Genomic DNA, 57671 nt, shown 5'->3' on the forward strand with positions numbered 1-57671 from the left:
GGCGTTGATGAAATTCCAATGAAACTCGATATTCAACGTTTCCTTGGGCAAACACGTGTTTCGGATATTGTTGGCTGTCTGATCGTGTTCTTCACCATGCTGTTTGCAGTCTCAGAAGCGGCAGACCGTCTTGGTCTGGAACAGGTGAGTGTACTGATCGCCATGTTTATCCAGTTTGGTGCAAGTATCTTACTGGGTGCAGTGATTCTGGTAATCGGCTTCTGGTTGGCCAATGTGGTTGCCAATGTGGTTCAACGTGGTGAATATAATAGCTCTCGCTGGTTAGGGAATCTGGTCCGTATCTTAATTATGGGTCTGGTGATTGCGATGGGCTTAAAAGCCATGGGTATTGCAGATTCTATTGTCAATCTGGCATTCGGTTTAACGCTGGGTTCGGTTGCAGTCGCATTTGCATTGGCTTTTGGTTTGGGCGGTCGTCAACCTGCAGAGCGTTTACTCTCTGATTTATTGGATAAGGCAAAAACAGAAGGTAACAAACCAAATCCGTTACATAAGGAAGAGGTTAAGCCAGCAGCACCTGTAAGACCAACGCCAACAGCGCCAACGACTCCAGTAAATCCTGTGAGTCCGACGCCAGCGTCATCAGAAACTCCGGCGAGTCCAACACCTCCAACTCCGCCATATTCGGATGAATAGCAAAAAATAATCTTTGATTTTTCGAATCAATTCGACCACTCTAAGCAGGGTGGTCGAATTGTTTTATCCTTTTTATCGGTCTTTATTTAACAGGGTGTCTGGAGTCGACAGGACACAAGTTTTGGAATCCCGCTCAGCGAATGATGTTGCAAAATCCGAGTAAAATGGAATGATCTGCGCGTACATTCGATTGGGGAGAAGTGAAAATTGGCCTAAAAAGCAATTCATTTATAGATGAAGTACCCATAGTCTCTCAATAAAAAGTTGATAGGAGAACAGAATGAAGAGGCCAAATCGTGTATTTGCACCGGTTATAATTGCAGGTATTACTGTTGGTTTTTTGGCAAGTGCCTACAAATTTGTGGTGGCGAAATCAAGTCCAACCAAAGAAAAATCAATCGAAAATACGCAGAAAATACCATCTTCAGAAGCAGCTAACTCTTCAGATGAACAACATTAAGTATTATTTCATCTGAAAAATTGTCTGTCTGCATTAAAACCATTTTTAAACGAATTGGGCTGCTGCCTGTGCAGATGACCATGCCCACTGGAAGTTATAACCGCCCAAGTGTCCGGTCACGTCCAGTACTTCGCCAATAAAATAGAGGCCTTTCTGCTTTTTACTTTCCATGGTTTTGGATGAGACTTCGCTGGTGTCGACACCACCCAATGTCACTTCTGCGGTGCGATAACCTTCGGTTCCAGAAGGTTTGACCGAGAAAGCATGGAGTTGTGCTGCAATCTGTTCCAGTTGCAGGTCGCTGATATTGCCAATCGCAGTTTCACTTTGCTCTGCCCAGATCAATTGCTGTAATTCCAGCACGATACTTTTGGCGGTAAATTCGCTGAGCAGGGTCCGTAGCAGCACCTTCGGTTGAGATTTTTTCTTGGCCTTGAAAAATTCAGCAAAGTCCTGACTTGGGAAGAAATCAATTTTAAAGCTTTCACCGACATGCCAGTAGTTGGAAAGTTGCAAGGAACTTGGGCCGCTAAGTCCGCGATGGGTAAACAGTAAGGCTTCGGTAAATTGATGACGCTCATTCATTAGCGTTGCATCCAGTGCATTACCACTTAGACGTGTCGTTACTTCTTTAAACTGGTCAGAGAAGGTAAACGGAACCAGACCTGCACGGGTCGGGTAAACATGATGCCCGAACTGCTGTGCCAGCTCATAGCCAAAGCCTGAACCGCCTAAAGTTGGAATAGACAAGCCGCCTGTGGCAACCACCAGCGATTCACACTGATAAGTCCCCTGACTGGTTTCAATGCTAAAACCTGATTCTGCTTGTGACTTGACTTGCAGGACTTCACAATGCGTCTGAATCTGTACACGCTTGGCTTTCGCACATTCTGCCAGTAACAGTTCCAGGATTTCTTTTGATCCTTTCAAGGTAAATAGCTGACCGTGCTTGCGTTCTTCATATTCAATTCCGTATTCGCATACCAGACCAATAAAATCCCAGTTGGTATAACGGGTCAGGGCAGAAATGACGAAATGCGGATTTTCAGAAAGATAGTTCGCAGGTTCGACCTCCAGATTGGTAAAGTTACATTTACCGCCACCAGACATCAAAATCTTCTTACCGACTTTATTGGCTTTTTCCAGTACAGCAACCGAGCGCCCACGTTTGCCTGCTTCTGCAGCCAACATCAAGCCTGATGCACCTGCACCTAAAACAACAACATCAACTTGATGAATCATGGGAGAAATACTCAAGAGCGGAAAAGCGGGCAATTATAAAAGATTTATGCAGCTTTTAGTATGTTTTCAATTTTCCTTGTAAACCCCCTGTGTGAATCGCCAGAATACGGGTATGTTCTGGGAAATGCTCCCTCTGCATCAGGTCAAACAGACCCATCATCATTTTAGCCGTATAGACCTGTTCCAAAGGAATTCTGTATTGCTGTTCAAACTGTTGCATGAATTGTAGGAGGGCTGGACTGGTTTTGGCATAGCCACCGCAACTATAGGCATCAGTTAAAGACCAGTTCTGTCTCTTTGTCCATTGTTGAATGTCTTGTTTCAGAAAATCCCCTTTTAAGGCAGAAAAGCCCAGCACATGCTGTCGATCAGAACTGCTTTCAATCAGTCCGGCCATGGTTCCACCAGTACCGACTGCACAGCAAATCACGTCATAATTTTCTCGGTCATCTTCAGTTAAGATTTCCTGTGTTCCTTGTAGAGCCAGTGCATTAGTGCCTCCTTCAGGAATAATCCATGCTTGTGGATAGCGCTGTTGTAATTGCTGTAAATATGCGGTTTCATGGCGCAGCCGATATTCGGCCCGACTCACAAAATGCAGATGCATACCCAAATCATGCGCGGTTTGTAGAGTAGGGTTTAAGGCTTGCGAAGCCAACTCTTCACCCCGAATCATGCCAATACTTTGTAAACCGAAGTGTTGAGCGGCATAGGCCGTTGCTGCAATGTGGTTGGAGAATGCACCGCCAAAGGTCAGTACTTGTGTCAAAGCTTGTTGCTGTGCGGCAAGCAGGTTGTATTTGAGCTTATAAAACTTATTGCCCGAAATGTGCGGATGAATCTGGTCCAGACGCTTAATGGTCAGTTGAACCGAACCGGGAAGTGCTAATGTTTGATAGGGAGTGGGGAAAGCAATGTGATCAAACATTTTCGAACAAGAGAAATAAATTTGACCACATTGTAAATGGATTTGATTGAGAAAGTCAGTATCGTTTAGGAACTGGTATCTACCGAAGTAATCACCGACATCCCGGGACGTAAATTTTCTATGCCTTGCTGATTCGGATCTACGGTGATCCGCACCGCAATACGTTGTACCACCTTGGTGAAATTACCCGTTGCATTGTCAGGCTTCAACACACTGAATTCTGAGCCAGCCGCAGGTGAGATCTGTTCGACTTGTCCGGTGAATTTCTGATGATTCAGGGCATCTACCGTGAAAGAGGCTTTTTGACCAATTTTCATATTGGCAATTTGGGTTTCCTTAAAGTTGGCAATCACCCAGGTTTGTCGCGGAATTAAATACAGCAATTGTGTACCGGCAGCAACGTACTGGCCCACGCGTGGGTTGACTTCGCCTAGTTGACCATCCAGCGGTGCCACTATGGTACTGTAATCCTTAGTGGTATTGGCCTGATCCAGTTGCGCCTGTGCACTATTGACCTGAGCCTTTAAACCGGCTTGGGCCACTTGCGCTGTTTTTAAGGCTTCTTGCGCGACCTGAATATTGGCTTGGGCCTGTTTCAGCAAGGCAAGGTTATTCTGTGCATCGGCCGCAGCTTTATCCTGTTCTGATTTTGATGCCGCACCACTATCGCCAAGTTGTTGGTAGCGTTTGAGTTGCGCGACGGATAAATCGTATTGTGCCTTGACCTGATCCATTTTGGCCTGCGCCGCAACCACATCGGCCTGACGCTGGGCAATAGCCTGTGTCTGATTGGCAAGGCTATTTTGCGCCTGCTCTACACCAGAGACAGCTTGAGTCACTTTCTGGTCATAGGTGGTTGCATCGATATGCATGAGTACCTGACCCTGTTTGACATGATCAAAGTCCTTGACCAGCACATCCTTGATGTAGCCATTGATCTGTGAAGAAAGAATGGTGGTTTTACCTTTCACATAGCTGTTGTCGGTCTGTTCAATCGCTGTGTGAAAGGGGCCGATTCGCCATGCCCATAAAATAATCGTGATCCCGACAATAAGCACCAGTAGCATCCACCATAAGGTTGAACGCTTGGTTTTGATCAGCTTACTGGTTGGCGGTGGTGGAGGCGGTGGCATTTGAGCCACCGCTTCTGGCGCCTTTTCAGCTGGAACCGTCTGGTTTTGCTCGCTGTTCTGAGCATTGGTGTTTTCTGGTTTATCTTGTTCAGACATAATGTTTTCTCAATCAAATACCATCAGGGTTAACTGGCTGCTTGCAGATTTTTTCGCGTTATGTACTTGTTACGCACATATTTAAATAAGCCCCATAACAGTAAAACCACAGCAAAAATGCCATTTAAGACAATCACATCGTTATAGGCACGAACCTGTGCTTCGCGGGTTACCACTTTGTTCAGGTTCTGCAAGGCCTGATTATTTTGCAGGACCGGATCATTGGTACTCACCATGGCACTGCGCTGATAAGCCTGTAGGCGTTGGGCCACCAATGGATCGGTCGGGTCAAGATTGCTGTTGATCTCGACTTTATAATCATAGGTATGGTGTTGCTGGTAGGTATTAAAGAATGATGAACCGACCAGACCACCAAAGTTTTGCGTCGCTGAGAACAGGACAATAAAGGTCACTACATATTGCGGCCCCCGTTGCAAGGTACGCATAAAGCCCATCAGCAGCAGTGGTCCAATAAAGACGCCACCGGCAAAGCTCACTAAAAACTGACTACGATAGAAATTGGCCGGGCGTACATCACTGGTCAGGTGATAATCCAGTGCACAGGCAATCAGAATCAGGATTTCAGCAAGGAATAAATTTAAAATTAATCGTTCACGGTGGAAGGTCAGGGCACTAAAAACCGAACCGGCAATGGTTCCGCAAAAGATCACCACATATAACGGCACGAACTGGTCTGGACCCATGCCCATGGTCTTCAGGAAATTCACGGCTGCATAACTTTGCTCTGACATCAGCAGGCGTAATGCAAACGCACTGACCACAAAACTGAGTAAGTCACCCGCCGCCAGCCAGCGGGTCATGATCAGCGGATTGGTCCGGTAATGTTCGTAGGTGAGACCCAACACAATCAGACAGAAGCCCACGATCAAGGTATAAGCCAGCCACGGACTATCGAACCACCATAGAATTGGTCCTTGGGTGAGCACGATACACAGACAGGCAAAGCCGGGTGCCAACAGCGCAAAGGTAAAGAAGTCCTGCTTCTCGAACACTTCCAGACGCAAGCTGCGTGGCAATTTGAGCGATACCACCATTGCAAAACAGCAAATGGCCAAACCTAGCTCAAAGGTATAAATCACATCCCACTGGTTTGCACTGAGGAGGAACGGTGAAATAATCCAGGCCAATGGCAATCCCAATTGCTGGAAGCCGAAAGCCAGATAAATGCCTTTGGCCATATCGGCCTTGCCAAAGGCCTGCATGGTGTAATACATGCCGAGCGAGCTGAGGGGGGCTGCGGCCAGACCCGCAATGAAACGGACAAAGAGCGCCATTTCATAGGTTTTGACAAAGATGTGCAGAATCAGTACGCCAATAAAAACCAGTAACCCGATTTCTGAAAACAGACGTAAGCCATATTGCTGACGGGCCTTAAACAGAATCAGGTTTGAACTGACATTGGCCATGACATAGGCCGCAGGGAGCCAAGCCGCTTGTGAAGCGGTTAATCCATATTCCCCCTGAAAAATCGGTAAATTGGCAACAATGAAACCATTACTGAGACTGGCAGCAATACAGATCAGCAGGCCAATAACAAAGTAGGCGAAACGTTTCGGGCGAGCATGTGCAATCGCTGCAGGCGAGCCAGGTAAGGTTGGACGCTCGTCCGCAGACCAATCCGGAGGAGTCTCTAGATAGCGAGGGCTTTTATCCATATTTTTCCTCGAACTATACTTTAATGCCGTTTAATAATAATTCTATTGCGCGTTTCGCCAGCCGTAACTGGTCGCTCGCCTGATGCCCCTGAAAGGAGGACCCCAAAATCGCGGTGATCATACCAAAATCCTGAGGGGTAAGATCAGCACGACATAACTGGTGCTGGATCGCCTGATCAATCAGCGGTTGTAATGCTTTATCGCGTCGTTCATAAATGTTTAGCATGATTGGGTCTTGACGATCAATGATGCGCCAGTAATCAATCAGCACCACCAGCTGTGGAATCTGTTCGATATGACCTTCGATTAAACGGATAAAGCCATCATTAAAGACCCGTAATTCTTTGGCCTTCTGCTCCAGACGCGTGATGGCCCGTTCCAGCAAAGCTGCAATCAAGGCTTTACGATCAGCAAAATTACGATAAAAAGTTGCCCGTCCCACACCGGCATGATCAATGATGGCCTGTAAAGGCACATGAACCCCTTGCTTGCGGAAAATTTCCTCTGCGGCGTTGAGGAGTTCATCACGATTGTGAGCCGCCAATTGCTGACGTTTTGCCATGACCAAGACTCGTGGAAGATATAATGTGAATTAAACGGACATTTTTGTCCGAAGTAAATATGTAGCGAAAATTTATTTTGTTTATTTTCGGTAAAATCCATCGTAGAAGATATTTTTCCAAGTGCATACAGTGTTAAAAAATAAAGTGAAATGAATCATGAATAAAAAATACAATCAGGTGAAGCATGCAAGGATTTTTACAGGATTTTGCGAGAGGGATAAAACATCGTCCTTACCTGTCCGCAACTTTTAGTCTGGGGTTGCTGATCTATGCGGCATTGCACTTTTTTACCGACTGGAAATGGGCCACCTGTTTGCAGTTAGGCTGGAATATTGCCATATGGCTATATTTGTTTCTGACCCTGAAAATGATGTGGCATCTGGATGCAACACACATTTTAAAACGTGCCCGGCAACAGGATGAAGGCAAGTGGGTGATCCTCACGGTGGTATTGATTGCGATTGTGGTCTGTTTTATTTCAATTGTGGTACAGCTCAGTCATGTGCCGAAAGATTTTCCTATTTTAAAAAGCGCACTGATTCTACTGACCATCGGCACCATATTTTCAACCTGGTTATTGCTGCATACTTTATTTGCGATTCACTATGCCCATGACTATTATCTGGCCAAAAGCCGTCATCAAGAAGCAGGATTGGACTTTCCTAAAACAGATCAACCCGACTATCTGGATTTTATTTATTTCAGCTACATCATTGGTACCTCGGCTCAGACAGCAGATGTGTCGATTACCAGTTCTGCACTCAGACACTTAAATATCTTTCATTGTGTACTGGCCTTTATCTTTAATACCGTGATTCTGGCGGTTGCGATCAATGTCGCGGCGAGTTTAATCGGATTAAATTAATAACTTATTTTTATCAATAAAATTAAAATTGATCATTTTTATTTTTGATTGTGGCTGTTTATTGTAAAGGGAATCAGACTCAGCAAGGATAAGAATATGACCACCCAGCATCAAGTCAATCAACAGCAATATCAGGATAAATCTCAGGCCTATTTAACCAGTAGCGTGCATGCGCAGGGGATTGAATTTCAGAAAATGCAGCAGTTGATACAGTCACATCAACTTAAAACAGTACTGGATTTGGGCTGTGGCGGTGGGCATGTCAGTTATCAGGTTGCGCCGTTTGTAGATCAGGTGACTGCCTACGACTTAACACCATCGATGGTCGAACTGGTGGCTCAGCAGGCCCAGCAAAAGGGCTTTGATCATGTCATGGCCGTACAAGGGGCTGCCGAGGCACTGCCTTTTGCCGATCAAAGTTTTGATTGCATCATTAGCCGTTATTCAGCACATCACTGGCACAATGTTGCACAAGCCATGAGTGAAATCTATCGTGTCGTAGCGCAACAGGGCAAAGTGATTATGGTTGATATTTTAGGGAATTCTAATCCCGTCATGGATACCTTTTTCCAGACCATGGAAAGCATTCGCGATCCAAGTCATGTCCGCAATTATAGTTTGCAAGAATGGATGCACTTTGCTGAATGCGCAGGATTTCGAATCGAATGCGTTGAAAAACAGCATTTAGAGTTAGAGTTTCAGAGCTGGACAGAACGGATGCAAACGCCTGATTATGCAGTCCAGACCATACGGTATTTACAGCACAAAGCTTCTGATCAGACACGCCAATATTATCAGATTCAGGCAGATGGCTCATTTCGTAGTGAAGTGCTTTATCTGGTTTTGAGTCGGGATTAAGTTTTATATAAAAGGAATAGGCTCAAAAATATTGAGTTCAAGCGTGAAAAATAAGAGGGCAACTCAAAATTTATCTATCACCTTGATCCTGTTTTTAAGTAAAATCATTGCTTGAAAATTATTCTAATCTAGAGGTTATCTTGGAATCGTTATTGATTTTAGGTTCAATTGCATTGGCCTTAATGTTAGGGGCGATTAGCCCAGGCCCTACATTTATTTATGTGGCGAAGAATTCAATTGCGATTTCACGTAAACATGGCCTATTTACCGCTTTAGGTACAGGCACGGGGGCAGCCTTGTTTGGTTTGCTGGCAGTCATGGGCTTACAGGCAATTTTATTGGCCGTGCCTTCTGCCTATATTGCTTTAAAAGTATTTGGTGGCCTGTATTTACTTTGGCTGGCCTATAAGATCATTAAGCATGCTAAAGAGCCAATGGAAGCAGTCAATGGTACTGTGAATCAGATGAGCTATGCACAAGCCTTTCGTTTAGGGCTGATTACCCAGCTCAGTAACCCGAAAATTGCCATTATCTTGGCCAGTATTTTCACAGCCTTATTACCGAAAGATATCCCAAGCTATTACTATGTGGTGTTACCGATGTTGTGCTTCTTTATTGACGCAGGTTGGTATTCGCTGGTGGCGGTTGCCTTGTCAGCAGAAGGGCCACGCAAAGTCTATTTAAAATCCAAATCCGTGTTTGATCGTATCGCAGGCGGTGTGATGACGCTGTTGGGATTAAAACTGATTTTTGGCATGAAATAATGCCATAGAAAAAGCGACCGAGATGGTCGCTTTTTATTGCCTAGAATCAGCGTATTCAGCTTAGTCTTTAAAATGCACCGGCATCCATTGATAGCTCTTTCCATCAGCAGAATAAATATGTCCAATCCCTGGGAAAGGTAAATGTGGGGCGGCAATGGTTTGTCCATTCTTGGCGAAATCAGCAAACTGTTTTAAGCGTGTAGCGACGGCTTTTTTCGGATCAATATCGTATTCAATCGCAGTTTTAGGTTGATCAAATTGCACAGTATGTGAATGCACAATATCCCCAATAAACACTACGCTTTCGCCTTTGCTTTTGAGTTCATAACTAAAGTGGCCCGGAGTATGTCCCGCCGTGTTAATGACTTTAAAGCCCTGAATGTCATCACCGAGTTTATAAGTTTTAAAGCGTTGCTTGGCTTGATAAGGTGCAATCGCCTGTTTAATTTGCTTCACCGTTGCTTCATAACCCGCTTGTTTGTCTTTTGGAAGCTTGGCTGCCTGTTTGGGATCTAACCAGTAACTGGCTTCATCATTCGAGACATACACGGTTGCATTGGGGAAATTGGCAACGTCATCTTTACTGATGCCACAGACATGGTCAGGGTGTAAATGCGTGAGTAAAATGGTATCGACCTGTTCAGGTTTATAACCCGAAGCAACCAGATTTTTCAGGATTGAGCCTAAATGCGGGCCAAAACAACTGGCTGCACCGCTATCGACGAGTACCAGCGATTTTCCTGTATTGACGAGGAATGCATTAATCGAGGTTTGCACGCCTTTGTCTTGATCTGCGTAGTACTTTTTCAGGATTTGTTGTACTTGTTGCGGTGAAATATCTTTAAACAAGCTGGGCGACATAAAGTTAGTGCCATCGAGCAGGGCAGTGATTTGTACATCACCGACTTGGTGTTGGTAGTAACCAGCGACTTGTTTTTGTTGTTCAATGATTGGCAGGGTTTTGCTTGTTTCTGCATGGCTCAGTAAAGGGATGCTGCTCAAGAATGAGATAGAAAGAAGTAGGGCTGTTTTTTTCATTTATAGATATTCTCAAGTTTAGTTGAATTGTCTACTTTTTAGCATGAATAACTAGAGATTTATATGAACTAACTTGTTTCAAAATATATAAAAAATAATGCATTAGACATAAGTGTTACTATGCTTTTAATATAACTGTGATTTTTAGTTGGAAGAATTTTCAATAAGATTATGGGTAGGGATAGTCAATATCAAATTAATCAATAGAAATATCATGATAAATAAAATTCTTATTTACATAGTTTTGATTTTATAATTTCCTATTATTCAGTGCATCCTTGGTAGGCGATGATGTAGGCAATAAGCGAAATGTATTGAGTTTTAGCTCAAAATGGCAATCTTATTATTGTTGATATTTTAGGAGATGAAAAGCCTGCCATGGATACCTTTTCTAGACTATAGAGTCTATCTGAGCTTCAGGTCATGTGCGAAATTATAGTTTGCATAAATAGATGGCTTTTGCGAAATGCGTTGGGTTTAGAAGTGAAGCTATTGGAAAGCAAATACTAGATTTAGAATTTTAAAGAGTGGATGAAATAGATGTAGATATTTGAACATGCAGTTAAAATCATACGCTCTTTACGACAAAAAGTGTCTAGATAAACTTAGCAGTATTACTAGACTCAGGAAGATAGTTCTATTAGTAGTGAGATGATCTAGCTTGTTGGATTCGAATTTAAATAGATGTTCATTTTGATAATATTTTTGAGTATAGGAAATTATGCAAAATAACGAGTTGGATAAAATATATAATATCCTTCGTAGAAAATTTGAACCTAGTCATAGAGATATGAATATTCTATTTTATACGATGGGAGCAATATTAGTTTCAGTAATTTTTTTTACAGATAAAAGTGATCCATTTTCATATCAATATATTTTGACAATGATTGGTATGGTAATAATTTTTATATTATTAGTTTATAACTCTATTAAGGCTATTCCACCATTAGAGATGTTTTTAAAATTACCAATAACTAAGTTTATTCTCACTATATTTTTCTCGGGCTTTGTTGTTTATTCAGCGGCTGAAGTTTCTATTATTATAAATTCTATCTTTAAGGTTTCAAGTAGTAATTTTAAAATAACTCTATCTTTAGGAACATTTTTTTATTTTTTAAACCACTTAGTAACAGTTTTTTTTCTATATACAAGTGTCATAATTTTAGGTTTATTAATAGCTTATGTTTTGGAATCTCGTGTAGTTGAAAAAGATGAGTTTGATAAAGAAAAGAACGCTTACTGGGAGTTTAGTTGGAATGAGAAGTGTTGGTATTTAGTTGTGATGTTGCTATTTTTATTAGGTTTATTTCATTATAAAAACATTGTAATTCAAGAAGATGCATTGAAGTATAAGGTTTTTAGAATAGCATTGGAATATGATTTTGATAGCAAACATCATTGTACGAATATAGATTCTAATAATACTGTTCTATATTTAGGAAGCCAACAGAATCAGGTTTTAATAAACCACTATTATAAAGCCGGTCTTTCTAATCTAGAAGAATTTATGACCTCAAGAAATTATATTAATTTTAAGTATATTTTAAATAATGATAATTTAATATTTGAAACAGATGAGTGTATCTATAAAAAGTCAAAAAGCTCCTATCAGACATTATACTGAAAAAATAGGAGCTTTCTTACTAAAGGATTAAGACACTTTATCGCCTGGTTTCGCGCCAGATTCAGGTGAAATCACCCAAACACCTTCGCCATTACCCGCGGCAAGTACCATACCGTTAGAAATACCAAAACGCATCTTACGCGGTGCAAGGTTTGCCACCATCACCACCAATTTGTCTTTAAGCTGTTCAGGCTGATAAAACTCACGAATACCGCTAAACACATTACGTGGTTCAGCTTCACCCACATCTAAAGTCAATTGCAGCAATTTATCAGAACCTTCAACCGTTGCAGCTTCCAATACTTTTGCCACACGAAGATCAATTTTCATGAAATCTTCAATACCAATGATGTCAGCTTCACCTACTTTTGACTCAGGCTTCTTCTCGGCTTTCTTTTCTTTTTTCTTCTCTGCTTTTGGCGCTTCTGCCGCCGCAGCCAAAGAATCTTTAGAGGCATCCACCATTGCCGCAACAGCTTTGGCATCAACACGTTGCATCAATGGTTGGAATTGCGCGATTTCATGACCAAGCAAGATGTGCTGGCGTGATGCAAAGTCAAAGCTTTCAAGTTGTAAGAAGGCTTGAACCTGTGCAGCAAGCGTTGGCAAGACTGGCGCCAAGTAAATCGCAAGTTGACGGAACAGGTTAATACCTACCGAGCAAACGTCATGAACTTGCTGTTCCTGACCTTCTTGCTTGGCAAGTGCCCACGGTTTTTTCTCATCAATATACTGATTGGCGCGGTCAGCCAACGCCATGATTTCACGGATCGCAGCTGAGAATTCACGTGCTTCATAGGCTTGCGCGATTGAGTCACCCGCATCAATAAAGCTTTGCACAAGTTCAGACTCTGCACATGCATTCGACAACGTATTATTGAAGTTGGTGTTAATGAATTTTGCACAACGACTGGCAATATTCACCACTTTACCGACAAGGTCAGAATTCACTTTCTGAACGAAGTCATCTAGGTTCAAATCTGAATCTTCGACTTTGTCTGAAAGTTTAGACGCAAAGTAGTAACGTAGATATTCAGGATTCAAGTGCTGTAAATAGGTTTCAGCTTTGATGAATGTACCACGAGACTTCGACATCTTCTGACCATTCACGGTCAAGAAACCATTTACAAATAAACCTGATGGGGTGCGGTAGTTCGCACCTTCAAGCATTGCAGGCCAGAACAACGCATGGAAGTAAACGATGTCTTTGCCGATGAAGTGATAAACTTCTTTATCGCTGTCTTTTTTCCAGAAATCATCAAAACTTAGATCTGGGCGTTTGGTTTTGATGTAGTTTTCAAAACTCGACATATAACCAATTGGTGCATCCACCCAAACATAGAAATATTTGTTTGGCGCATCTGGAATTTCAAAACCGAAATAAGGTGCATCACGTGAAATATCCCAATCCGATAAACCCGCTTCAAACCATTCGTCTAATTTATTGGCAATTGAAACTGGCAGACGACCTTGATCACGAGTCCATTTCTGTAAGTATTCTGAAAAATTCGGAAGTTTAAAGAAGTAGTGATCTGATGATTTTTCAACAGGAGTCGCACCACTTAAAGTTGAGCGCGGGTTTTCCAGTTCAGTGGCATTATAGGTTGTACCGCACACTTCGCAGGCATCACCGTATTGATCTTCGGCTTTACATTTCGGGCATGTACCCTTAATGAAGCGATCAGACAGGAACATGCCTTTTTCAGGATCGAATAACTGGGTAACAGGGCGAATTGCAATATTGCCTGCTTCACGGTTTTTAATATAAATCTCTTCTGAACGTGCTTTGTTTTCATCACTGTTGGTTGAATCATAGTGATCGAAATGTACGCCAAAACCATCAAAGTCACGGATATGTTCTTTCTGAACATTGGCAATTTGCTGTTCCGGGCTAATGCCATTGGCTTCGGCACGCAGCATGATCGCGGTACCGTGAGCATCATCCGCACATACATAAGTCACATCATGGCCCATTGCACGCATCGCACGAACCCAAATATCTGCTTGGATATAACCGAGTAAGTGACCCATATGGATAGGACCATTGGCATAAGGTAGGGCATTGGTGACTAAAATTTTACGCACGGATATTGTTCTCTCATTCGTATTTGCAAGGCAGATGATTTTACATGACTTGCCCCCGACTTGCACAAGGGATTCAGTGAAATCTTTTCAAGCAGCGTTATGGGGCTATGTTGACGACTTCATACAAATTTCATTTGCCCTAGAATTAACGATATAACTTCTGGATGGGCTTTACTTTTTCTCTCTATGGTCTTGTTCTATAGGTCATCTAAATTGAACTAATATTTAGCATTTATGATGTTATTTGAAGATGATTATCTCAATCTATCTTATAATAAATTTTACATACTTGCTTTGTTAAGTGTTTGTGTAAGTAATTAATATTTATATTAAATAACAAGAGAAATAGATGAAGAATTATTATGGTGAGCAGACTTCTTTTGTCTGGTGGTGTATCCGTTCAGTTATTTCGGGCACAGTTGCAACGCTCAGTATCGTGTTTTTTATTTGGGGATTTTTGATTTATGAACAGGATTTTTCACCTCAAGAACTTTCTAATGGGGTTCTTAGAGGTGTTGCTGCAATCATCATGCTCACGCCAGTTTTAATTGGTTGGCATAGCTTTCTTTATTTTATTAGTTATTATTTTCTACGGCAGTCTAAAAAAATTGTAGATATCTCTCAAATACTTAAAGGTTTAGGTCTTCTATTTTTGGGTTATGTTATGAGTAGTGTTGTTTTCTTAAGTTTTCAGAGCTTGGATTTGACTTTATTTACAACTTTAATTCTCTCATTTGTATTTATGTTATTTCCATTAATGTTAGGCTTTATTACTACGAATTGGATCGAAAGACTGCTAAGTAAAAACTAATGAATTACTTTGATTGAACATCTATTTTAGAAAAGTATGCATCCCGAAGGATTACATACTTTGCATTTGCTTGACTGTGATGCTGTGCTTGGAGTTCTTTCTTAACGAAATGACTTTTCCTTTAGACAGGAAATGGATGTAATAGCTCTTTAAGCCGTCCGTTTTCGGATCAAGCGTAATCTCAGCAAACATCGGCGTTTGCCAAAGCTCATCACTGCCCAATGTGCCTAACCATGCCTGTGCTTTTAACACCACAGTAAATTGATCTTTGATTTCAAGGTCAGTAATGCTCAGTTCGCTGCACCAATGTTCCGTTTTAGGAAACTCGGCTTTCGAAAATTTCCAGCAAATGGTCAGCGCCAAACTGCTTTCAACAGGCGCTTTATCATCACTGATGTGATCAATAACTGGAATTAACTGTTCAGCCAAATCCTTTTCAAAAGACAGAATCATATTCTGGATTCTTCTTTTACTTGAAACAATGTACTTCAAGCGTTTTTCTTGGGCCTGAAGTTCCTGTTGAATTTCTAGAAGTTCATTTTCATTCATATAGGCAATTTTGACGACAAGGTCTATGATTGAGATATTTGCAGCAGTATATCCGATCTATCTCCTTATATTGTTAATAGTTTTTAATGCACATTTATTGGTTCTAAAAATGATCGAAACAGCCAGATTACGTCTAAGACAGTGGCGAGCAGAGGATAATGAAGCCTTTGCAGCCATGAGTATCAATCCTCAAGTAATGCAGTACTTTCCGAACTTGCTGACACGGGCTGACAGTGATGCCTTGATTGAACGTATGAAATCAATTATCGACACGCAAGGCTGGGGGTTCTGGGCGGTTGAGTTAAAACATAACCAGCAATTTATTGGTTTTACCGGGTTGCATGATCAACCGACACAATTTTCATTTTCTCCGTGCGTGGAAATTGGATGGCGACTCGATCAGGCGTATTGGGGACAGGGCTATGCGCCTGAAGCTGCCCAAGCTGCACTTGCATTTGCTTTTGAGCAGTTAAAGCTGGATAAAGTGGTGGCCTTTACAACAGTGGACAATGCGAAATCTCAAAGGGTTATGCATAAATTAAACATGAACAAAGTTGGCGAATTTCAGCATCCCGCTTTAGCCAAAGATCATCCACTCAGTTGGCACGTGCTCTACGAGATATTAGCCAAGGATTTTGTTCGCTAGGCAGGATGTTATTCATTTATATGCTTTTTATATCTAGAAATAAAATAATTTATCGTTCAGCAATGTTTTGAATCTTCCTGTATTTCAATTGTTTCAATTTGCAGCGCTCAGCAAAAAATAGCGTTAAACGCGGTATAACTAAGATTGCTCCAAACAATATGTTTTTTACCTATAGTGAGGAAATACCATGACAAATGAAAAACTTGATGAATTAAAAAACCAAGCCGCTGAATTGGGCGATGACTTAAAACACAAAGCAAAAGAAACTCAGCTACAAGGTGAAAAGGCAATTGATGACTTAAAACATTCTGCCGCAGAACTGAAGTTAAAAGGCGAAAAAGCCGTCGATGATCTAAAGAAAGATGTTTCTGAAAAAAATGCTGAAGGTAAAGAAGCGGCTTCGAGCAAAGTGGATGATATCAAAGCAAAACTGGAAGATACTCAGCATGCGGTTCAAGACAAGTTTGACCACTTGAAAGAAGAAGCCAGCCATAAACTGGATGATGCCAAGGCCAAAGCTGCTGAACTGAAAGATGAAGCTGCAGCAAAATTTGACGATCTTAAGGCTCAGGCCAGCCACAAGCTGGATGATCTAAAAAAAGCAGCCACAGACACTATCAATAAGTTCAAAGGTTAATATCTTTAATCTGCGAAAAGAATGAATGACTTCCCCAAACATATCTACGCTATGTTTGGGGATTTTTTTATTTAAAGGGATTTAAAAATGTCTGGGCAACATGAGACTGAATATCCAGTCTCGCGTCAATCAAGATCGCTGTTCCTGCTAAAATGTATGTGTTATTGGGCAGAGAAATCTAAAGCAGAAAAGTTGCTATAAAAAATGAGCAATTATCTGCTTTGAGAGGAGCGTCGATTCTTCAATACTGCTAAACTAAGCAAACTCAATGCTATGTTGATCTGTTTTTGGAGTAAACAAAATGTCGTGGCTTTCTTCCTTAAAATCTGTTTTTTCACCAGCGCAAGAAGTGAAGGAAGACGAGATTCAAACAGTTCTACAAAGTTATGTGTTACCGCATTCAGAAAATGCGCTCAAAGATCGCATTAGTCAGGTCAATGTACAAGGCCGCATTCTACAGCTGACCATCAATACCTTTCCCCAAGAAAAAGATCACTTGCAACAGATTCATGACGAACTTGCAGAAGCGTTGGAAAAGTGTGGCATTCAGGAATTAAACCTACATATTATTCAGCAAAAACATGCAGCGCATGGTGAGGCAGGTCATAGCTGCTCATCCAAACCAAAAGCAGAAAATAGCAATTTACCGCCTGTGATGGATGCTTCACCTCAGGCAGAAGCAGATCCCAATAATCCGCCGATTCAAAAAGCTGCACCGCAACAGCGCGATGTGGCAGCACATCCTCGTATTCAAAATGTGATTCTGGTGTCGTCGGGTAAAGGTGGTGTCGGTAAATCAACCACCACAGTAAACCTTGCATTGGCTTTACAGCAGCTCGGCTTAAAAGTTGGGGTGCTAGATGCCGATATTTATGGCCCAAGTATTCCAACCATGTTGGGCAATGCCGGCAAAACCCCGCTGATTGAAAATGAACACTTTGTACCTTTAGATGCCTATGGCATGGCCGTACTCTCGATTGGTCATTTAATCGGTGAGCACAATACGCCTGTGGCGTGGCGTGGACCAAAAGCTACAGGTGCATTGATGCAGTTGTTTAACCAGACCTTATGGCCTGATCTGGATGTACTGGTCATTGATATGCCACCGGGAACTGGCGATATTCAATTGACCTTGGCGCAACGTATTCCGGTCACGGGTGCGGTTATTGTCACCACCCCACAAAATGTGGCGTTAATGGATGCAACTAAAGGCATTGAGCTATTCAATAAAGTGAATATTCCTGTGTTGGGTGTGATTGAAAATATGTCGACCCATATTTGCTCGAATTGCGGACACGAAGAGCAGATTTTTGGTACAGGCGGTGGCGATCAATTGTCAACGCAATACCAGATTCCATTACTGGGACGCTTACCTTTAGATGCGAAAATCCGTGAGCATGCCGATCAGGGCACACCAAGTGTAATCGCGAAGGATGCCGCTGCCGAAAGCTATCTCAATATTGCCCAGGCCGTGTTGCAACAAATGGATAAGCTGCCAAAGCGCCAGAAAGACGATAAACGAATTTTCTAAGCTCATCGAAAACCCAACACGCCAATGTTGGGTTTTTGCTTTCTAATCGAAATTAAATTTTGATCTAGACCATTCCTCAACTCACTTCCAAAAACAAAGTAGGTACATAACTTGCTTTGTATAGACTTTCTTTTTTAAGACAGGTGAATGATGCAATTCAAATCTTTTATCGGTATTGCCACGCTATGTACGACGCTTTTTTTAGCTGCATGTAATGGTGATAGCAACTCAAATTCGACTCAACCTCAAGAACAAGCGAAACTCCAGCCGATCGTGATTCAGGGGGCATTACCTGTCGAGTCGGAAAAAATGGCTGCTCAGTTAGAGAATGTGACTGTAGAAATGATTGGGGAATGGAAGTTCTGGAAAGGCACCTATAAAGGTTATCCTGTGGTGATTTCTAAAACGCGTATGGGCATGAGTAATTCTGCTGCTGCCACTGCACTTGCAATTCAACATTACAAACCGATTGCGATTATCAATCAGGGCACAGCTGGTGGTCACGATCCAGACCTGCATGTATTTGATATTGTGTTAGGTAAATACACCACCAATATCGGTGCATTTAAAACACCCAATAAACCCCTTGGTGGTGGTTCAAATGCTTTAGAGTGGAATGAAGCCTTTGATGTTTTACCTGATGATGAGTCTAATCCTGAGCCAATTGCAATCCGTAAATTTGAAGGTGACAAAGAACTCTTGCTAGCTGCTTATAAGGCAAAACCAAATTATACCAAAGGGCAAGTGGTAGAAGGTACGATTGGTTCGGCAGATACATGGAATAACGAGCTTGATCGCATCAAGCAGTTCCATACAGTTTATGGTACTTCGGTAGAAGAGATGGAAGCAGCTTCAGTGGCCCAGATTGCCCATCAGTTCAATGTGCCATTCTTGGGGATCCGTGTGTTATCCAATAACATTACCAATAATGGTGCCTATGACCCTGCCACTGGTGAAGCATGTCAGGAATATGCACTCGATGTAGCAGAACAGTATATGAAGGCCAAAGCCGCAGCGAAATAAGTATTCTTATTAAGAAGAAATCATTTAGATGGTTTCTTCTTTTCTCTCTTTCTCACGATTTTTCCAGCTTCGAATCACACTCCAACGCCAGAGTAAGTGTGTCGCCGCATAAAATAAAACCGCAAATAAAATCGCTTCAATCATCAGCCCTGAAACCAGGATTTTGGCAAGGCTAAAATCAATATGTCCATGCCCAAAATTTTTGATCCAGTTTAGAATCTGATGCAAAACACCAAGCAACATGTCTTTATTAATCATATTGACGTGATAAATCTTACTGCCGAACCAGAATCCTAAATAAAGAATCGGTACAACCGTAAAGGGATTGGTTAACCATGCCATGCATAATCCAATCGGCAAGTTCACCTCAAACAGTAATACGGTCAGAATAATGAACAGGCTATGAAACGGAACCGGTAGAATGCCCCAGAAAGTACCAATAAACATGGCCTTGGCAATAGAACGGCGATTTACATACCAAAGCAGTGGATTTAAGGTGCGTTCACCAAAAATCTTCATAAATTTTAGACGAGCGACTTTTTCCGAAGAAGGTAGCCACTTATGAAAAAATTGCTTAGGCATAAATCATGAGGAGATAAAAAGAGACAGGAAAGGAACAGTATATAAAATAACATTAATTGCTTAGCAAAAACTTAAAATCGTGTCCCCGTTTATCTGAGTGAAGCGCTGACAATGATCAGATGATCTTCAAAATTTGAATCTTAAATATCCAGATGTATGCCAGTGACTGTTGAGTTGGTGCTACTTGTATTTTTAAAAATTTAACTAAAATAAAAACTTATGATGATTTTCGTCATAAGTCCTTACAGTTATTTTTTTGCTATAGCTGAGTAATTGGATTAATCTGAAAGTCTCTCATAGTGAGGTCATTCAATGATTTCATGGTTTTTTATCGGTTTAGTGATCACCATTCTGCTGACACCTGGTCCAACCAACACCTTGCTTGCATCATCAGGCATTCAGGTCGGATTACGTAAATCTTTACTGCTTATTCCAGCAGAAGCGGTGGGGTATATAATTGCGATTACGGCATGGGGAATGCTGATCGGCAAAGTGTCAGCCACTTTACCTTTATTACCTACGTTTTTGAAATTACTGAGTGCGGCTTATATTATTTTTCTTGCCATCAAGTTATGGCGTACGGCGAATCAGGAAGTGGTTTTAAACCAGCCGACCATTCGCCCTAAAGAGCTCCTTTGTGCAACTTTGCTCAATCCTAAGGCTTTACTGTTTGCTTCAGCCATTTTCCCTGCTGCCGCATGGAAAAGTCAGGACATTTACCTGGCACATATGGCAACATTCGTTGCATTAATTCTTCCAATTGCCTTATGCTGGATTTGTGTCGGTGCAATGCTGGCAAGCAAGAAGGTAAACTGGCTCTCTCAAGCGAAACTGCAACGTACTGCCTGTGTAGTTCTGGTCAGCTTTGCGATTCCAATTAGCTATTCAGCGCTCAACAATTTATAACATTCCCGCCTCTATTGAAGCGAACGCGATAGAGGTGTTGTTTTCATTAATAGCATTTTAAGTTAAAGTATTCGCCAATTATTAACTTCGTCTTTGGATAAAAAGTCATGGCTATAAAATCTGATCGTTGGATTCGTGAAATGAGCGAAAAACACGGCATGATTGAACCTTATGCGGAAAATCAAGTTCGTTTTGATAAAAACGGTGAAAAGTTGATTTCTTACGGGGTATCGAGCTATGGCTATGATGTCCGTTGTGCGCGTGAGTTCAAGGTATTTACCAATGTGCACTCAGCCATTGTTGACCCTAAGAATTTTGATGATAAAAGCTTTATCGATATCGAGTCTGATGTGTGTATCATTCCGCCAAACTCGTTTGCCTTGGCACGGACCATTGAATATTTCCGTATTCCACGCAACGTATTAACTGTTTGCCTTGGCAAATCAACTTATGCACGTTGCGGAATTATTGTAAACGTGACCCCGTTAGAGCCTGAGTGGGAAGGTCACGTTACCCTGGAATTCTCGAATACAACCAACTTGCCAGCACGTATTTACGCAGGTGAGGGTGTGGCACAAATGTTATTCTTTGAAAGCGATGAAGTATGTGAAACTTCATATAAAGATCGTGGTGGTAAATACCAAGGTCAAACTGGTGTGACATTGCCGAAGACCTGATCATTAAAATTGAAAAAAAGCTCATCATATAAACTATGGTGAGCTTTTTTTATGTGATCTATTAGAACAAATTGTAAATTTATGGCCTAAATTGTTTAATTAATTTAAACTTGTATTTAAATTATTTTAAAATATAATTAAAAAAGGATTTGTTTTTATCGCCGTTCACAGTGTGGATATAAATTAGATAACTGTCTGTGGCTGAGATAAAACATTATAAAAATAAACAAATATGGATGTTTTAAACATGGAGGTCGGTCATGCGACAGTTTAAATCTCTTCCTTTAGCAATGCTTTTATTAGGTAGTTCATGCATAAATTATGCATATGCCACAGCTGGTACATTAAAAAGCATGACGGATACGGAACTGTCCGCAACCACAGGTCAGGCATTGATGAGTTTTTCGTATATTGCTCCCACTGATTTGGCCAATAAAGAAGCGTTGCGAGATGGAGGAGATAAAACTATCGGTTTCTATAAATTGGGACTGGAAGCCGAAATGGAGTTGAACGTCAATATTAAAAAGCTTCAGTTAGGTTGTGGTGGTACTAATGGGGCAGGTGGCTGTGATATCGATATTGATTATCTGAGTTTAAGTGGTTTAGGGAATTCTGAAACGTCCAACACTGACAGCGCAGCGGATCGAGCAGCTCGTGCAGGTTCCTCAGCAGTTTTAACCAATCCATTCATTGAATTTGCAGTCAAGAATCCAGATAAAGCTTCAACCCGTCAGATTGTTGGGTTGAATTTAAGTGCAGAGAAGGCTTTAGGCCTGATTACCTTTGGTCTGGAAAATGGACCTAATAAGACAGGTATTAACTCCCTTAGCGGCTATATGGAGATTGCAGCCACAACGGGTATTGCCAATGTAAATGGATTTGGAGCAAGTCTGGTATCTGGGGAGCCAGACAGAAACACGTTAAATCAATCTGATGGTTATAATCCGATTACCGGTAAGATATGCTCTACACCTCTTCTTTGTATACCCACGATTGATTTTGAAACTACGGATTATGCGCTCAACCTTCGGGATAAGGCGACAGGAAGTAATATTTTAAAAGGTGACTTAACTTTAAAGCAGCAAGCAATTACAGGAAAGCGGATTACCAGCGCGAATTTAACCGCAACTGCTGCAGTACGTGATATTGATTTAAGTGGAAATATTGTAGCAAAGGCAATTGGATTGAATCTGGATAGACAGGTCACCGGTACGATTCAGAACTTACTGGTTGATGTCGCGATCAGTGAAGACTTAGGTTATTTCCATAAAGCGAATCTAAATGGTACAGCAGCGTCACTTTCTTTACAGTCACAGAACATCCAGTGGAGTAATAATAAATCTGTTTCGCAAAATGGCTGGTGGCTTGAGTTTAGTAATCCAATCGATATTGGTTTCATTCAACCCACACTGAATGTTGATATTCCTAAAGCGACGCTTAATGAAGCATTTTCTCAGGTTTCTCAGTATTTGAATGATCATCCGATTAATTGTGGACCACTTGGTGCGGCAAATTGTCTTTTGGGGGATACAGTCCCTGTAGGAACGGTGAATTTAATCAATGCAACCCGACCACAAATGGCCCTGACGAATTTAGAGCTAGCGACTCAGAAATTTACGCCGAACTGTTATGGTACTTTGAAGTTCTGCTAATTTAGCCTGAAAAAACTAAGCAGCTTGGGCTGCTTTTTATTTATATCTTTTGATAGCTTAACTAAGAGATATCAATTAATTATATTTTAAATACAATGTATTAGATAATAAGTTGAACGGATATATAGAACTTGAATATTTGTATTTGATTTTTTTCGTACTATTCCGCTTGATTCCCCCTTTCTTGTCAAAAATCGCAGTCGCTTAGGAGGCCTCTAAAACAAGGAACAATTCTTCATGTTTCTTCTGCCACATCTAAAGTATTTCTGAAACTATCCTAATTATGATTTAGTCTGGGGTGTGTGCAAAACAACACTCAAATTTCTACTGGAATATTTTCATTTTCTGTACGAGAAATAAACTATTTGATATTTAATAGGATTATTTTTTTTGTGATATTTTTTTACCTTTATGGGTCATTTTTGTCATATATTGTATATTATTTAACACTTTTCAGGGGTATAGTAGGAGCAGTTATAAAAGTAATTATTAGCTTACTAATTTTTTCTGCCCACATAATTTTATTGTAGAAAATTATTTAGAGCTAAGATTTAGAATCAAAAAAAAGGATTTTTATAATGAAAAGGAAAGGATTATCTACAATCTTTTTAGGGATGATCGGAGTTTTTGTTCATCCTGCTTATGCTACAACCAGTACATTGAAAAGCATGACGGATACGGAACTGTCCGCAACTACAGGTCAGGCATTGATGAGCCTGTCGTATATTGCTCCCACTGATTTGGCTAATAAGGAAGCACAACGTATTGGCGGAGACAAAACCATTGGTTTCTATAAGTTGGGAATGGAGGCCGAAATGGAGTTGAACGTCAATATTAAAAAACTCCAGTTAGGTTGTGGTGGTACCAATGGAGCAGGTGGCTGTGATATCGATATTGATTACCTCAGTCTCAGTGGCTTAGGGAATTCTGAAACCTCTAATACCGATAGTGCGGCTGATCGCGCAGCACGTGCAGGCTCATCAGCGGTTTTAACCAATCCATTTATTGAATTTGCAGTCAAGAATCCAGATAAAGCTTCAACCCGTCAAATTGTTGGGTTGAATTTAAGTGCAGAGAAGGCTTTAGGCCTGATTACCTTTGGTCTGGAAAATGGACCCAATAAGACAGGTATTAACTCCCTTAGTGGCTATATGGAGATTGCAGCCACGACAGGTCTTGCCAATGTAAACGGATTTGGCACAAGTTTGGTATCAGGGGAAGCTGCCAAAGGAACTCTGAATCAGTCAGATGGTTATAATCCGATTACAGGTAAAGTATGTAGTCTTCCTGCTCTCTGTGTCCCTACAATCAACTTTGAAACCTCATCTTATGCGCTCAACCTTCGGGATAAAGCCACAGGAAGTAATATTTTAAAAGGTGATTTAACTTTAAAGCAGCAAGCGATTACAGGAAAGCGGATTACCAGTGCGAATTTAACCGCAACGGCAGCAGTACGTGATATTGATTTAAGTGGAAATATTGTAGCAAAGGCAATTGGATTGAATCTGGATAGACAGGTCACTGGTACGATTCAGAACTTACTGGTTGATGTCGCGATCAGTGAAGACTTAGGTTATTTCCATAAAGCGAATCTAAATGGTACAGCAGCGTCACTTTCTTTACAGTCACAGAACATCCAGTGGAGTAATAATAAATCTGTTTCGCAAAATGGCTGGTGGCTTGAGTTTAGTAATCCAATCGATATTGGTTTCATTCAACCCACACTGAATGTTGATATTCCTAAAGCGACGCTTAATGAAGCATTTTCTCAGGTTTCTCAGTATTTGACTGATCATCCGATTAATTGTGGAACATTTGGAGTATTAAATTGTCTTTTTGGCGATACGATTCCAACAGGGACGGTTAATTTAATCAATGCAACCCGACCACAAATGGCCCTGACAAATTTAGAGCTAGCGACTCAGAAATTTACGCCGAACTGTTATGGTACTTTGAAGTTCTGCTAATTTTACCTGAAAACATTAAGCAGCTTCGGCTGCTTTTTATTGGTCTATTGATTTGTCATGCTCATATTCTCTACGCCTGCGCTTAAAGAAAATAATTATAAAAATGGATAGATCCCTTGATAGCGCAAAATTAAATATTGGAGAGTTTCATCGGAAGTTACTTATTATTTAACAATAGATTGTTTTATATTGCTCGAGGGGAAAGGTAGATCATCGATATTTACCTATAAATAAAACTTGTGGTGATCATTAGTTGATCCGGGTTTTAGAACTTAAAGGGATTTCTATAATGAAAAATAGATATTCATCTATATTTTTTCTAGGGGTAATGAGTTGGTGTTGCAATGTGACTTATGCAGTTCCGCATACGTTGCAAAGTATGACTGATAGTGAAATGTCTGCAACAACAGGACAGGCATTGATGAGTTTGTCTTATGTTGCACCCACTGATTCGGCCAATCAGGAAGCAAAGCGTTTTGGTGGAGACAATACAATTGGCTTTTATAAACTTGGTTTAGAAGCTGAAATGGAACTGAACGTCAATATTAAAAAGCTTCAATTGGGTTGTGGCGGGAGTAATGGACCTGGCGGTTGTGATATTGATATTGATTACCTGAGTTTAAGTGGGCTGGGTAACTCTGCAACTTCCAATACAGACAGTGCTGGCGACAGAGCTGCCCGGGCAGGGTCTTCGGCGGTTTTAACCAATCCATTTATCGAGTTTGCAATCAAGAATCCAGATAAAGCATCGACACGTCAAATTGTCGGGTTGAATCTAAGTGCAGAAAAGGCCTTAGGTCTGATTACTTTTGGTCTGGAAAATGGTCCGGCTAAAAGTGGGATTAACTCATTGAGCGGATATATGCAGATTGCCGCAACAACAGGTATTGCCAATGTAAACGGGTTTGGAACAAGCCTAGTCGCAGGCGAGGCCGCGAAAGGCACGTTAAACCAGTCAGATGGTTATAATGCGATTACGGGGAGGGCTTGCTGTGTTTTAGGCATTCCGATTGGTTTTACGACAACAGCTTATGCGCTTAATTTAAGAGATAAAGCGACAGGGAGTAATATCTTAAAAGGAGATTTAATTTTAGGGCAGCAACCTATTACGGGCAAACGTATTACCAGTGCCAATCTGACTGCTACGGCCAAGGTCCGTGACATTGACCTGAGCGGTAAACTGAGTGCAAAAGCAGCAGGAATCATTAATCTAGATAATAAAGATGCGAGTGGTCTCATCAAAAACTTGACCGTCGATGTGGCGATTAATGAAGATCTAGGTTATTTCCACAAAGCCAACCTCAATGGTACAGCTGCCTCATTATCTTTACAGTCACAGAATATCCAATGGACCAAGAACACCTCTATTTCTCAAAATGGCTGGTGGCTTGAGTTTACCAATCCGATCGATATTGGATTTATTCAGCCTACGCTAGCGGTAGATATTCCTAAAGCCACATTAAATGAAGCGTTTAAGCAAGTAAGTGATTTCTTGTATGATACGCCTGTCAAATGTGGCGGAATTATTGCAGAGAATTGTTTGCTTGGTAGTGCTATTCCAGTTGGTACAGTAGATTTAATCAATGCAACTCGTCCACAAATGGCCTTGACGAATTTAGAGTTAGCGACTCAAAAATTCACACCGAATTGTTATGGAACTTTAAAGTTCTGCTAGTTTATTACAAAAACGACTTAAGCAGCTTTGGCTGCTTTTGCTTTATGCACTCATCGGAAAAATGTAACATTTAGCCAGTTTGTTTTGCATTTGTGTAATTATTCGGCATAATAAATTGTGATGAGATAGACATGATTCGTCTATTGCTTGAGTGATGCTAGGAAGCAGTTTTTTTAAAATCACTCGGAAGGATGAAAGAAAAAATATAACGTAGGTGCGGAGCATCGGGTGATTAGGAAGGTCAAGATGGCTATACTCCATATGGATTCATTTCAAAAGACTGTTTTAGCAAGTTTTATTGGACTATGTGTCAGTCAATCTGCTTTTGCGTTACAAGAGCTCTCTGATGAAGGTTTAAGCCAAACCACAGGTGAAGGGATCGCATTACTCCCACAAAATAGCTATATGATTTTTCAGGGAGAAAAAAATACCACAACAGGGGCAGATTTACTGAATCGGCAATTAGATACCGGCTATATCAATTATGTTCCAGTTGGACCATTATCGCTCGCCGCAACAGATACTAATAAAAGTGGTGGTGTAGATGCGGGAGACCGAGCAGTCGGTAAAGCAGATTTATTTTTATATGGATTGGCGCTTTCTGCCTCAAATCCAGGTCGTACAACCAATAATAATGAACGGTTGGGCTTGAATACTGCGGGTACAGCAATTAATGCAATTAGTAGCTGGGGTTCAGCAAGTAACCCATGGATTTTAAAAGTTCAGTCGGAAGCCAATGTTCCTACCTTTACACCAGATGGAAGTACGCCGAATACTGATACAGGGCAAGTCACCTACATGGCTTTAGAAGCGCCTTTGTATGAATATTATAATGATAATACGACAGGTGTCGGTGCTCCCACTGTGATTAAAACAGGGGCAGATCCAGTCGGTGTAAATGCTTATAACTTAAAACTTGGACTATGGGCTGATGCATTTGTACGTAATCCCAATAAAGCTGATGGCGCAGCAGATCAGTTTCAGTATGGAAACAATGTAGGCTTAGTTGGTACCAGTATTGATCCTACCCGTGCAAATCGGCTGCGTTTACAAGGGATATGGAATGGTTTTAGTTTAAATGGCAGTAATTTAAAAATATTCCAGACCTTGAATGGCGCAGGAAACACGGGAGGCTTAAGCCCTTTTTATAACAATACATTGGGTTTGGCTGGTGTATTTCGGTTTAATAGCGGGGACGGTGCCAATTTAAAAGCGGGTATGGTTATAAATACACCGACCTCTACAAAAACAGATACTTTACCTACGCTAAATGCGGGTGAAACTTGTACAGCTTGTGGGTCAGGAACAGACATCTGGACACCTCGCTATAGTCCTGGACAAACCAGTGATCCTGGTGCAGCTGGTGTGACCGAATATCGTATCCGTAGCCAGACCACTAAAATAACCTCAACAGGTAACTGGACCGCACCTACAGGTTTAAATGATCGTGTACTCCGTTTAAGTACGCGTGAAACAACGGATACTGCGAATTTATCAACGCCTGCGATTCAAGGCGGCAATGCGCCTAATTTTGATGCCAATGAAGGGATTTTTATCTATAACCTAAATACCAATCTCGTGTTGGGTAATTTATATCAGCCTGTGATTTTGGGTTCAGACGGAAAGAACTTTAGTTTGGAAGTTGCGCGTATTCCGAATAAAGAAAGTATTTATAAAAAGATCTATACCGATTACACAGGTGCAGACCAAAGTTATAAAGGGTCTACCTGTAACGTTTACCAATGTGGCAGTAATATTAGCTTGGGTGGGAAAACTTATCAGGGCTCAAATGCAACACATAGCAGTATTGGTATCGGTACTGTTTATAGTAATGATGGAGGTAAAACCCTTCAGGCTTTCAAGGGAACTGACACACAGGATGCGGTGGGTATTTCTTTTGGATCTTTAAAATCTGGTGCAGTATCAAGAGACCAGTATTTTTATCAATTACAAAATCAGCAAAGAACAAGTGTAGATTGCTCAGGTTTGTTCTGTAGTGGTTATCGTTGGCAATACAGGACCAGTAGCGGTAGCGCTACAGGAAGTAATAGAGATTACGGTCTACGATTTGATTCAACCAGCGGTGTAAACTGGATCAATATTGATAGTACGGCACTTTATGACCCAACTGTTTTAAATGCAGGTTATACACGTCAAGATGCCGGAAATAGCAGTCAAAAATTTGTGGTTCCAACGACTGGAGCATTACCGGATGCCCGTTTTGAAGGTGGACGTTGGTATACAACCACTCCAAACGCAGATATCAATACTTATAGATCTGGTTCACCAATCAATAATATGGGTTCGGCTGTGATAGATGGCGTCTTGATTCAGCACCTTAAAATCACGACAACTGGACTGTAAAAGGAGTAAGACGATGAAAAAAATCACAACGTTACTTCTTATATTGGTCACAACTTTGACGCATGCCGAACTGCAAAGTCTGGATAATGCAGCCTTACAAGCTGTTGAAGGTCAGGCTGGAGCAGATTTATCCCTCAAGTTATCACTAAACCAGATTTATAACAGTACAACGGGAAAATATGAGTTTGATAATGGTTTGGGTGGCGTGTGTGAAAACTTAGCTTTTTGTCATCTTGGGATTTCGGTCAATAAACGTTTTGTCAAAAATGGCAATCAACCTGTAAGTGATCCAACCCAGGCCAATCCTGCAAATAAAGTCTGGTTAGTCTTTAAAGGCATACAAGGAACCATTGATCTGCAAAAGCTAGGTCTGGATGGCGTTGACCTGATTTATAACGATGACGGTGGAGTGGCAAGAACTAAACCGGCAATGCAATTAAGCTTTGATCCCACCAAGCCAATCCTGATCCGAAACTTTGGTTTCAATGCACTTGCAATCGAGCAAGATGATTTTACCAGCTACTATGATAGTAATGGAAAACTGGTCGAAGGAAATAATCCGACTACACCACCAGCAAGCGGTTATGGTTATTTAAAAGCACCGACATATGCAACTGATCATCCTTCCGTGTATGACCGTAATAAAGAAACGGGATTTATGGGATTAAAAATGAATGGTAATTTGGCGATTCAAGGAAATGTCATGATGTTTTCTTGTGATGGCAGTCATCCGCGTTGCTAAGCTGGCTTAAATTTCAAAGGATTGAAGTGATGAAAAACAATAATGAAAATACTGTAAACATAAGGTTTGCACTCAATACCTTAGCTGCAAGTATATTTTTTATTAGTCATTCTGCTTATGCATTACAAGCTTTGGATGACAGTGCTCTGCGTAGTGTGAATGGGCAAGATGGCGTCCATATTGAAACCACCTATGACAAGATTCATGTGGACCAGTTTTTTTGGCAAGATGATGCTGGCCGAGGCAGTTCTGATGCGGCGGGCACGACCTTAAAAGCAGTCGCCAACAATTTTAATATTCAGCAAAATGCTTTAGGCAATCCACTTGGAACAACCTATAAGCTAAATACAGGAAGCAATGGTAATAAAACGGGATTGGACATCGAACTTTCCTCAAATCCATCTCTCATCACCATTGATTCATTTCAGATTTGTGACACCAACAGATGTAGTAGTGATATTGGTAATTTAGCAATTCAGACCACTTCACCATTAGATTTAAAGTTTAAAACGACGGATGGTCTTTTTAGTAAAAGCAGCCAGGCTTCGTTAGAGTTAGGTCTTAAAAATGCCAATATTTATTTGGGGCAGACCTCAAATAATGAGTTGAATCAACTGGTGCTGAAAAACCTGAATTTTAACTTTTTAGGTAAAGGCGTGATGTTTGTCGATTCTGTTGAAGGGATCAAGCTACAAACCAATAATGCATTACTTACTGGAAATGCAGCAAATGCTTCATTGACCCAGACGCCGACGACTGATTATGGTTATGTCGATTTTACCCGAGTTAAAGATACTGGCAATGTTACAGCTGGAACCTACGCAGATGGTGGCGTAGCGACCAATGCAGGATTAAATTTAGAGTTTTTGTTGAATAAAAAAGCAAATCCAGCTTCTCCTTATACACTGGATGCAACCAACACACCGTTAAATCAGCAAGCCAGTCCTGATAATAAGGCTAAAGGTTTAATTCGTGTCGGAGCCAATGGTCGTATGATCAATGGTTCTCTACAGTTGCGTGGTATCAATGCAAGTAATGCCGCAAATCCTGCTTATGGAAGCAACTATGGCAATCCTGAGGGAACCAATATCCTCGGCAGCACCACTGGCGGAAATGCCATCATGGGGAAAACAGGTGTTGCATTCCGTATGAAGGCTGAATTTACCAAAGATAATGACTCGATGTTGGGGACTGATGGAAAGGCCACAACCTTAGAAATAGGTGGTGCAGGATTAAATACCTATGGTTTTGAATTCGGCAATTTAACGGGTTTACAGTTAGGCACCCGAGGCTCCTTTGATACGGGTAATGTCTATCTCAATCTGGTGGATGCCCGTTCAGTCTATTTGCCAGCAAACTATGTTTTTCAGACTTCTAAATTTGGTAATGGCAGTTTCTTAACCCGAGATGTGGACTATACACAAAGTCTGCATACCCAAACAGGAACCACAAACCCTTATAGTCTGCTTGTGGCCATTCGTGGCGCAGAGTTTCAGGCAATTTCTCGACGAGGACGTTTCACTAATAGTGCAACCAGTAATCCTGAAAGTGGTTATGCAGCAATTACCAATCATACGGATAATAACTGGGGTCTAGCATTACCTTTTTATAACCTGAATGCCAATATGGCCATGTATGGTACAAAAGTAAATGCCAATGAGGCATTCTATTTTGACAAAAATGGTGTGAAGCGTAGTGTTGGAAGCAGTGGTGAAACGCCACGATTAGGTTTTTCATTGGGTCTCAGTACCACAGGTGTCGATCGAGATAGCGCCTATAAAGCTTTAGGAAATAAAACCACTTCTATTCTGGTAATTGACGGTGCTCGAAACTATTACATGGGCTTGCGTAATATTGATATGTTGTTAAAAGGAACGGGAAGCCTCGGTCTTGAAAATGGCAGTTTTAATGCAACACTTAAAGATATGCTCATCGTGATGGCGGCAGAAGTTGCTGCGGGTTATTTACCTGGTGCAACCTATACAGGTGGCGTGTCACCTAATAATAACTTTGCATTGAGTAATGATGTGCTATTTGGTTTAAAACTTCGTATTGGAGGAGATATGAATCTGTCTCTTATTCCAAATAACGAATATAAAGCGGATGGTACAGGCAATGCCTTGAATATTGTCGGTGATCTTAAATTAAATGCCGCAAGCAATAACACGATACAAATTAGTGATCCTGTGGATGGTTCAACTTTAGGTCTAGATAATATTCAAGGTGATATTGCATTTAATAACGCCATTAAGATCAGTCGAGATAGCTCAGGAGAAGGGGTAGCAAGCTTTAATGCCGGGCTGACCTTTAACCCGAATCGTACCACTGACGGTGTCTTTAGAACTCGAGATATTAATCTTTATGGGCCGAGTGGTGGTGCTCAGCGTTTAGGTGAAATGGCAATTACGGGTGGACGCTTAAACAGTCAATTTTCAATCATGCCTAGAAACTAAGATATTTGATGGCGTAACAGTAGATGCTTCTACTTATCTATCAAATGATAAATTGATTGTGTAACGAGTCGGTTATGTTAAGCTGTAGTATATATTTTAAACATTTGTCTATGGATGAGGACAATGAATAAAAACAAGAAACTAGCGTGTTTGTCATTAGTATTGTTAAGCCCATTAACAATGGCGATGCAACCGATGGATGATCAGAGTCTTTCAGCAACAACTGGACAAGACGGTTTGACTATTGGCTTACAGTCCAATGTCCAGTTTAATCAATTGGCAATCATTGATAATGACGGTTTACCGAGTGGTGGCTATACAGGACGTGCTGGTCTGGTAATTGCAGGCGTAGCGGGTCAAGCTGTTGCCAGTCCAGTTAAAGTAACAGGATTGAATGGTAGTACTGAGACCACTTTCGGTTTAAAAGCAACGATTGATACGGATAAAGGTAATGCTTCAGCAAAGGGCGCTTTTGCTAATATTGGTTTAACTTTTGATAATAGTATTACAGGGCTTCGAATCTCACCTTTCTCTATCTATACCGCAGGATCAAGTTCACTTTCTAATTTAAATGGAAGTAGCTATACACGTAACTCCATCTTTACCGCAGGGACTTTACTGAAAAGTGATGTCAAAGAGCTGTTGCGGGTTGGAGGAATCGATATTGTTTTTGCAGCGAATAAACCGAATATGAATATCCAGCTGGGTGCAGCACCGCAAGGTCATATGGTAATGTTTGATGGAGCAATTGAGTCCATTTGTGGATCAGGAAATGGTTGTAATATCATGCTGGTGTCTGATTATGCAACACCAGGAAACTCTGCAACGCCGGCCGTTGGCGCAAGTTTTAATTTTAAATTGACAGGAAATAATGGTAATCCCTTTGGGCTTAAAGGTTTTTATGCTGGAGTTTATGGCCCTGAAGGGACTGATAAAGGGGGGCTTATTTTTGGCAATGCCGGCACAACAGATAAGTTTGATTTACAGCTAAACAATGTCCTGTTAGGTTCAAATGCAGCTCAACAGTCAGGTGTTTTTAATAATTTACCAAATGCTTCAATTGGTAATATTGGCATGACAGGTGCTTCGATCACAAATCTAAAAATGAAAGTCAGTGGTATGTAATGAAGTGTTTTTGGGTTTTCCAAAGCGGCTTAGGCCGCTTTTTTTTATTTAAATCTTAAGTACAAGCCTCAGCTCTGTTTTAAATACTGAAGGATATCTTCAAGCTGTTTGATCTTCTTCACGTGTGCCCACAGTTGCTGGGCTTCAGGATAAGCCTTGGTCATCATTCCTAACCATTGCTTATAACGTCCGACCATGCCAATTTCGGTCTTGTATTGACCGCTTAAGAAGCGTAGCTGCAGTTCAACCAGTTCAGGCCAAGACAGCAGCGCATGATCCATATCCTGACGAATGCATAAGGTTAAATCTGGTGTAGTCACCGCACCGCGGCCAATCATTAAATCTTGGCAATGAGATTGTTCCAGACAAGCTTTGGCATGAGCATTGTTCCAGATTTCACCATTGGCAATGACATTGATTTTTAATGCTTCGGTAATCGGTTGAATCTTTTCCCAGTAGGCTGGCGGGGTATAACCATCTGCCTTGGTGCGTGCATGTACGGTGAGCCAGCTGGCGCCTGCATCTTCAATGGCATGGGCATTGTCTAAGGTATGATTCTCATCGAGATAGCCCAAACGCATTTTGGCTGAAACAGGGATGTGTGCTGGTACGGCATCACGAACGGCTTTGACCAACAGATGTACGGTCTCCGGTTCATCCAGTAATACAGAACCGCCACGATGGCGGTTTACAGTTTTGGCCGGACAACCAAAATTCAGGTCAATTGCAGGTGCACCCAGTTCAACCACTTTGGCTGCATTGGCTGCGAGCATCTCTGGATTGTTACCTAGAAACTGTACATGTACCGGGGTGCCAGCCGCAGTTTTACCACCATTTTTCAGTTCTGGACAAAAGCTGTAGTAGATATGATCGGGCTGAATGCTATCGGTAATACGGATAAACTCGGTCACGCACCAATCAAAACTGCCAACATGGGTGAGCACATCACGCATGATCGGATCAGTCAGACCTTCCATTGGAGCGAGTACAAGTTTCACGATTTTTACCTAGCGAAGCGAAAACAGCGTTATACGCATTTTCAGATAGGCTGTCTAGTTTTTATTAAGTGAGAAAAGCTTAACGTCCTAATATCATTTCCAAAACAAATTTGCTGCCCATAAAACCAATCGCAAGCAGGACAAAACCAGTAATGGTAAAACGAATTGCTTTACGCCCACGCCAGCCAAATTTGTAATGTCCGATCAACAACGCGCCGTACAAGAACCATGAAATGATACTAAATGCAGTTTTATGTGCGAGATGTTGGGCAAAAAAGTTATCAATGGTAAAGAAACCGAACAATAATGCGGCAGTGAGCAGGCCAAATCCGGTAATAATCAGGTCAAATAACACAGATTCCATGACCTGAAAGGGCGGAAGTAAATTCACCCAGATGCGTCGTTTTTGTTTCTTTTTCAGTTCCCGGTCTTGAAACCATAAAAGCACAGCATGGATGGTGGCCATCAGCAGTACGGCATAGGCCGCCAGTGACAGAATGATATGTAGGTCCAGACCAAAGCTATGTTGTTCAATCACCTGATTGGGTTGGCTAAATGCAAAGCCCAGAATTAAACCAAAGGCAGCTACAGGGGTGCCAATCAGGTTGAGAGGCAGGATCGGGCGAATCAGGCTCAGGATCAGACTCAGTGCCAACATCAGTCCGGAAGTGAAGGACATCAGGTTGAATACATCATAGTTCACCCCAATAGATGTCAGCATGTCTTGGGAAAGAACGGTGGCATGTAGCACCAGTCCTAAACCGACCATCAGGCCATAACACCAAAGATTTGGAGTACGTTTTGACATCAATCGAATAAACAAATACCAAAATGAACTGGTATAGGCGATAAGTGCCAAAATTGTGTAAACCAAGGGGAGACTGATCATGTCAAACCTTTTTTAGGAGGATGAATAATATTCGCCATATAAGATATAAATTCGCTTCGAACTACAGTATCCTATAGCATCTTATGCATAAATTTTCTATTTTAAGAAAGATTTTTTTGCAACTAGCCATTTTAAGCGGATTTCGCAATGTTTGATACCTTAACAGAACGACTCACACAGAGTTTAAGAAATGTTACTGGCTCAGGGCAGCTGACCGAAGACAATATTAAAGATACCCTGCGTGAAGTACGTATGGCACTTCTTGAAGCCGATGTCGCGTTACCTGTAACTCGTGAATTTATCGCGAAGGTTAAGGAAGAAGCGCTCGGTCAGGAAGTCATGACTCAGCTTTCTCCTGGTCAGGCATTTGTAAAGATTGTCTATGATGAACTCACCAAGATGATGGGTGAGGCTAATGAAACATTAGATTTAAGTGCAAAACCACCGGTGGTTGTACTGCTTGCCGGTTTGCAGGGCGCGGGTAAAACCACGACTGCTGCAAAATTGGCACGTTTCTTAAAAGAACGCCAAAAGAAAAAAGTGATGACGGTGTCTGCCGACGTATACCGTCCAGCAGCGATCAAGCAGTTAGAAACAGTATCGAATGAAGTCGGTGTCGGTTTCATTCCATCTGAAGCGTCTGAAAAGCCGATTGATATTGTCAAGCGTGCGATTGAGCAGGCCAAAATCCAGTTTGCTGATGTTCTGATTGTCGATACAGCAGGTCGTTTACATGTCGATGAAGACATGATGGACGAGATCAAAGAATTACATGCGGCGGTAAAACCAACCGAGACTTTATTCGTTGTCGATGCAATGACCGGTCAGGATGCTGCCAATACTGCCAAAGCCTTTAATGATGCTTTAGCTTTAACGGGTGTGATTCTGACTAAAACCGATGGTGATGCACGCGGTGGTGCAGCACTTTCGGTTCGTGCCATTACCGGCAAGCCAATCAAGTTCTTGGGTATTGGTGAAAAACTGGATGCGCTTGAGCCATTCCATCCGGATCGTGTTGCACAACGTATCTTGGGGATGGGTGACGTCCTTTCTTTGGTCGAAGAAGTTGAACGTAAAATCGACAAAGAAAAAGCCGAGAAAATGGCGAAAAAACTGCAAAAAGGCGGTAACTTCAACTTTGAAGATATGCTGATGCAGTTTGAGCAAATGAGCAAAATGGGCGGCATGATGGGCTTCCTCGACAAATTACCAGGCATGAGCAATGCGGGTATTCAGGACGCAATTGAAAAAGCCAACCCTGAAAAACAAGTCAAGCGTATGGAAGCCATCATTCAGTCAATGACGATCAAGGAACGTCGTAATCCTGATCTGATTAATCCAAGTCGTAAAAAACGTATTGCTGCCGGCTGTGGTATGGACGTTGCTGAAGTGAATAAACTGATCAAGCAACAGGCACAAATGGCGAAAATGATGAAGAAATTTGCGAATCCATCAGGTATGAGCAAAATGCTGAAATCATTAGGTAATATGCAAAAACAATTCGGCGGTGGCGGTGGAATGGGCCCTTTATTTGGTAGTAATGACCAGAAAAAGTAAGTTCTATCGACTTCCTGAAAAGGCGCGTAATGCGCCTTTTTTTATACCTGCATTTTGAGTGGTATTGTATAAAATTGATACAAAATATCGATGTTAAGCATGATTGAAAAAGAGCAATATATTTCATAAGTTTATGTTTTTATTGGAAAATAGTGTTAAATATGTCACATAATTCAAAAAATAGCGTATTTATTCTGCATTGTGAACATGCCGATCCCGACCAGCATTGGTATGGCTGGTTAGAACACCAACTGAAAAGCGATGAACTGATCGTCGAGCGTGTATTTCTTGCCGATGCCAGTCACCCTGAAGCCGAGATTTGGCAAACTTGTCTGGAAGCGCAATTAAAAGGACTGAATGAGCGGAGTATTGTCGTGGCACATGGGCTGTCCTGTGTGGCGCTCTCAAGATTTTTAGCCAAGAAATTGCAGCACATGACCATCAAGGCGGGGATTTTTATTGCCGGTTTTAATGATCCGATTGCTCAACGTCCAGAATTTAATACTTTTATTCAGCAGGCCCAGTTTGAGAGTGGCATTCTGAGGGCGAATGTTCAGCGACGACTGGTGTTCTTTTCCAGTAATGATCCCGTGATCCCTGTACCATTGACCTTTAAATTTTCAAACCTGCTGAATGCCCAACTGATTGAGGTCACTCAGGCAGGGCATTTCCGAGCAGAAGATGGTTTTAAGGAATTTCCACAGTTGTTGCAGGCACTTCAGACCTTGCTCAAAGCTGAATTGAGCTGAGCATAGTGTTTTAAACCTTGCAATAGTAAATCGGATTCAACTTGAGGCTGATAATGACTAAGGAACTTGGCAAACAAAGCGGCATCGCCACCGGTTAAGATCAACTTTTTCGGGGATTGCTGCATGATTTGATCAATGGTACTGATCAGACCCAGCAATATACCGTGATGGACTGCATCGACCGTGTTATGACCCGGTTTTAAATTATCGAAAGCTGAATCTGGGATTTTGATCCCTTTGGTATTCTGGATCAGTGAATCTCTTTGCAGATAGAGATTTGGCAGAATATAACCGCCCAAATGCTGTAATCCTTCCACCAGATCGATGGTCAGCGCTGTCCCGCAACCAATCACACAAAAGTTTTCCTCAGCTTTGGCCACGGCCAATACTTGCAGCCAACGGTCAATCCCGAGCTGGCTTGGCACATCGTAACCGCATCTCAGGCCGGCATACTCGGCATGCACTTTGGCAAAGATGATCGGGATATCCAGAATATCCAGAATCATCTGAATCCGCTGATTATTCTCTGAGTCCAGAACTGAGGAAATACCGACCTGGGTCAGCTTTTGATAACGAAAATGCTGGATTAAACCGAGCAACAGATCAGCAGGGGATTGCAGGTGTAATTCGGCTGCATGTTCAAGCACCTGATCGTTTTGCGTAATCCAGTATTTTAGGCGGGTATTACCAATATCAAGCCATAAACTTTTCATAGAATCTTCACTTCCTCAGTTCGATGCGAGACGTAAACGGCCTTGATAAAATTGCTGGGTCTGATCGGTCTTGATCAATACCGCCCCTTCATTGGAAATCCCTTGGAATAGCCCCTGAACCGTGCCTAGAGTATGTTCAAATTCGACTTGCTGATTGAGCCAGATGGCATGATGGTTAAAACGCTCTGCCAGATTATAACTGCCATGCTCAAACCACTGGGCCGCCTGCTGGATTGCTGTGTAGAGCTCGGCAATTAAGCCGATTCGGTCGATTGGATCTAAACCGAGCATTTGTAATGAGCTAATTTGCTGGTCCGCATTTTCTACCGGCGGGGTGGTGAGGTTGATACCCACCCCAATAATCGCTTGATGGGCCGACAGCGGTTCCACCAGAATGCCGCCCCATTTGCCTTGAGGACTATATAAATCGTTGGGCCATTTCACTTGTAGATGAAGACCGTGTAAGCTCGGCATCTGTAGAATATTTAACGCAATTTCCAATGCCAGACGACCGTCGAGTGCTGTCTTGGTCTGGATCAGTGTGCTTAAATAAATGTTTCCTTCAGGAGAGGACCATGGTCGTTGATGTTGACCACGACCTTGTGTCTGCTGTGCACTACACACCAGTCCTGTAGTAATCCCTTTTTCTGCAATCTCACGCATATCATCATTGGTTGATGTCGTGGTGGTCTTGAGTAAGACCACTTCGGGAAACTGATTTTTTGCATTCAATAACTGTTGAAGCTGGCGGGTTGCGAAATCATCCATCATTTTTACAAGTAGCGTGGTCATGTGTTTATGGAGTTAATCATATATTTGCTGATTGGTGCAATTGCCGGATTTGCTGCGGGGCTGTTTGGCGTGGGCGGTGGCTTAATTATTGTGCCGATTTTATATATTGTGTTCACGCAAATGAATTATGACCCGAATGTCATTATGCATATTGCAGTGGGGACATCATTAGCCACCATTATTGTGACCTCAATCAGTTCGGTGATGGCACACCATAAGAAAGGTGCCGTACTGTGGTCCGTGTTCCGTAATCTGGCACCGGGGCTGGTCGCGGGTTCATTCTTAGGCGCGGGTATTGCCGACCTGATGTCCGGGCAGCATTTGCAACTGGTAATTGGCGTATTTGCGGTCTGGATGGCCTATAAGATGTTTAAAGGGGCCCATGCTGTGGTTGATCCAAACCGACACTTGCCATCCGCAGCGTTACAGCTGGCTGCAGGTGGTGGCATTGGTGTAGCATCGGCGATCTTTGGCATTGGCGGTGGCAGCTTAACCGTTCCTTATCTAAATCGTCATGGGGTGGTGATGCAAAAAGCCGTTGCAACCTCTGCTGCTTGTGGATTACCGATTGCTGTGGCGGGTGCTCTGGGGTTTATGTGGTTTGGGGCCAAAGAGCAGATTGACGTTCCCAATACCATTGGCTATGTCCATGTATATGCCTTTTTTGGCATTAGCGTCATGAGCTTTATCACGGCGAAATTTGGTGCCAAAGTTGCTCATCGCTTATCGCCCGCCATGTTGAAAAAATGCTTTGCAGGCTTACTGGTGGTGGTTGGGTGTTATTTTATCTACAAAGGGCTGATGTAGGTTTTAATTTATCTCTTTGGTTATGAACGTCAAGAATGGATGAAGACGCTTATGTGCGTATTCATCCATGATTAAATTGCGATTGATTTAATATAAATAATATTTTTTGTGATTTATTTCATGAAACTAATGCTGGATCAGATGAATGGTTCACAACTGATCAAAAAGATAAATATTTGATACTTAACAGAGAAAAAATGATTTTTTAGTCTATTTTGAGAAAGAACAGGGACTTTTTCAGGACGATTGGCTTAAAAAGCAATAAAATTGTCAGACAATGATATAGAATTTATAGGGTGAGATCAGTTAAAACAAAAAAGCGTAAATAGCATTGGACAATGCGTATAACAAAGATAGTGAGGCGCTCATGAATCTTGAAGAGGCTGATAGTCTTTCTGAACAGATTGCAAAATATATTAGTGAACAAATTATTAGCGGCGAGCTGGTTGAAGGCGAACGTATTCAAGAGTTGCGTATTGCAAAAGAACTCGATGTCAGTCGCGGTTCTGTCCGTGAAGCATTGTTATTACTGGAACGTACCTATTTAATCGAGATTTTTCCACGACGTGGTGCGATTGTCTCGGAAATGTCGGCACAACAGGTCAAAGCGTTGTTTGATACCAATGTGATGGTACTTGGGCATATTGTGCAACGGATTAGCGAAACCTGGCGTGTCAATGAAGCGGAGCATTTACAAGCTTTACTGGATCAATTGGTGGAGTTCGTGCGCGCTGGTGATATTGAAAAATTTTATGATGCGATCTTTACATATCTAGCTGAACAACATGAAATGGTGGCAAATCCATACCTCATGCAATTTTATAAAGAACTGTTGCCATCCTTGCGTCGTAGCTATTTTCTCACCCTGAATACCTCGCGTCGGGAGCTGCAAGAGTCATTTACCCTGTTTAAGCTGGTGATTGATGCTATTTTGATCCGAAAATCACAACAAGCCGCTTTATTTATGGAAGATTTTTGTCGACACTTGCGTAACCTTGTGTTGGAATCTCTGACACGTATGAAACAGATTGAATTGGCCTGGGCTAGACGCTCACGCCGCTAGTTAGGGCAGTATGCGTTTAAGTAGTTTAAAACTTTCAGGCTTTAAATCTTTCGCCGATAGTACAACATTAAATTTCAAGGCGAACCGAACTGCGGTTGTGGGGCCGAACGGTTGTGGTAAATCCAATGTCATTGATGCGATTCGCTGGGTTATGGGCGAGTCCAACGCACGTCAATTGCGTGGCGGTAGCATGCAGGATGTCATCTTTACCGGGACCGCCAAGCGTAAACCTGTTGGTGTCGCCAGTGTCGAACTTCGTTTTGACAATACCTATGGTAAATTGGGTGGGGCATATAACGCCTATAATGAGCTGGCCGTCCGTCGTCAGGTGACACGTGAAGGAAAGTCTGAATATTTTTTGAATGGCACACGTTGCCGTCGTCGTGATATCACCGATATTTTCTTGGGGACCGGTTTAGGACCGCGCTCTTATGCGGTGATTGAACAGGGCATGATCAACCGTCTGGTGGATGCCAAGCCTGAAGAAATGCGGGTCTTTATTGAAGAAGCGGCTGGGGTATCACGTTATCAGGCGCGTCGGCGCGAGACTTTGCAGCATTTAGAACATACTGAACAGAATCTGGCGCGTTTAGATGATATTGCCGCAGAACTGAAATCACAGCTGAGAAGTTTGAAGCGTCAAGCTGAAGCTGCGATTCAATACAAAACTTTAGAAGGCCAGATCCGTACTTTAAAAATTGAAATCCTGTCTTTCCAAGCCAATCAAAGTCAAAAATTACAGCAAGAATATACCGTTGAAATGACGGCATTGGGTGAAAACTTTAAGCTGGTGCGTTCCGAGTCTCAGACCATTGAACATGATCTGGAAGCAACCAGTGCTTTATTCCAGCGTCTGATTCAGCAGTCTTCACCGTTGCAACAGGAGTGGCAACAGGCAGAGAAAAAACTGGCTGAGCTGAAAATGACACTGGAACAGAAGCAGAGCCTGTACCAGCAGAATAGCAGTAGCCTGGTGCAGCTTGAGCAGCAAAAAGTCCAGACCAAAGAACGTTTACAGTTGTCTGAGCTACAGATCGAAACTTTATCTGCCCAGTTTGATGAGCAAAATCAAACATTGTTGGCATTAGAACAGCAAACACAAACGGCTGAACAAAATCTGGGGGATGTTCAGGCCCAGCACAAGCAGGCATTGCAGCAGTTTGAACAACTGAAAGCACAGGTCGACAAACAGCAACAGCAAAAATTGCAGATGGCAGCACAAATTGAGCAGCTTGCCAAAAATGTGCTGCGAATTGAACAGCAAAAGCAAACGCTACAATCGCAAAGTGGTCAGATCCGTGCGCAGGTTCAAGATGAAGAACAGGAGCAGCTTGAGCAATTGCAGCAACAACTGCATTTAGAGATGGTTGAGCTAGAAGCAGCCATTGAAGAACTACAGCAAAATTTACAGGCACAACAAGAACAACAACAGCTGGATAAGTCGGATGTGCAGACACTTAAAACCGAAATACAGGTTTTACTGGCTGAACAAAAGAATTTGAATCAACTGGTGGCGAAACAAAGTCCAAAGCAGCAGAATACGGTTCGCTTGATGCAAAGCCTGCGTTTAACTGCGCAAGGTAAAATCCATGCCAGTATTATTGAAAAGTTCTTGGCGAAGTGGTTACAAGCACATTTACTGGAGGATGAGCAGTCATTTCAGGAGGGTGTGGCGCGTCAGTTAAAGTCAGCGATGCAACAACCTATTCAAATTCAACATTTGAGCTGCATAAGCGACTGGATTGAAGCCCCACAATCTTCACTCTGGGCAAATATTGCTGTGGCTGAGAATCTGGCAATCGCCTTAGCGCATCAAGCACAACTCCAACAGACACAGTCGATTTTAACGCTGGATGGTTATCATGTTGGCGCAGATTGGGTGATTGGTCTGCATTACGATGAAGATAGCCAAAGCGCACAAGGTATGCTCAGTCATCAGGTGCGTTTAGACGAAATAGCGCTGCAACTTGCGGAGAAACAGCCTAAGCTGCTTGAACTGGAACAGCAATTTTCTCAACAGCAGCATACCTTGCAACAGCAACAACAGCACTTACAGCAACAGCAGCACAGCCTGAAACAAAAACAGAAAGAGCTACAACAGCTCGATGTGCAAATTGCCAAATTGCAAAGTACAGCGCAGGCTTTTGTGTTGCAGCAACAGCAATTGACAGATCAACTCAAACAGCTGGATTTACAGCTTGAAGAAGATGCCATGCAGCGTGATGATCTGGAAATAGATTTGCATGCACTTGCACTCAAACTCGAAGCAGTATTGCCAAATTATAAAACCTTGCAGTTTCAGGTGGAAAACCTGAATGAGCAACTGGATGAGCAACAGCAACAACTGCTTCAGCAGCAACAGCAACGTGAAAGTCTGCGTCGCCAGACCTCTCAGGCCAATCAGCAAATTGAACTGTTAGAGAAAGATATTTCGTTCTTGAAAACGCAATATCATCAGATCATTGAACAAATTGAGCAGGCGAAAAAATTTGTTGATCCGATTCAGCTGGAGTTGCCAAATTTAGAGTCACAATTTCAGCAGCAATTTCAGCAAACCGAAAAATTGCAAAAAAACTGGAATGAATGGCAATTGGAACTGAATCAGATTCAAGAGAAACAGCAGCAATTGACCGAGCAGCGCCATCAAGCCCAGCAAAAAGATGAGCAGGTGCGTGAACAGTTAGAGCAAAAGCGTTTGGCTTGGCAGGCAGCCAAATCGGATCGTGAGCACTATCTGGAACAACTGAAAGAGTTGAATGCAGACGCTTTATCCGATCTGTCGATTGAAATTAAAGATCATCAGCAGAAACTGGAAAAAGCCCAGCAGCAATTCGAAAAAATTGGTGCGGTCAATCTGGCAGCCTCACAAGAATATGAGGAAGTATCACAGCGTTTTGATGAACTCAGTCATCAGATGCAGGACTTGCAGAATACGGTTGATCAACTGAAAGATGCCATGAAAAGCATTGATCAGGAAACCCGTAAGTTATTTATGAGCACTTTTGATCAGGTCAATCAGGAAATGCAAGTCCTCTTTCCTAAAGTCTTTAATGGCGGGGAAGCGAGCTTAAGTCTTGAAGATGACTGGCAATCTGGCGTGAAATTGATGGCGCGCCCACCTGGTAAACGCAATAGTTCATTGGCGCTGTTGTCTGGTGGTGAAAAAACCTTGACAGCATTGGCGCTGGTGTTTGCAATCTTTAGATTAAACCCTGCACCATTCTGTGTTTTGGATGAAGTTGATGCGCCTCTGGATGATGCCAACGTGCAGCGGTATTGTAATTTGGTAAAAGAGCTTTCTGAACAGGTGCAATTCATTTACATTACACATAATAAATTGGCGATGACAATGGCAACTGACTTACTGGGAGTGACCATGCCAGAGCCAGGCACATCAAAATTAGTGACTGTCGATTTAGAGCAGGCAAAAGAATACGGGTTAGTTGCGGAGTCATAGTATGGAAATGAATACAATAATAGGCATTGTTATCGCCGTTGTGATTATGCTCGTTGGTTTAATGATGCTGTTTAGAAAACCAAAACCGGTCGAGCCGTCATTAGAAGCGGATTTATATATTAATCCTGAAAGTCAGCAGCCTGTTATTCCTCGTCATGTACGAGATCAAGTTTTACCGGATGAAGTGGTCACCACAACTGAACGTGTTGAACCCAGTCTAAATACAGATGCGGTTACGATAGAGAATCCGGCAGAAACAACAGGTGAGACTGCAAATACTGTAGAAAAAACAGAAACTGTGGTTTCAACAGCAGAAGTCACTAAAGAAGAAGCTGTTGAGGCAGTTGTAGACACTGAAACTGTTCAAAAAGATGAGACCGTAGCTGCTGAAGCAGAAACAACTGTCGCCGCTGAAGAAGTAGAAATTATAGAGAAAGCTGAGGAAAATAAAACCGAAGCAGAACTGAGCTTGAATCCGAATATCGAAACGGTCGCCATTGAAGAGTTTGATGGCGAAAGTAATATTCTAGATGTGCATTTACACGAACAGCAACGCTACGATGATGAGAGTGCTTTAGCCACCGCAGAGCAGATCATTGCCCTGAATGTTTATCCGAATCCGCGCCGTGCCTTGTCAGGTGATAAAGCACTCAAAGTCTTATTGAAATACGGTTTACGTTTCGGTGAAATGTCGTGCTTCCACCGTTATGAAAATACCGATGAACCAAGTGCCTTGATGTTCTCGGTATTGCGTATGACCGATAATGGTCCAGCGGGTTTTGATCTGGAAACCTTATCTGGTGAACAGGTGCAAGGTCTTGCATTCTTCCTGGCTTTACCCAATAGCAAAGCCGTTACGGGTTATGACATGATGACCAGTATTGCCGGTTTAATTGCGCGTGAAGTGGATGGTAAGGTTTATGATGAAAATAATCTGGAATTTACCCCGCAGTTAAAAGAGCATTGGCGTCATCACGTGATTGATTATCGTCCAAATCAGGCGGCAGTTTAATTAGTTGTTTCTTCATAAACTGATTAACATATTTTTAAATTTTAAAAATAAAGAACTTAACGGAGTCATGTTGGGTTCTCATCCTATTTCTGGATAACCTTCGGTTCGACTTACTTTTGTTTCGGCAAAAGTAAGCAAAACCATTGTCATCTGCAAAACCTGTTTACTTCTTTCATCAAAATTCTTTTATTGCAAAAACATTATTTTGCTTAAACCACGCAGGTTGCAGATGACATTTCTGAGTATCATATTTCATGTCTAACTCAGGTTCGATATACTAAATTTAGTAAAAATTATAGGGCGGTTTTTCCGCCCTTTTATATGGTGAAATTTAAATGGAACACAACTCAGTTATTGAGCAAATGCGTCAGTTGATTCAACTGATTGCAAAACATAATCATGCTTACTATGTGATGGATCAGCCTTCCATCTCAGATAGTGAATATGACCATTTATTTCATCAACTGAAAGCACTCGAACAACAATATCCAGACTGTATTCAGGCAGATACCCCAACCAATAAAGTGGGGGGGCAAGCCTTATCGAAATTTGAAAGTGTTACCCATGCAGTACCGATGCTGTCATTGGGCAATGTCTTTAATCAGGACGACCTGTTTGCTTTTGCCCGTCGTATTGATGAACGTTTACCGAATCAGAAAGTCCAGTATGAAGTAGAGCTGAAACTGGATGGTTTAGCGATTTCACTGTGGTATGAAAATGGTGTACTGGTGCGTGGTGTGACCCGTGGCGATGGCGAGACTGGTGAAGACATAACCCAGAATGTTAAAACCATTCGCAACTTGCCAAAAGTACTATCAAGTCAGCATCAATCCATTCCACAGTTTTTAGAAGTACGTGGCGAAGTATTGATGCCGAAGCAAGGCTTTGAAAAGCTCAACGCCGATCAGGAAGCCAAAGGCGATAAAACCTTTGCCAATCCACGTAATGCTGCAGCAGGTAGCTTAAGACAGCTTGATCCGAATATTGCAGCCTCACGTCCATTGGCGTTTTATGCCTATGGGATTGCGCAGTGTGTACCGAACCATGGACTCGAGACCATGCATGACAGTTTGCATTGGTTAACCCGATTTGGGTTTGAAATTGCAGAACGTCAATTCCTGTGTGCTTCGATTGAAGAAGTACAACAGCGCTATGAACAGATTCAACAAGAACGCCCAGACCTCAAGGTTGAAATTGACGGTATGGTGATTAAGGTGGACAGCCTTAAACAGCAGCAACAACTCGGCTTTTTGAGTCGTGAACCGCGTTGGGCCACGGCTTATAAATTCCCTGCACAGGCCGCACTCACCAAAGTTGAAAATATTGACTGGCAAGTGGGTCGTACAGGAACATTGACACCGGTTGCACGTTTAGCACCTGTCTTTGTGGGTGGGGTAACGGTATCGAATGTGACCTTACACAATATTGGTGAAATTCATCGTTTAGATGTGCGCGTTGGCGATACTGTCAGTGTCTACCGTACTGGTGATGTGATTCCGAAGGTCGAGAAAGTCTGGGCGGAGTTCCGTCCTGTTGAAGCAGAAGTTGTACATCTTCCAGAAAATTGTCCCGTCTGTGATTCCCCTGTGGTGATGCCGGAAGGTGAGGCCTTGGCACGTTGTTCAGGTGGCCTGTATTGTGCAGCGCAGCGTATTGAGGCGATTCGTCATTTTGTTTCACGTAAAGCACTGGATATTGAAGGTTTAGGCGATCGTTGGGTGGAATCACTTTTGCATCTCGACTTGCTCAAAGATGTGGCTGATATTTATCATTTACATGAACATCGCGCGACCTTATTGACCATCGAGAAAATGGGTGAGAAATCGGTTCAGAACCTGATTGATGCGATTGAAGCCAGCAAGAAGACCACTTTGGCACGCTTTATTTATGCCTTGGGGATTCGTGGGGTGGGTGAGACCACAGCGCGTATGCTGGCGAATACGTTCCAGACGCTTGAGGCTCTGAAATCAGCGGATATTGAAGCACTCAAGAAAACGCCTGATGTGGGGGATATTACTGCAGAATGGATTGCTGATTTCTTTCAGGCACCGCATAACATTGAGGTACTGGATCGTTTAATGGCTGCGGGTATTCATTGGGATGCACCGACTGCACCAACGCGTCAACCGTTGAATGGTGAGAGCTGGGTGGTGACTGGAACGCTGGAAAGCATGGGACGTGATGAAGCGACACAAAAGCTGCAAGCCTTAGGTGCCCGTGTCAGTGGCAGTGTTTCTAGCAAAACCAAATGTGTGGTTGCGGGCGAGAAAGCGGGTAGCAAGCTGGATAAAGCGCAGAAACTGGAAATTCGCGTAATGAATGAACAAGAGTTTTTAGAGTTCTTGCAACAGTATGAAGCATAGATTCTTGATTTAAATTTTGAATCAGTGCGAATTCATAAAAAGGCGGCATCAATGCCGCCTTTTTCTTGTATTAAATATATTTTTTTACAATGCCATCATCCAGCAATTGCTGGAAATGTTCACAGACACTTTCTCGCACATCGCGATATTCAATGCCGAGTTCTCTGACACTGCGTTGCGCATTAAAATAAATCGGATAGCCCATATTCAATTTTACAAATTCACGTGAATGGCCGAGGACTGGCGCGACAAAAGCAAAGGCATTTTTTGGAACAGTAAAATGCGGGAAGGGAAACTTATAGCCAAACTTCTGAGTAAGTGCTTTGCCCATGTCCAATAAACTGAGTGTGCCACCACAAATGATATAACGACCGTGTGCTTCCGGATTCAATGCAGCGGCGACATGGGCATCTGCCACATCACGTACATCAACAATGCCATTCCACATCGGTGGTACACCAAACAAGGTGGTACCATTACCAAACTGTTGCAATACTTCAATACTGCCTGACTGACTGGCATCGGTGAGGGATGGCCCCATGACTAAAGCCGGATTAATGCACACCAGATCCCAACGATCTTGCTGTTCTACCATTTCCCAAGCTTTGCGTTCGGCCATGACTTTGGAATAAGGATAGGGCTGATGTGTTTCGCTACTGGTGGTGTTCCAGTGATTTTCATCAAATTCATTATTGGCAGTATTTTGAATCTCAATTGCATCGCCATAGGTTGAGGCAATACTTGAGGTGAGTACCACACGTTTAACCGATTCAGTGCGATTAACGCTGTTCAAAACATTTTCTGTGCCTTTTACCGCCGGCTCAATAATGTCTTTAACTGCATCTTTATAGTTGGTGACCACGAACGGCGAGGCGGTATGAATCACGATTTCGCAATCTTTCATTGCTTCATCAAATGAACCTGTTTCAAGCAAATCTGCTTTGAAAAACTGGATGTGCCCGGATGATTGCTCTGCCAGATCATAAAGATGCTGGATCTTGTTTTTCTTTGATGGATCACGCACTGTGGCATGAACCGTATAACCTTGCTTGAGCAGGCGTTCAATAATCCAGCCTGCAATATAACCCGTCGCGCCAGTGACCAAAATCGGTTTACTTTTATCCATTGTGGTTTCCACATTATGTTTTTGTGATTGCTGTTATTTACCGAATTTTGCTTAAACAAACAACAGCTGGGCAGTCATTTTTTAGGCTTTTTTGATCAAAACTTCGGCGAAATAAGAAGCATTGCTAATCGTTACAAAAAATCAAACAAATGATTTTCAATAGAATTATCCATTTTTAAAGTAATAAATGATATGCAAAGGCTTATTTTATTTAGATAAATTTGGCTAACCAGAACTGTAAATGCGTATGTTTCTCATTTTAATTTTATAAAAATCATAAACTTACACACTTTTATTTTTGCAATTCCATTATAACTTGGCCATAATATTGTCATTCGATAGGAGTAAGTATTATGCGTGGCAATCCAGAAGTCATCGACTATTTAAATATGCTCATTGGCGGTGAATTGGCTGCTCGTGATCAATATTTAATTCATTCAAGAATGTACGAAGATTGGGGCCTGAACAAGATCTATGAGCGTATTGACCATGAAATGCAGGAAGAAGCATCTCATGCCGATGCCATTATTCGTCGTGTTCTGTTCCTTGGTGCTCAACCGAATATGAACCGTGAAGACATTAATGTCGGTACGGATGTTGTCAGCTGTTTAAAGGCGGATTTGGCACTTGAATACCATGTCCGTGAAAAACTGGCAGTGGGTATTAAACTGTGTGAAGATAAAGGCGATTACATTAGCCGTGATATGTTGCGTCAGCAGCTTTCTGATACAGAAGAAGATCATACCTACTGGTTAGAAAAGCAATTACGTTTAATTGAATTGATCGGTTTGCAGAATTATATTCAATCACAAATCTAATTGAGCCGTTTGAATGTGTGCTGTAAAAGAGAACTTCATCTGAAGTTCTCTTTTTTTGTGAGGAAGAAGTATAAGACTTAGAATTTTTTACTATAGTTCACAAATAAGCGGTCTTCACCAAAGTCATTACCATGTTTCACATCATAGTCAATGCGAATGTACTGTAGTGCAAAACCTTTGAGATAAGGCTGCTGAAAAGCATAGTTCACAATAATATTGGACTCGGTTTCATGGTTTTTCTCACCATTGGCTGCCTTAAAATCATGACCATAGACATATTTCACCATCGCATTTAGCCCAGGCACATAGTCCTTAAAATCATAGCCATACATTAGGTGATAAGACTTTTCATTCTTTTTAAAGAAGCCTGTGGCATTCCAGTTGATAAAATAAGTTTCAGGCAGGAAACCATCAGGTAAGGGATAAGCAGACTCCCCGATAATCTGCTGATAGCCTAAACCAAAGGACTGATTATTCACTTTTAACATTTCCAGTATTCCAATATTTTGAGCATCAATATCAAAGTTGCTACCATCATTTTTGGCATTGAAATATTTAAACTTGGAATTCAGGGTGAAGTTGGATTGTTTCCATGTATGGTCTAACCCTACATAGTGTTTATTGTAGAGGTCTTCTAAATTGCCAAAGTAGTATTCTGCCTTCAATGATGGCGTGAGCTGATAGCGCAGATCCAGATAATTTAAACCATCCGAGTAAACGGTTTTGCCATTGGCAGTAAAAGAAAATTTACGAAAATCTTCTTCATTGCGGGGGGAGACTTTGGTGACTCGGCCTATTTCGGCATAGAGCTGATCAGAGAGCTGGGACTTTAAATTGGTGCCCCAATAGGAAGCCAATAACTGACGACTGGCATCTACTGCGGTTACAGGCAAATCCAGCCAGAGTTCACCGACACTGAGCAGTGTTTTGTTATAGCCCAGTTTCAGGGTCGCACCATATTTTAAATAATCAGAGGCTTGTGATTGGGTTTGGGTGTCAAAGGGTAACACTGTATCCGCCACATGCTTATCCTTGCTTAAACGGACTGCATATTGCACCGAAGCATCTGCTCCGATGGTGATCGGTTTGTTTGCGATTTGCAGTGGCGTATCCCGCATATTGGATTTGTAAAATAAAGACGCCGCTTGTGACCAGCTTCCCGTATCTTTCAGGCTTGGGTTGTCATAGTCGCGATTGATATAGGCATTTTTCAGGGTAAATTTCCATTCATCCTGAACAGGCTGGGTCATCTCGGCAGCAAAAACCATTGGGCAAGCCAAGCCGCCCATTGTCAATAAGGTTGCAACCGTTAAGTACGAAGGGGAAAAGTATTGTAATAATTTCATAATCCATATCCGAAGTCAGTGCACCCGTCCTCGGTGCACGGGGTTTTATTGCTGAGTCAATGAAGGTTGGGAGTTAAAGCGGGTTGCGGGTTGAGCTGCAACAGAGACTTTTAAATTCACCAGGAAGATGGCGAGCGCGGCGATAATGCCGGGAATCGCGATGGCGAGAAAATTCATTTGATGGGGCAATTCAAAGGTCAGTAAAGCACCGGTTAACACAGGACCGATGATGGCACCAATTCGACCAATGCCTGAGGCCCAGCCCATACCGGTTGAACGTACTGCGGTAGGGTAGAATTGGGCCACAAAGGTATAGAGCAAAATCTGTGAGCCAATCGTGGCTGCACCAGCAATTGCAATCAGGCTATACAAGATAAATTGTGGGCTATTGAAACCCAGTAAGATCAGGGCAGCAGCACCGATCACGAACATACTGGTAATCACGGGTTTTAAATGGAATTTATCCGCTAATGCGCCCCCGCCAATTGCACCGACCATGCCGCCAATATTTAGTGCAAACAGGAACAGCATACTGGCACCTAAAGAATAGCCCGCCTGTAGCATCAGTTTTGGTAACCAGCTACCTAGCGCATAGACCATCAACAGACACATAAAGAAGGCAATCCAGAACATAAAGGTGCTAAAGCTACGACCTTGCTGGAATAAGGCACGGACAGGTGCGTCAGTGCTGGTACTTTCATTTAGAACCAGCGCTGAGTTGTGGGTTAATTCAGTTTCAGGTGAAATTTTAGTGACAATCATTTTGGCTTGATCGTGATGATTCGATTTCACTAAGAAAGCCAATGACTCAGGCAGGAATTTCCAGATCACAGGCAACAGTAACAGGGGAATACCTGCAATTAAAAACATGATCTGCCAGCCCATGTCTTTGACTAACCATGCACCCAGTAAGGCAGAACTCATGCCACCAATGGCATAGCCGCTAAACATCAGTGCGACTAAGGTACTACGGATTTTTTTCGGCGCATATTCGGTCATCAATGCGACAACGTTTGGCATCACACCACCAATGCCAAGTCCCGCGATAAAACGTAAAATGGCAAATTCAGTGGGGCTTTTTGCAAAAGCACCTAAGAAGGTAAAGCCACTGAATAAAGTGACGCAGATCAGAATGGTTTTTTTACGGCCCAGTTTGTCTGAGAGTGTGCCAAAAATCATGGCACCAAACATCATTCCGAACAACGCCGCACTGGCAAGCAATCCCGCTTGCACGGCAGTCAGTGACCATTGCTGCATCAGCAGGGGTAAGGCGACGCCGTAAATAACCAGATCATAACCGTCAAAAATAATAATGATCAGACACCAGATTAAAACCTTCCAGTGAAATGCGGTAAAACGGGCTTTATCAATAATGTCATTAATATTGACCTTGTTTGTATCCATTGCTTCACCTCCAATTTGTGAAGTATCGAGTTATTTTTTATTAAGCTATTTTGTTATCGGGGCAGAGTCAAAAACCTAATTGATATATCTTTATGTCTTTAAAGTATTGTGATTTTTTACTAATTAAGTATTTGAAAAATATTGTTTTTTAAATTTATGTTTTTATGCTGTGGTATAAAAGGCTGAATTGGTGTTAAATATTAAAATACGAGAATATTAGTCATTTTAAAGTGGTGTTTTTAAATATTTTTGGATGAATAATCATAAGTGAATAAATAAGGTTCTTATTAAAAAATGACTTATTTTAGTCAGGTTTAAAAGGCTGAATAATTGCGGATTTATCAATCAGATATTTATGGGGTAGTGGGTATTTTAAAATACAAAAAAGAAAACCTGAATATTGCTCAGGTTTTCTGATCACATGAGAGGTGAAGTCGTAAAAAGAGGAGATATGGAAGCTGTTAAGGCGCGACGGACTGTTTGCTTGGTGTGAGAATCAGATGGGCAATTACCCCGATGCAAATCCCCCAGAAGACTGAACTTAAGCCTAGAAAATGCATGCCAGAAGCGGTTGCCAGAAAAGTAATCAGTGCAGCATCACGGTGTTGAGGATTCTGCATGGCAGCGGTGATATTGGTTGCAATTGCACCGAGTAAGGCGAGGCCAGCCAAAGCCGCAACAAGTTCTTTAGGCAGCAAACTAAATAACATCACAAGACTGCCCGCAAACAGTCCGCCGAGAATATAAAAAATTCCGTTGGCAATCCCTGCCATATAGCGTTTTTCTTTCAGTTCATGTGCATCCTTGCCCATACATAACGCTGCTGTAATGGACGCGAGGACGATGGTAATACCACCAACACAAGCCACAGCGAGAGAGGCAAGACTGGTAGCACTGATAATGGGTTTGGCAGGCATGTCATAGCCACTCAGTTTCATGATCGCCATACCCGGTAAGAACTGGCCGGTTAGACTCACGAGGATTAAGGGCAGCGCCAGATTCAAGGTCGAGTTCCAGCTCCATTCCGGGCTGATCCATTGTGGAATAGCAAGATTAAAACTGATCTCTACAGGATTCATTTTACCCAGAATCAAGCTCAATAAAATTCCAGCAGCCAATACCCAAATCATGGTGTAGCGCGGCATCAACCGTTTAGCGACCAAGAACACAATCAGCATGCTAAACACAATCAAAGGCATATGATCTGAAGCCGTAAACAGATTGATGCCGAACTGGAACAGGATTCCTGCCATCATACCCGCAGCAACATCTTGTGGAATCCATTTCAGTAACTTGTCGAAACAGCCTGTAATACCGACCAGAAAAATCACGATGGCGGAGGTGATATAGGCCGCGACTGCTTCATTCAGTGAAATGTCAGGAAATAGCGTCACCAATAAAGCGGTACCGGGCGCAGACCATGCGGTAATGACGGGGGTTTTATATTTTATCGAGAGATAAATACCCGCTACGGCTGCACCAATTGAAATGCCCCAGATCCATGACACCATCATCTCGGTTGAGACATGGGCACGTTGCGCCGCCTGAAAAAAGATAATGAGTGGTCCTGAATAAGAAATCAGAACCGCAAGAAAACCCGCCACCGTGGCTGAAATGGACCAATCTTGTTTTAATGTTTTGAGTAAAGTTGTCATTGGGTGATGGCCTCCATGCACATCCTGTTCTTTATCTGAAATGCAAAAGATCAGGGCTAACCCTGATCTCCACCTCCCACGGGGATGACGCTGCCAGTGATATAAGAGGCATCATCGGATGCAACAAAGACAATGGCTTTGACTTGTTCCTCAATACTGCCATAACGTCCCATGAAGGTGCGATCTATGGTTTGATCGACGACCTGCTGCATCCAGTCTTTTTCATTTTGACTGAGTGGGTTGCTATTACGTGGCACTTTCCGTGGTGGGGCTTCGGTTCCACCTGTGGCGATGGCATTGACACGAATTCCATCTTTGGCATGTTCAAAGGCCAGCGACGCCGTCAGCGCATTAACGCCACCTTTGGCGGCAGAGTAGGGAATCCGGTTAATCCCGCGAGTCGCAATCGATGACACATTGACGATCACACCAGCCTGTTGTTGAATCATTGCAGGCAAGACCGCTCGGCAGCACCATAACGTCGGAAACAACGAGCGATTCACTTCCTTGATAATTTCCTCTTCAGAGAATTCCTGAAAAGGTTTCATCCAGATCGCGCCCCCCACATTATTAATCAGGATATCGACCCGACCAAAATGCTCAATGCTTTTGGCAACCACAGTTTGTGCACCTGCAAAGCTTTCCAGATCGGCTTGAACCGTAATGGCCTCAGCACCTAAGGCTTTGACTTCTTTTAGTACGTCCTGCACATAATCGGAAAGATCGGCCAGAACCAGTTGTGCACCTTCTGCCGCCAGCTGTAGTGCTACCCCACGGCCAATGCCCTGAGCACTACCGGTAACAATCACCACTTTATCGCTAAATCTTTGTAGGTTTGACATGGATAACTTTCTCACCTTGAATTAGTTTGCAGAGAATTTCTCAAACAGGAAGTTGGCAGGTTTGATCTGTTCAGCATCTAACCAGCCACGGACGGCTTCGACCATCGGTACAGGACCGCACAGATAAATATCGACATCGCCACTATTGAGCCATTCAGGTTCAATATGGCTTGTGACATAGCCTTTACGCGCATGTGGACTGTCAGGATTTGCCACCACCGTTCGATATTCAAACCATGGAAATTTCGCCTGCAACTCATTCAGTTTTTCTAAAGCCACTAGATCAAAGTCGTTGGTCACGCCAAACACTAAGCGCACAGGCTGTTCTGAACCTTTTTCTTCCAGCACCTGTAGCATCGAGATAAAAGGCGCAATACCTGTACCACCTGCCAGCATCAGCACAGGACGAGTGACATTACGTAGATAGAAACTGCCGAATGGTCCTGTGAAGCTCATCTTGTCGCCTGCCTGCGCGGTCTTGCTTAAGAAGTCGCTCATTTTGCCATTTGGGACATTACGCACCACAAAGCCCGTTAAGCGGTTGCCCGGTTTTGAGCTAAATGAATATGAACGGGTTTCACCTGTTTCAGGAATTGCGACATTGACATATTGTCCTGCAAGGAAGTGAATATCGGGCTGACCTTCATCCAGCTGGATATCAAAAGTAATGGTAGAATCTGATAGATTCTCAACCCGAGCCAATGTGCCTTGGAAAGCATGAATTTCGGTTTTGCAGACATCTGAAGAAGCCTGAATCTGGAATACGGCATCTGAACTAGGGCGGCATTGGCACGCGAGAATATAGCCTTGCTCTGCTTCTTCTGGGGTGAGGGCATCTTCGATATAGCTTTCTTCCGGCATGTCATAACTGCCAGATTCGCAGAATGCACGGCAAGTACCACAGGCACCGTCACGGCAGTCCAACGGGATATTAATTTTTTGGCGATAAGCAGCATCGGACAGGGTTTCACCTTGAGCAACACTGATAAAACGTGTCACACCATCTTCAAATTGAAGTGCGATATTGTGGTTTGACATGGCATGTATCCTACAAAATATTTGAAACTTTTATCCTCAGCCAACAGTCCGTTTGGCTGAGGAGAGCTATTTTTTACAGGTGGTAGATATCAATCACTTGATTGATATAGTCATTTTTCAAAACCACATACTTGCTCAAGATTTTGGGCTGATCACTGGAACAATCAATCACATAACGTGACATGCCAAAGTAGCTATAGGTGCTTTTATAGCGGAAGCTCAACGTATTCCAGTTGAAGCGAACGGTAACTTTATCGCCGTCGCGTTCTACGATTTCAACATTGGCAATATTGTGGCAAGTACGGGTATCAGGCATGGTGGCAGAAGAGCGTTCGGTCTTGATCCGGAACACACGGTCTTCCAGTCCTTGACGATCAGGGTAATAAATCAGGGAAATTTCAGACTGTGGATCTTGCGTGAGCTGGTCATTGTCATCCCATGCCGGCATCCAGAAACTGGCCTCAGTTGCATAGCAATTCAGCCACTCATCCCATTGTTCATCATCTAAAAAGCGAGCCTCACGATAGAGAAACTGAGCAATATTTTCTAAAGTTACGTTGTCTTGGGCACTCATGCTGTTTCTCCCTGATCAGCAATTTGTTTCTCTGCTGCAATCGCATGTTTCATGGTTTTTAACCAATATTGATGTTGGGCAAGATAAAGTCCTTCATCTTCGGTTTTAATCCCACTGAGCATGGGTTTTAAACCAATTTCATTGGCAGCCTCATCAGGACCATAAATCCAGTGTTTGGAACCACGGCACATGTCATTCCATTCCAGCGAGATGCCTGCATAACCGGCCTGACAGGCACGGAATTCTTCTAGGTCATCGGGAGTGGCCATGCCTGAGGCATTGAAGAAATCTTCGTATTGACGAATACGACGCGCACGTGCCTCCGGGGCTTCACCTTTTGGCGCAATACAGTAAATCGTGACTTCAGTGCGATCGACTGAAATAGGACGTAACACCCGAATTTGCGAACCGAACTGGTCCATTAAATATACGTTTGGATACAGACACAGATTACGCGAACGTTCGATCATCCATTTCGACATGGCTGCACCGTATTTCTCGGTATATTCATCTGCTTTCGGAAAGTTCGGGCGATCTTCTGGATTGGCCCATTGCGTCCACAGCAACATATGACCATTTTCAAAACCATAAGAACCGCCGCCTTGTTTGCCCCAGGAACCCGCGCTCATGGCGCGAATATTGTCGGCAGCCTGCGTCTCTTTGCGGTGTTGTGTGGTGGCAGCATAGTTCCAGTGCACCGCTGAAACGTGATAGCCATCAGCCCCATTTTCAGCGGTGAGTTTCCAGTTACCTTCATAGGTATAGGATGATGTGCCACGTAGTACCTCCAGACCATGTTCGGATTGATCAACAATCATGTCGATGATTTTGCTGGTTTCACCCAAGAATTCTTCAAGTGAGGGTACATCTGGATTGAGACTGCCAAACAAGAAGCCTTTGTAGTTTTCAAAACGTGCGACTTTTTTCAGATCATGTGAACCATCCTGATTAAAGCAATCTGAGTAGCCCGCTTCACTTGGGTCTTTCACTTTGAGGAGTTTGCCTGAGTTGTTAAAGGTCCAACCGTGGAAAGGGCAGGTATAGGTAGCTTTGTTACCGCGTTTATGGCGACAGAGCTGTGCACCACGATGCGAACAGGCATTGATCATGGCATTCAGTTCGCCGTTACGGTTGCG

The 57671-nt window shown here is 42.4% G+C and carries 49 protein-coding genes (2 of these 49 only partly in view); 28 read left to right on the forward strand and 21 right to left on the reverse strand.

The window, feature by feature from the left end; translation table 11 throughout:
- Together ACNQO6_RS13920 and ACNQO6_RS13925 are read left to right on the forward strand one after the other, a co-directional pair.
- Window positions 1-657: the end of a mechanosensitive ion channel gene (locus ACNQO6_RS13920; protein ID WP_440209340.1), read on the forward strand. The gene continues 981 nt to the left of window position 1, outside the view; the window shows 657 of its 1638 coding nt (coding positions 982-1638); its start codon lies beyond the left edge, outside the window; it ends in the stop codon at window positions 655-657.
- 280 nt (window positions 658-937) lie between these two features.
- The gene (locus tag ACNQO6_RS13925; protein WP_343581070.1) at window positions 938-1117 is read left to right on the forward strand and encodes a hypothetical protein; all 180 of its coding nucleotides are present in this window, start codon (window positions 938-940) and stop codon (window positions 1115-1117) included.
- A 45-nt stretch (window positions 1118-1162) separates the two neighbouring features.
- Here the strand turns inward: ACNQO6_RS13925 and ACNQO6_RS13930 are convergent, their stop codons facing one another.
- From ACNQO6_RS13930 to ACNQO6_RS13950, 5 genes are all read right to left on the reverse strand, one after another.
- Window positions 1163-2359 carry an NAD(P)/FAD-dependent oxidoreductase gene (locus ACNQO6_RS13930; protein WP_440209341.1) on the reverse strand — a complete coding sequence of 399 codons (1197 nt, stop codon included), beginning with the start codon at window positions 2357-2359 and terminating at the stop codon, window positions 1163-1165.
- A 55-nt stretch (window positions 2360-2414) separates the two neighbouring features.
- Window positions 2415-3287, reverse strand: a complete 873-nt coding sequence (locus ACNQO6_RS13935) for a 1-aminocyclopropane-1-carboxylate deaminase/D-cysteine desulfhydrase (RefSeq protein ID WP_440209342.1) — start codon at window positions 3285-3287, stop codon at window positions 2415-2417.
- 65 nt (window positions 3288-3352) lie between these two features.
- Window positions 3353-4516 carry an HlyD family secretion protein gene (locus ACNQO6_RS13940; protein ID WP_440209343.1) on the reverse strand — a complete coding sequence of 388 codons (1164 nt, stop codon included), beginning with the start codon at window positions 4514-4516 and terminating at the stop codon, window positions 3353-3355.
- Window positions 4517-4545: 29 nt separating this feature from the next.
- Window positions 4546-6192, reverse strand: coding sequence for an MFS transporter (locus ACNQO6_RS13945; protein ID WP_343579516.1), 1647 nt, complete (start codon window positions 6190-6192; stop codon window positions 4546-4548).
- Between the two features lie 13 nt (window positions 6193-6205).
- Window positions 6206-6754, reverse strand: coding sequence for a TetR/AcrR family transcriptional regulator (locus ACNQO6_RS13950; RefSeq protein ID WP_005228943.1), 549 nt, complete (start codon window positions 6752-6754; stop codon window positions 6206-6208).
- A gap of 185 nt (window positions 6755-6939) precedes the next feature.
- Between ACNQO6_RS13950 and ACNQO6_RS13955 the strand changes: the two genes are divergently transcribed.
- The 3 genes from ACNQO6_RS13955 (at window position 6940) to ACNQO6_RS13965 (ending at window position 9242) form a co-directional block, all read left to right on the forward strand.
- The gene (locus ACNQO6_RS13955) at window positions 6940-7620 is read left to right on the forward strand and encodes a DUF1345 domain-containing protein (protein WP_440209344.1); all 681 of its coding nucleotides are present in this window, start codon (window positions 6940-6942) and stop codon (window positions 7618-7620) included.
- A 96-nt stretch (window positions 7621-7716) separates the two neighbouring features.
- On the forward strand, window positions 7717-8478 hold the full coding sequence (locus ACNQO6_RS13960; RefSeq protein ID WP_440209345.1) for a class I SAM-dependent methyltransferase: 762 nt from the start codon (window positions 7717-7719) through the stop codon (window positions 8476-8478).
- Window positions 8479-8618: 140 nt separating this feature from the next.
- Complete coding sequence (locus ACNQO6_RS13965) at window positions 8619-9242, forward strand: LysE family translocator (RefSeq protein ID WP_005228946.1); 624 nt, start codon at window positions 8619-8621, stop codon at window positions 9240-9242.
- Between the two features lie 60 nt (window positions 9243-9302).
- Here the strand turns inward: ACNQO6_RS13965 and ACNQO6_RS13970 are convergent, their stop codons facing one another.
- A complete protein-coding gene (locus tag ACNQO6_RS13970) occupies window positions 9303-10280 on the reverse strand; it encodes an MBL fold metallo-hydrolase (RefSeq protein WP_440209346.1) in 978 nt (325 codons plus the stop codon).
- 721 nt (window positions 10281-11001) lie between these two features.
- Between ACNQO6_RS13970 and ACNQO6_RS13975 the strand changes: the two genes are divergently transcribed.
- Window positions 11002-11907: a hypothetical protein gene (locus tag ACNQO6_RS13975; RefSeq protein WP_440209347.1), complete on the forward strand. Its 906-nt coding sequence runs from the start codon at window positions 11002-11004 to the stop codon at window positions 11905-11907.
- A 27-nt stretch (window positions 11908-11934) separates the two neighbouring features.
- On the opposite strand, the gene metG is transcribed toward ACNQO6_RS13975, so the two are convergent.
- Window positions 11935-13992, reverse strand: coding sequence for a methionine--tRNA ligase (metG, locus tag ACNQO6_RS13980; protein ID WP_440209348.1), 2058 nt, complete (start codon window positions 13990-13992; stop codon window positions 11935-11937).
- Window positions 13993-14341: 349 nt separating this feature from the next.
- Between metG and ACNQO6_RS13985 the strand changes: the two genes are divergently transcribed.
- Window positions 14342-14803: a hypothetical protein gene (locus ACNQO6_RS13985; RefSeq protein WP_440209349.1), complete on the forward strand. Its 462-nt coding sequence runs from the start codon at window positions 14342-14344 to the stop codon at window positions 14801-14803.
- Window positions 14804-14854: 51 nt separating this feature from the next.
- On the opposite strand, the gene ACNQO6_RS13990 is transcribed toward ACNQO6_RS13985, so the two are convergent.
- Window positions 14855-15352 carry a hypothetical protein gene (locus tag ACNQO6_RS13990; RefSeq protein ID WP_343579507.1) on the reverse strand — a complete coding sequence of 166 codons (498 nt, stop codon included), beginning with the start codon at window positions 15350-15352 and terminating at the stop codon, window positions 14855-14857.
- Between the two features lie 109 nt (window positions 15353-15461).
- Here ACNQO6_RS13990 and ACNQO6_RS13995 point away from each other — a divergent pair, with 109 nt between their 5' ends.
- The 4 genes from ACNQO6_RS13995 to ACNQO6_RS14010 all read left to right on the forward strand — a co-directional run bounded on the left by ACNQO6_RS13995 (window position 15462) and on the right by ACNQO6_RS14010 (window position 19189).
- A complete protein-coding gene (locus tag ACNQO6_RS13995; RefSeq protein ID WP_440209350.1) occupies window positions 15462-15998 on the forward strand; it encodes a GNAT family N-acetyltransferase in 537 nt (178 codons plus the stop codon).
- A 187-nt stretch (window positions 15999-16185) separates the two neighbouring features.
- Window positions 16186-16635: a hypothetical protein gene (locus ACNQO6_RS14000; protein WP_005228953.1), complete on the forward strand. Its 450-nt coding sequence runs from the start codon at window positions 16186-16188 to the stop codon at window positions 16633-16635.
- 301 nt (window positions 16636-16936) lie between these two features.
- Complete coding sequence (gene apbC, locus ACNQO6_RS14005) at window positions 16937-18166, forward strand: iron-sulfur cluster carrier protein ApbC (protein ID WP_440209351.1); 1230 nt, start codon at window positions 16937-16939, stop codon at window positions 18164-18166.
- 147 nt (window positions 18167-18313) lie between these two features.
- The gene (locus tag ACNQO6_RS14010; RefSeq protein WP_440209352.1) at window positions 18314-19189 is read left to right on the forward strand and encodes a 5'-methylthioadenosine/S-adenosylhomocysteine nucleosidase; all 876 of its coding nucleotides are present in this window, start codon (window positions 18314-18316) and stop codon (window positions 19187-19189) included.
- A 24-nt stretch (window positions 19190-19213) separates the two neighbouring features.
- On the opposite strand, the gene ACNQO6_RS14015 is transcribed toward ACNQO6_RS14010, so the two are convergent.
- Window positions 19214-19771 (reverse strand): DUF2062 domain-containing protein, encoded by a 558-nt coding sequence (locus tag ACNQO6_RS14015; RefSeq protein WP_440209353.1) that lies wholly within the window; start codon window positions 19769-19771, stop codon window positions 19214-19216.
- 312 nt (window positions 19772-20083) lie between these two features.
- Here ACNQO6_RS14015 and ACNQO6_RS14020 point away from each other — a divergent pair, with 312 nt between their 5' ends.
- The 9 genes from ACNQO6_RS14020 (at window position 20084) to ACNQO6_RS14060 (ending at window position 33332) form a co-directional block, all read left to right on the forward strand.
- The gene (locus ACNQO6_RS14020; protein ID WP_440209354.1) at window positions 20084-20677 is read left to right on the forward strand and encodes a LysE family translocator; all 594 of its coding nucleotides are present in this window, start codon (window positions 20084-20086) and stop codon (window positions 20675-20677) included.
- Window positions 20678-20784: 107 nt separating this feature from the next.
- Window positions 20785-21354, forward strand: coding sequence for a dCTP deaminase (gene dcd, locus ACNQO6_RS14025; protein WP_002120290.1), 570 nt, complete (start codon window positions 20785-20787; stop codon window positions 21352-21354).
- A gap of 260 nt (window positions 21355-21614) precedes the next feature.
- Window positions 21615-23006, forward strand: coding sequence for a hypothetical protein (locus ACNQO6_RS14030; RefSeq protein WP_440209355.1), 1392 nt, complete (start codon window positions 21615-21617; stop codon window positions 23004-23006).
- 578 nt (window positions 23007-23584) lie between these two features.
- Window positions 23585-24973, forward strand: a complete 1389-nt coding sequence (locus ACNQO6_RS14035) for a hypothetical protein (RefSeq protein WP_440209356.1) — start codon at window positions 23585-23587, stop codon at window positions 24971-24973.
- Window positions 24974-25301: 328 nt separating this feature from the next.
- Complete coding sequence (locus ACNQO6_RS14040; RefSeq protein WP_227554527.1) at window positions 25302-26648, forward strand: DUF1667 domain-containing protein; 1347 nt, start codon at window positions 25302-25304, stop codon at window positions 26646-26648.
- Window positions 26649-26894: 246 nt separating this feature from the next.
- Window positions 26895-29012 carry a hypothetical protein gene (locus ACNQO6_RS14045; protein ID WP_440209357.1) on the forward strand — a complete coding sequence of 706 codons (2118 nt, stop codon included), beginning with the start codon at window positions 26895-26897 and terminating at the stop codon, window positions 29010-29012.
- A gap of 13 nt (window positions 29013-29025) precedes the next feature.
- Complete coding sequence (locus ACNQO6_RS14050) at window positions 29026-29754, forward strand: DUF6160 family protein (protein ID WP_440209358.1); 729 nt, start codon at window positions 29026-29028, stop codon at window positions 29752-29754.
- A gap of 29 nt (window positions 29755-29783) precedes the next feature.
- Window positions 29784-32207: a DUF6160 family protein gene (locus ACNQO6_RS14055; protein WP_440209359.1), complete on the forward strand. Its 2424-nt coding sequence runs from the start codon at window positions 29784-29786 to the stop codon at window positions 32205-32207.
- A 123-nt stretch (window positions 32208-32330) separates the two neighbouring features.
- Window positions 32331-33332, forward strand: a complete 1002-nt coding sequence (locus tag ACNQO6_RS14060; RefSeq protein WP_440209360.1) for a DUF6160 family protein — start codon at window positions 32331-32333, stop codon at window positions 33330-33332.
- A gap of 68 nt (window positions 33333-33400) precedes the next feature.
- Here ACNQO6_RS14060 and ACNQO6_RS14065 read toward each other — a convergent pair whose 3' ends face one another.
- Window positions 33401-34330 carry a tRNA dihydrouridine synthase gene (locus ACNQO6_RS14065; RefSeq protein ID WP_440209361.1) on the reverse strand — a complete coding sequence of 310 codons (930 nt, stop codon included), beginning with the start codon at window positions 34328-34330 and terminating at the stop codon, window positions 33401-33403.
- A gap of 79 nt (window positions 34331-34409) precedes the next feature.
- Window positions 34410-35219 carry a cytochrome C assembly family protein gene (locus ACNQO6_RS14070; protein WP_005283757.1) on the reverse strand — a complete coding sequence of 270 codons (810 nt, stop codon included), beginning with the start codon at window positions 35217-35219 and terminating at the stop codon, window positions 34410-34412.
- 147 nt (window positions 35220-35366) lie between these two features.
- Between ACNQO6_RS14070 and ffh the strand changes: the two genes are divergently transcribed.
- Together ffh and ACNQO6_RS14080 are read left to right on the forward strand one after the other, a co-directional pair.
- Window positions 35367-36776, forward strand: coding sequence for a signal recognition particle protein (ffh, locus tag ACNQO6_RS14075; protein ID WP_440209362.1), 1410 nt, complete (start codon window positions 35367-35369; stop codon window positions 36774-36776).
- Between the two features lie 161 nt (window positions 36777-36937).
- Window positions 36938-37525 (forward strand): RBBP9/YdeN family alpha/beta hydrolase, encoded by a 588-nt coding sequence (locus ACNQO6_RS14080; RefSeq protein WP_440209363.1) that lies wholly within the window; start codon window positions 36938-36940, stop codon window positions 37523-37525.
- Here ACNQO6_RS14080 and ACNQO6_RS14085 read toward each other — a convergent pair.
- Together ACNQO6_RS14085 and ACNQO6_RS14090 are read right to left on the reverse strand one after the other, a co-directional pair.
- Complete coding sequence (locus tag ACNQO6_RS14085; protein WP_279696556.1) at window positions 37495-38238, reverse strand: pantothenate kinase; 744 nt, start codon at window positions 38236-38238, stop codon at window positions 37495-37497. The genes ACNQO6_RS14080 and ACNQO6_RS14085 overlap by 31 nt on opposite strands.
- 15 nt (window positions 38239-38253) lie before the next feature.
- A complete protein-coding gene (locus ACNQO6_RS14090) occupies window positions 38254-39030 on the reverse strand; it encodes a biotin--[acetyl-CoA-carboxylase] ligase (protein WP_440209364.1) in 777 nt (258 codons plus the stop codon).
- Window positions 39031-39036: 6 nt separating this feature from the next.
- On the opposite strand from ACNQO6_RS14090, the gene ACNQO6_RS14095 reads away from it, so the two are divergent.
- From ACNQO6_RS14095 to ligA, 5 genes are all read left to right on the forward strand, one after another.
- Window positions 39037-39837, forward strand: coding sequence for a sulfite exporter TauE/SafE family protein (locus ACNQO6_RS14095; RefSeq protein ID WP_343579478.1), 801 nt, complete (start codon window positions 39037-39039; stop codon window positions 39835-39837).
- A gap of 367 nt (window positions 39838-40204) precedes the next feature.
- Window positions 40205-40900, forward strand: coding sequence for a GntR family transcriptional regulator (locus tag ACNQO6_RS14100; RefSeq protein ID WP_279696550.1), 696 nt, complete (start codon window positions 40205-40207; stop codon window positions 40898-40900).
- Between the two features lie 10 nt (window positions 40901-40910).
- Window positions 40911-44357, forward strand: coding sequence for a chromosome segregation protein SMC (gene smc, locus ACNQO6_RS14105; RefSeq protein WP_440209365.1), 3447 nt, complete (start codon window positions 40911-40913; stop codon window positions 44355-44357).
- A 1-nt stretch (window position 44358) separates the two neighbouring features.
- The gene (locus ACNQO6_RS14110) at window positions 44359-45369 is read left to right on the forward strand and encodes a cell division protein ZipA C-terminal FtsZ-binding domain-containing protein (protein WP_440209366.1); all 1011 of its coding nucleotides are present in this window, start codon (window positions 44359-44361) and stop codon (window positions 45367-45369) included.
- 335 nt (window positions 45370-45704) lie between these two features.
- Entirely contained in the window at window positions 45705-47732 is a 2028-nt protein-coding gene (gene ligA / locus ACNQO6_RS14115; RefSeq protein WP_440209367.1) for an NAD-dependent DNA ligase LigA, read from the forward strand.
- A 70-nt stretch (window positions 47733-47802) separates the two neighbouring features.
- On the opposite strand, the gene ACNQO6_RS14120 is transcribed toward ligA, so the two are convergent.
- Entirely contained in the window at window positions 47803-48858 is a 1056-nt protein-coding gene (locus ACNQO6_RS14120; protein ID WP_440209368.1) for an SDR family oxidoreductase, read from the reverse strand.
- A 353-nt stretch (window positions 48859-49211) separates the two neighbouring features.
- Between ACNQO6_RS14120 and ftn the strand changes: the two genes are divergently transcribed.
- Window positions 49212-49676, forward strand: a complete 465-nt coding sequence (gene ftn / locus ACNQO6_RS14125; RefSeq protein WP_009516307.1) for a heteropolymeric bacterioferritin subunit Ftn — start codon at window positions 49212-49214, stop codon at window positions 49674-49676.
- 77 nt (window positions 49677-49753) lie between these two features.
- Here ftn and ACNQO6_RS14130 read toward each other — a convergent pair whose 3' ends face one another.
- The 7 genes from ACNQO6_RS14130 to benA all read right to left on the reverse strand — a co-directional run.
- Entirely contained in the window at window positions 49754-51022 is a 1269-nt protein-coding gene (locus tag ACNQO6_RS14130) for an OprD family outer membrane porin (protein ID WP_440209369.1), read from the reverse strand.
- Between the two features lie 45 nt (window positions 51023-51067).
- Window positions 51068-52426 carry an aromatic acid/H+ symport family MFS transporter gene (locus tag ACNQO6_RS14135; protein ID WP_440209370.1) on the reverse strand — a complete coding sequence of 453 codons (1359 nt, stop codon included), beginning with the start codon at window positions 52424-52426 and terminating at the stop codon, window positions 51068-51070.
- Window positions 52427-52887: 461 nt separating this feature from the next.
- Window positions 52888-54081 carry a benzoate/H(+) symporter BenE gene (gene benE, locus ACNQO6_RS14140; RefSeq protein ID WP_440209371.1) on the reverse strand — a complete coding sequence of 398 codons (1194 nt, stop codon included), beginning with the start codon at window positions 54079-54081 and terminating at the stop codon, window positions 52888-52890.
- Window positions 54082-54137: 56 nt separating this feature from the next.
- Window positions 54138-54923: a benzoate diol dehydrogenase BenD gene (gene benD, locus ACNQO6_RS14145; protein WP_440209372.1), complete on the reverse strand. Its 786-nt coding sequence runs from the start codon at window positions 54921-54923 to the stop codon at window positions 54138-54140.
- A gap of 21 nt (window positions 54924-54944) precedes the next feature.
- Window positions 54945-55961, reverse strand: a complete 1017-nt coding sequence (gene benC, locus ACNQO6_RS14150) for a benzoate 1,2-dioxygenase electron transfer component BenC (protein WP_440209373.1) — start codon at window positions 55959-55961, stop codon at window positions 54945-54947.
- 73 nt (window positions 55962-56034) lie between these two features.
- The gene (benB, locus tag ACNQO6_RS14155; protein WP_440209374.1) at window positions 56035-56535 is read right to left on the reverse strand and encodes a benzoate 1,2-dioxygenase small subunit; all 501 of its coding nucleotides are present in this window, start codon (window positions 56533-56535) and stop codon (window positions 56035-56037) included.
- A protein-coding gene (benA, locus tag ACNQO6_RS14160) for a benzoate 1,2-dioxygenase large subunit (RefSeq protein WP_440209375.1) crosses the window boundary here: on the reverse strand, window positions 56532-57671 show its 3' portion. It continues 243 nt past the right edge of the window; the window shows 1140 of its 1383 coding nt (coding positions 244-1383); its start codon lies off the right edge, out of view; the stop codon is at window positions 56532-56534. Before benA ends, benB begins: the two co-directional genes overlap by 4 nt.

Source organism: Acinetobacter calcoaceticus (assembly GCF_051947995.1).
Classification (GTDB): domain Bacteria; phylum Pseudomonadota; class Gammaproteobacteria; order Pseudomonadales; family Moraxellaceae; genus Acinetobacter.

Excerpts from the sequence above, each read along its gene's own strand:
- ACNQO6_RS13925 (WP_343581070.1), top strand. The coding sequence starts at position 938 with ATGAAGAGGCCAAATCGTGTATTTGCACCGGTTATAATTGCAGGTATT.
- ACNQO6_RS13930 (WP_440209341.1), bottom strand. The coding sequence starts at position 2,359 with ATGATTCATCAAGTTGATGTTGTTGTTTTAGGTGCAGGTGCATCAGGC.
- ACNQO6_RS13935 (WP_440209342.1), bottom strand. The coding sequence starts at position 3,287 with ATGTTTGATCACATTGCTTTCCCCACTCCCTATCAAACATTAGCACTT.
- ACNQO6_RS13940 (WP_440209343.1), bottom strand. The coding sequence starts at position 4,516 with ATGTCTGAACAAGATAAACCAGAAAACACCAATGCTCAGAACAGCGAG.
- ACNQO6_RS13945 (WP_343579516.1), bottom strand. The coding sequence starts at position 6,192 with ATGGATAAAAGCCCTCGCTATCTAGAGACTCCTCCGGATTGGTCTGCG.
- ACNQO6_RS13950 (WP_005228943.1), bottom strand. The coding sequence starts at position 6,754 with ATGGCAAAACGTCAGCAATTGGCGGCTCACAATCGTGATGAACTCCTC.
- ACNQO6_RS13955 (WP_440209344.1), top strand. The coding sequence starts at position 6,940 with ATGCAAGGATTTTTACAGGATTTTGCGAGAGGGATAAAACATCGTCCT.
- ACNQO6_RS13960 (WP_440209345.1), top strand. The coding sequence starts at position 7,717 with ATGACCACCCAGCATCAAGTCAATCAACAGCAATATCAGGATAAATCT.
- ACNQO6_RS13970 (WP_440209346.1), bottom strand. The coding sequence starts at position 10,280 with ATGAAAAAAACAGCCCTACTTCTTTCTATCTCATTCTTGAGCAGCATC.
- ACNQO6_RS13975 (WP_440209347.1), top strand. The coding sequence starts at position 11,002 with ATGCAAAATAACGAGTTGGATAAAATATATAATATCCTTCGTAGAAAA.
- ACNQO6_RS13985 (WP_440209349.1), top strand. The coding sequence starts at position 14,342 with ATGAAGAATTATTATGGTGAGCAGACTTCTTTTGTCTGGTGGTGTATC.
- ACNQO6_RS13990 (WP_343579507.1), bottom strand. The coding sequence starts at position 15,352 with ATGAATGAAAATGAACTTCTAGAAATTCAACAGGAACTTCAGGCCCAA.
- ACNQO6_RS13995 (WP_440209350.1), top strand. The coding sequence starts at position 15,462 with ATGATCGAAACAGCCAGATTACGTCTAAGACAGTGGCGAGCAGAGGAT.
- ACNQO6_RS14000 (WP_005228953.1), top strand. The coding sequence starts at position 16,186 with ATGACAAATGAAAAACTTGATGAATTAAAAAACCAAGCCGCTGAATTG.
- apbC (WP_440209351.1), top strand. The coding sequence starts at position 16,937 with ATGTCGTGGCTTTCTTCCTTAAAATCTGTTTTTTCACCAGCGCAAGAA.
- ACNQO6_RS14010 (WP_440209352.1), top strand. The coding sequence starts at position 18,314 with ATGATGCAATTCAAATCTTTTATCGGTATTGCCACGCTATGTACGACG.
- ACNQO6_RS14015 (WP_440209353.1), bottom strand. The coding sequence starts at position 19,771 with ATGCCTAAGCAATTTTTTCATAAGTGGCTACCTTCTTCGGAAAAAGTC.
- ACNQO6_RS14020 (WP_440209354.1), top strand. The coding sequence starts at position 20,084 with ATGATTTCATGGTTTTTTATCGGTTTAGTGATCACCATTCTGCTGACA.
- dcd (WP_002120290.1), top strand. The coding sequence starts at position 20,785 with ATGGCTATAAAATCTGATCGTTGGATTCGTGAAATGAGCGAAAAACAC.
- ACNQO6_RS14030 (WP_440209355.1), top strand. The coding sequence starts at position 21,615 with ATGCGACAGTTTAAATCTCTTCCTTTAGCAATGCTTTTATTAGGTAGT.
- ACNQO6_RS14035 (WP_440209356.1), top strand. The coding sequence starts at position 23,585 with ATGAAAAGGAAAGGATTATCTACAATCTTTTTAGGGATGATCGGAGTT.
- ACNQO6_RS14040 (WP_227554527.1), top strand. The coding sequence starts at position 25,302 with ATGAGTTGGTGTTGCAATGTGACTTATGCAGTTCCGCATACGTTGCAA.
- ACNQO6_RS14045 (WP_440209357.1), top strand. The coding sequence starts at position 26,895 with ATGGCTATACTCCATATGGATTCATTTCAAAAGACTGTTTTAGCAAGT.
- ACNQO6_RS14050 (WP_440209358.1), top strand. The coding sequence starts at position 29,026 with ATGAAAAAAATCACAACGTTACTTCTTATATTGGTCACAACTTTGACG.
- ACNQO6_RS14055 (WP_440209359.1), top strand. The coding sequence starts at position 29,784 with ATGAAAAACAATAATGAAAATACTGTAAACATAAGGTTTGCACTCAAT.
- ACNQO6_RS14060 (WP_440209360.1), top strand. The coding sequence starts at position 32,331 with ATGAATAAAAACAAGAAACTAGCGTGTTTGTCATTAGTATTGTTAAGC.
- ACNQO6_RS14070 (WP_005283757.1), bottom strand. The coding sequence starts at position 35,219 with ATGATCAGTCTCCCCTTGGTTTACACAATTTTGGCACTTATCGCCTAT.
- ffh (WP_440209362.1), top strand. The coding sequence starts at position 35,367 with ATGTTTGATACCTTAACAGAACGACTCACACAGAGTTTAAGAAATGTT.
- ACNQO6_RS14080 (WP_440209363.1), top strand. The coding sequence starts at position 36,938 with ATGTCACATAATTCAAAAAATAGCGTATTTATTCTGCATTGTGAACAT.
- ACNQO6_RS14085 (WP_279696556.1), bottom strand. The coding sequence starts at position 38,238 with ATGAAAAGTTTATGGCTTGATATTGGTAATACCCGCCTAAAATACTGG.
- ACNQO6_RS14090 (WP_440209364.1), bottom strand. The coding sequence starts at position 39,030 with ATGACCACGCTACTTGTAAAAATGATGGATGATTTCGCAACCCGCCAG.
- ACNQO6_RS14095 (WP_343579478.1), top strand. The coding sequence starts at position 39,037 with ATGGAGTTAATCATATATTTGCTGATTGGTGCAATTGCCGGATTTGCT.
- ACNQO6_RS14100 (WP_279696550.1), top strand. The coding sequence starts at position 40,205 with ATGAATCTTGAAGAGGCTGATAGTCTTTCTGAACAGATTGCAAAATAT.
- smc (WP_440209365.1), top strand. The coding sequence starts at position 40,911 with ATGCGTTTAAGTAGTTTAAAACTTTCAGGCTTTAAATCTTTCGCCGAT.
- ACNQO6_RS14110 (WP_440209366.1), top strand. The coding sequence starts at position 44,359 with ATGGAAATGAATACAATAATAGGCATTGTTATCGCCGTTGTGATTATG.
- ligA (WP_440209367.1), top strand. The coding sequence starts at position 45,705 with ATGGAACACAACTCAGTTATTGAGCAAATGCGTCAGTTGATTCAACTG.
- ACNQO6_RS14120 (WP_440209368.1), bottom strand. The coding sequence starts at position 48,858 with ATGGATAAAAGTAAACCGATTTTGGTCACTGGCGCGACGGGTTATATT.
- ftn (WP_009516307.1), top strand. The coding sequence starts at position 49,212 with ATGCGTGGCAATCCAGAAGTCATCGACTATTTAAATATGCTCATTGGC.
- ACNQO6_RS14130 (WP_440209369.1), bottom strand. The coding sequence starts at position 51,022 with ATGAAATTATTACAATACTTTTCCCCTTCGTACTTAACGGTTGCAACC.
- ACNQO6_RS14135 (WP_440209370.1), bottom strand. The coding sequence starts at position 52,426 with ATGGATACAAACAAGGTCAATATTAATGACATTATTGATAAAGCCCGT.
- benE (WP_440209371.1), bottom strand. The coding sequence starts at position 54,081 with ATGACAACTTTACTCAAAACATTAAAACAAGATTGGTCCATTTCAGCC.
- benD (WP_440209372.1), bottom strand. The coding sequence starts at position 54,923 with ATGTCAAACCTACAAAGATTTAGCGATAAAGTGGTGATTGTTACCGGT.
- benC (WP_440209373.1), bottom strand. The coding sequence starts at position 55,961 with ATGTCAAACCACAATATCGCACTTCAATTTGAAGATGGTGTGACACGT.
- benB (WP_440209374.1), bottom strand. The coding sequence starts at position 56,535 with ATGAGTGCCCAAGACAACGTAACTTTAGAAAATATTGCTCAGTTTCTC.